General features: G+C 73.1%; 47 protein-coding genes and 1 pseudogene (2 of these 48 cut by a window edge). 25 read left to right on the plus strand and 23 right to left on the minus strand.

The genetic code is table 11. The features are described 5' to 3' along the window. The 7 genes from ACFYO9_RS09030 to ACFYO9_RS09060 form a co-directional block, all read left to right on the plus strand. On the plus strand, nt 1-113 hold the end of the coding sequence (locus ACFYO9_RS09030; RefSeq protein ID WP_358777376.1) for a DUF4129 domain-containing protein. The gene continues 796 nt to the left of window position 1, outside the view; only the last 113 of its 909 coding nucleotides appear in the window; its start codon lies off the left edge, out of view; its stop codon occupies nt 111-113. 285 nt (nt 114-398) lie between these two features. Next, entirely contained in the window at nt 399-647 is a 249-nt protein-coding gene (locus tag ACFYO9_RS09035; protein ID WP_358777377.1) for a hypothetical protein, read from the plus strand. 77 nt (nt 648-724) lie between these two features. Further along, nucleotides 725-1,732, plus strand: coding sequence for a MoxR family ATPase (locus tag ACFYO9_RS09040; RefSeq protein WP_358777378.1), 1,008 nt, complete (start codon nt 725-727; stop codon nt 1,730-1,732). Further along, on the plus strand, nt 1,729-3,075 hold the full coding sequence (locus ACFYO9_RS09045; RefSeq protein ID WP_358777379.1) for a DUF58 domain-containing protein: 1,347 nt from the start codon (nt 1,729-1,731) through the stop codon (nt 3,073-3,075). The genes ACFYO9_RS09040 and ACFYO9_RS09045 overlap by 4 nt, the downstream gene beginning before the upstream one ends. Beyond that, entirely contained in the window at nt 3,072-3,659 is a 588-nt protein-coding gene (locus ACFYO9_RS09050; protein WP_358777380.1) for a hypothetical protein, read from the plus strand. The genes ACFYO9_RS09045 and ACFYO9_RS09050 overlap by 4 nt, the downstream gene beginning before the upstream one ends. A gap of 65 nt (nt 3,660-3,724) precedes the next feature. Next, nucleotides 3,725-4,660 carry an NADP-dependent oxidoreductase gene (locus tag ACFYO9_RS09055; RefSeq protein ID WP_358777381.1) on the plus strand — a complete coding sequence of 312 codons (936 nt, stop codon included), beginning with the start codon at nt 3,725-3,727 and terminating at the stop codon, nt 4,658-4,660. Between the two features lie 70 nt (nt 4,661-4,730). Then, entirely contained in the window at nt 4,731-5,234 is a 504-nt protein-coding gene (locus ACFYO9_RS09060; RefSeq protein ID WP_358777382.1) for an FBP domain-containing protein, read from the plus strand. 249 nt (nt 5,235-5,483) lie between these two features. Here the strand turns inward: ACFYO9_RS09060 and ACFYO9_RS09065 are convergent, their stop codons facing one another. Continuing rightward, nucleotides 5,484-5,873 (minus strand): (2Fe-2S) ferredoxin domain-containing protein, encoded by a 390-nt coding sequence (locus tag ACFYO9_RS09065; RefSeq protein ID WP_355820015.1) that lies wholly within the window; start codon nt 5,871-5,873, stop codon nt 5,484-5,486. A gap of 61 nt (nt 5,874-5,934) precedes the next feature. Beyond that, nucleotides 5,935-7,275, minus strand: a complete 1,341-nt coding sequence (locus ACFYO9_RS09070) for a 6-phospho-beta-glucosidase (protein ID WP_358776585.1) — start codon at nt 7,273-7,275, stop codon at nt 5,935-5,937. Between the two features lie 231 nt (nt 7,276-7,506). Between ACFYO9_RS09070 and ACFYO9_RS09075 the strand changes: the two genes are divergently transcribed. After that, a complete protein-coding gene (locus tag ACFYO9_RS09075; protein WP_355820018.1) occupies nt 7,507-8,367 on the plus strand; it encodes a hypothetical protein in 861 nt (286 codons plus the stop codon). A gap of 68 nt (nt 8,368-8,435) precedes the next feature. Continuing rightward, a complete protein-coding gene (locus tag ACFYO9_RS09080; RefSeq protein ID WP_355820020.1) occupies nt 8,436-9,734 on the plus strand; it encodes an MFS transporter in 1,299 nt (432 codons plus the stop codon). Between the two features lie 51 nt (nt 9,735-9,785). Here ACFYO9_RS09080 and ACFYO9_RS09085 read toward each other — a convergent pair whose 3' ends face one another. From ACFYO9_RS09085 to ACFYO9_RS09125, 9 genes are all read right to left on the minus strand, one after another. After that, complete coding sequence (locus tag ACFYO9_RS09085) at nt 9,786-11,045, minus strand: ABC transporter permease (protein ID WP_358776586.1); 1,260 nt, start codon at nt 11,043-11,045, stop codon at nt 9,786-9,788. 5 nt (nt 11,046-11,050) lie between these two features. Further along, entirely contained in the window at nt 11,051-11,740 is a 690-nt protein-coding gene (locus tag ACFYO9_RS09090; protein ID WP_358776587.1) for an ABC transporter ATP-binding protein, read from the minus strand. Then, a complete protein-coding gene (locus tag ACFYO9_RS09095; protein ID WP_358776588.1) occupies nt 11,737-13,008 on the minus strand; it encodes a hypothetical protein in 1,272 nt (423 codons plus the stop codon). The genes ACFYO9_RS09090 and ACFYO9_RS09095 overlap by 4 nt, the downstream gene beginning before the upstream one ends. Beyond that, nucleotides 13,005-13,928 carry a hypothetical protein gene (locus ACFYO9_RS09100; RefSeq protein ID WP_388666111.1) on the minus strand — a complete coding sequence of 308 codons (924 nt, stop codon included), beginning with the start codon at nt 13,926-13,928 and terminating at the stop codon, nt 13,005-13,007. The genes ACFYO9_RS09095 and ACFYO9_RS09100 overlap by 4 nt, the downstream gene beginning before the upstream one ends. A gap of 195 nt (nt 13,929-14,123) precedes the next feature. After that, nucleotides 14,124-14,537: a peptidase inhibitor family I36 protein gene (locus ACFYO9_RS09105; protein ID WP_358707006.1), complete on the minus strand. Its 414-nt coding sequence runs from the start codon at nt 14,535-14,537 to the stop codon at nt 14,124-14,126. A gap of 206 nt (nt 14,538-14,743) precedes the next feature. Beyond that, entirely contained in the window at nt 14,744-15,235 is a 492-nt protein-coding gene (locus ACFYO9_RS09110; RefSeq protein ID WP_358776690.1) for a thioesterase family protein, read from the minus strand. A 62-nt stretch (nt 15,236-15,297) separates the two neighbouring features. Then, a complete protein-coding gene (locus ACFYO9_RS09115; protein WP_358776590.1) occupies nt 15,298-16,251 on the minus strand; it encodes a 3-hydroxyacyl-CoA dehydrogenase NAD-binding domain-containing protein in 954 nt (317 codons plus the stop codon). Between the two features lie 311 nt (nt 16,252-16,562). Further along, nucleotides 16,563-17,450 carry a 3-keto-5-aminohexanoate cleavage protein gene (locus ACFYO9_RS09120; RefSeq protein WP_358707000.1) on the minus strand — a complete coding sequence of 296 codons (888 nt, stop codon included), beginning with the start codon at nt 17,448-17,450 and terminating at the stop codon, nt 16,563-16,565. A 115-nt stretch (nt 17,451-17,565) separates the two neighbouring features. After that, nucleotides 17,566-18,450 (minus strand): TetR/AcrR family transcriptional regulator, encoded by an 885-nt coding sequence (locus ACFYO9_RS09125; protein ID WP_358776591.1) that lies wholly within the window; start codon nt 18,448-18,450, stop codon nt 17,566-17,568. Nucleotides 18,451-18,657: 207 nt separating this feature from the next. Here ACFYO9_RS09125 and ACFYO9_RS09130 point away from each other — a divergent pair. Continuing rightward, a pseudogene (locus tag ACFYO9_RS09130) lies at nt 18,658-19,610 on the plus strand (ADP-ribosylglycohydrolase family protein). A gap of 72 nt (nt 19,611-19,682) precedes the next feature. Beyond that, the gene (locus tag ACFYO9_RS09135) at nt 19,683-21,554 is read left to right on the plus strand and encodes an NAD-binding protein (RefSeq protein ID WP_358776691.1); all 1,872 of its coding nucleotides are present in this window, start codon (nt 19,683-19,685) and stop codon (nt 21,552-21,554) included. A gap of 13 nt (nt 21,555-21,567) precedes the next feature. Here the strand turns inward: ACFYO9_RS09135 and ACFYO9_RS09140 are convergent, their stop codons facing one another. From ACFYO9_RS09140 to ACFYO9_RS09155, 4 genes are all read right to left on the minus strand, one after another. Further along, nucleotides 21,568-22,419: a metallophosphoesterase gene (locus tag ACFYO9_RS09140; protein ID WP_358776692.1), complete on the minus strand. Its 852-nt coding sequence runs from the start codon at nt 22,417-22,419 to the stop codon at nt 21,568-21,570. A gap of 29 nt (nt 22,420-22,448) precedes the next feature. Then, nucleotides 22,449-24,104 carry a cytochrome bc complex cytochrome b subunit gene (locus ACFYO9_RS09145; protein ID WP_355820036.1) on the minus strand — a complete coding sequence of 552 codons (1,656 nt, stop codon included), beginning with the start codon at nt 24,102-24,104 and terminating at the stop codon, nt 22,449-22,451. A 76-nt stretch (nt 24,105-24,180) separates the two neighbouring features. Beyond that, nucleotides 24,181-26,085: a GAF domain-containing protein gene (locus ACFYO9_RS09150; protein ID WP_358776593.1), complete on the minus strand. Its 1,905-nt coding sequence runs from the start codon at nt 26,083-26,085 to the stop codon at nt 24,181-24,183. 182 nt (nt 26,086-26,267) lie between these two features. After that, complete coding sequence (locus ACFYO9_RS09155) at nt 26,268-27,647, minus strand: MFS transporter (RefSeq protein ID WP_358776594.1); 1,380 nt, start codon at nt 27,645-27,647, stop codon at nt 26,268-26,270. Between the two features lie 262 nt (nt 27,648-27,909). On the opposite strand from ACFYO9_RS09155, the gene ACFYO9_RS09160 reads away from it, so the two are divergent. After that, a complete protein-coding gene (locus ACFYO9_RS09160) occupies nt 27,910-29,550 on the plus strand; it encodes a GMC oxidoreductase (RefSeq protein ID WP_358776595.1) in 1,641 nt (546 codons plus the stop codon). A gap of 18 nt (nt 29,551-29,568) precedes the next feature. Here ACFYO9_RS09160 and ACFYO9_RS09165 read toward each other — a convergent pair whose 3' ends face one another. Then, complete coding sequence (locus ACFYO9_RS09165) at nt 29,569-30,060, minus strand: carboxymuconolactone decarboxylase family protein (protein WP_388666114.1); 492 nt, start codon at nt 30,058-30,060, stop codon at nt 29,569-29,571. A gap of 3 nt (nt 30,061-30,063) precedes the next feature. Next, nucleotides 30,064-31,140 carry a dihydrodipicolinate reductase gene (locus tag ACFYO9_RS09170; RefSeq protein ID WP_358776596.1) on the minus strand — a complete coding sequence of 359 codons (1,077 nt, stop codon included), beginning with the start codon at nt 31,138-31,140 and terminating at the stop codon, nt 30,064-30,066. A 112-nt stretch (nt 31,141-31,252) separates the two neighbouring features. Here ACFYO9_RS09170 and ACFYO9_RS09175 point away from each other — a divergent pair, with 112 nt between their 5' ends. Next, the gene (locus ACFYO9_RS09175) at nt 31,253-34,042 is read left to right on the plus strand and encodes an AAA family ATPase (protein ID WP_358776597.1); all 2,790 of its coding nucleotides are present in this window, start codon (nt 31,253-31,255) and stop codon (nt 34,040-34,042) included. A gap of 557 nt (nt 34,043-34,599) precedes the next feature. Here the strand turns inward: ACFYO9_RS09175 and ACFYO9_RS09180 are convergent. Continuing rightward, nucleotides 34,600-35,367, minus strand: a complete 768-nt coding sequence (locus tag ACFYO9_RS09180; RefSeq protein ID WP_358776598.1) for an SDR family oxidoreductase — start codon at nt 35,365-35,367, stop codon at nt 34,600-34,602. 850 nt (nt 35,368-36,217) lie between these two features. Then, nucleotides 36,218-38,167: a BTAD domain-containing putative transcriptional regulator gene (locus ACFYO9_RS09185; RefSeq protein ID WP_358776599.1), complete on the minus strand. Its 1,950-nt coding sequence runs from the start codon at nt 38,165-38,167 to the stop codon at nt 36,218-36,220. A gap of 231 nt (nt 38,168-38,398) precedes the next feature. Between ACFYO9_RS09185 and ACFYO9_RS09190 the strand changes: the two genes are divergently transcribed. The 7 genes from ACFYO9_RS09190 (at nt 38,399) to ACFYO9_RS09220 (ending at nt 46,760) form a co-directional block, all read left to right on the plus strand. Beyond that, nucleotides 38,399-38,989, plus strand: a complete 591-nt coding sequence (locus ACFYO9_RS09190) for a hypothetical protein (protein ID WP_358776600.1) — start codon at nt 38,399-38,401, stop codon at nt 38,987-38,989. A gap of 156 nt (nt 38,990-39,145) precedes the next feature. Then, a complete protein-coding gene (locus ACFYO9_RS09195) occupies nt 39,146-39,886 on the plus strand; it encodes a Clp protease N-terminal domain-containing protein (protein ID WP_358706976.1) in 741 nt (246 codons plus the stop codon). Nucleotides 39,887-40,107: 221 nt separating this feature from the next. Beyond that, entirely contained in the window at nt 40,108-41,313 is a 1,206-nt protein-coding gene (locus ACFYO9_RS09200) for a radical SAM protein (RefSeq protein WP_358776601.1), read from the plus strand. Nucleotides 41,314-41,320: 7 nt separating this feature from the next. Continuing rightward, entirely contained in the window at nt 41,321-43,486 is a 2,166-nt protein-coding gene (locus ACFYO9_RS09205) for a DegT/DnrJ/EryC1/StrS family aminotransferase (RefSeq protein WP_358776602.1), read from the plus strand. Next, nucleotides 43,483-44,655 (plus strand): hypothetical protein, encoded by a 1,173-nt coding sequence (locus ACFYO9_RS09210; protein WP_358776603.1) that lies wholly within the window; start codon nt 43,483-43,485, stop codon nt 44,653-44,655. Before ACFYO9_RS09205 ends, ACFYO9_RS09210 begins: the two co-directional genes overlap by 4 nt. A gap of 7 nt (nt 44,656-44,662) precedes the next feature. Further along, the gene (locus tag ACFYO9_RS09215; protein WP_358776604.1) at nt 44,663-45,799 is read left to right on the plus strand and encodes a hypothetical protein; all 1,137 of its coding nucleotides are present in this window, start codon (nt 44,663-44,665) and stop codon (nt 45,797-45,799) included. Nucleotides 45,800-45,899: 100 nt separating this feature from the next. Further along, nucleotides 45,900-46,760 (plus strand): phytanoyl-CoA dioxygenase family protein, encoded by an 861-nt coding sequence (locus ACFYO9_RS09220; RefSeq protein ID WP_355817016.1) that lies wholly within the window; start codon nt 45,900-45,902, stop codon nt 46,758-46,760. A gap of 63 nt (nt 46,761-46,823) precedes the next feature. Here the strand turns inward: ACFYO9_RS09220 and ACFYO9_RS09225 are convergent, their stop codons facing one another. Both ACFYO9_RS09225 and ACFYO9_RS09230 read right to left on the minus strand, forming a co-directional pair. Beyond that, complete coding sequence (locus tag ACFYO9_RS09225; RefSeq protein ID WP_358776605.1) at nt 46,824-47,783, minus strand: Gfo/Idh/MocA family oxidoreductase; 960 nt, start codon at nt 47,781-47,783, stop codon at nt 46,824-46,826. Between the two features lie 70 nt (nt 47,784-47,853). Next, on the minus strand, nt 47,854-48,855 hold the full coding sequence (locus ACFYO9_RS09230; protein WP_358776606.1) for a zinc-binding dehydrogenase: 1,002 nt from the start codon (nt 48,853-48,855) through the stop codon (nt 47,854-47,856). Nucleotides 48,856-49,077: 222 nt separating this feature from the next. On the opposite strand from ACFYO9_RS09230, the gene ACFYO9_RS09235 reads away from it, so the two are divergent. Beyond that, nucleotides 49,078-50,598, plus strand: a complete 1,521-nt coding sequence (locus ACFYO9_RS09235; RefSeq protein WP_358776607.1) for a glycoside hydrolase family 3 N-terminal domain-containing protein — start codon at nt 49,078-49,080, stop codon at nt 50,596-50,598. Between the two features lie 18 nt (nt 50,599-50,616). Here ACFYO9_RS09235 and ACFYO9_RS09240 read toward each other — a convergent pair whose 3' ends face one another. Further along, a complete protein-coding gene (locus ACFYO9_RS09240) occupies nt 50,617-53,001 on the minus strand; it encodes a collagenase (protein WP_358776608.1) in 2,385 nt (794 codons plus the stop codon). Nucleotides 53,002-53,174: 173 nt separating this feature from the next. Beyond that, nucleotides 53,175-54,326, minus strand: coding sequence for an MFS transporter (locus tag ACFYO9_RS09245; RefSeq protein WP_358776693.1), 1,152 nt, complete (start codon nt 54,324-54,326; stop codon nt 53,175-53,177). Nucleotides 54,327-54,880: 554 nt separating this feature from the next. On the opposite strand from ACFYO9_RS09245, the gene ACFYO9_RS09250 reads away from it, so the two are divergent. The 4 genes from ACFYO9_RS09250 to ACFYO9_RS09265 all read left to right on the plus strand — a co-directional run. Then, nucleotides 54,881-55,651, plus strand: a complete 771-nt coding sequence (locus ACFYO9_RS09250) for a helix-turn-helix transcriptional regulator (protein WP_358776609.1) — start codon at nt 54,881-54,883, stop codon at nt 55,649-55,651. A 112-nt stretch (nt 55,652-55,763) separates the two neighbouring features. Beyond that, nucleotides 55,764-57,020 (plus strand): FAD-dependent oxidoreductase, encoded by a 1,257-nt coding sequence (locus ACFYO9_RS09255; protein WP_358776610.1) that lies wholly within the window; start codon nt 55,764-55,766, stop codon nt 57,018-57,020. A 106-nt stretch (nt 57,021-57,126) separates the two neighbouring features. Next, nucleotides 57,127-57,420 (plus strand): (2Fe-2S)-binding protein, encoded by a 294-nt coding sequence (locus ACFYO9_RS09260; protein ID WP_388666191.1) that lies wholly within the window; start codon nt 57,127-57,129, stop codon nt 57,418-57,420. Further along, nucleotides 57,401-57,671: the 5' end (the start) of an FAD-dependent oxidoreductase gene (locus ACFYO9_RS09265; RefSeq protein ID WP_358776611.1), read on the plus strand. It continues 1,502 nt past the right edge of the window; the window shows 271 of its 1,773 coding nt (coding positions 1-271); the start codon lies at nt 57,401-57,403; the stop codon falls past the right edge of the window. Before ACFYO9_RS09260 ends, ACFYO9_RS09265 begins: the two co-directional genes overlap by 20 nt.

Here is a 57,671-nt window from a genome sequence, read left to right on the forward strand (position 1 = left end):
CGGCCGCGCTCGCCGAGATCGCCGAGATCGCCGAGATCGCCGACGGCCTGCGCACACGGACCCCCGGCCCCGAAGGCGCGACGGGTACCTCATCCGTGACGGGTACGTCGTGAGGGCGCCCTCCCGGTTACGGGCCATCGTCAACTCCGTACGGGGAACGCCCGGTTCGGTGCGCCACTCGCTGACCGTCCTGGGCACCCTCGCGGTCGCGACCACAGTGCTGCTCGCCCTGACCGACGGCCCCGCCGCGGCTGCCACCGGCCTCGCCCTCATCACCGCCGTCGCACTGGTCCTGGGCCGCTATGCCGTGGGCGGCGGCGCCCGGGACGGCGGAGACCGCAAAGCGGTGCGCCTGTTGGGCAGCCGGGCCCCGGGCGCTCGGCGGATGGCGGCGCATCGTGACCGACACGTTCGTGGACGACGCCGAAGTGCACTTCGCCTCCGTCATGCGGCCGCAGTTGCAGCGGCTGTTCGCCGCCCGGCTGGCCGAACGGCACGGCGTGGCGATGTACCGGAACCCGCAGCGGGCCTCGGCACTGGTCGGAGCTGAACTGTGGCCCTGGATCGATCCCGGGGCCACCGCTCCGCGGGCCACTCTCCCGGAGCCCGTCTTGCGTGCACTGCTCGACCGGCTGGAAGCCCTGTGACCGGTGGCGCTGCGGCCGACCCCGCAGCCCGCGCACCCCGACCCCGACCCCTACCCCTACCCCGCGAGGAACCGACCGTGACCAGCCCGCACCCCACTCAGGACCACGACACCCTGACTCCCCGACAGGCGGGCGAACGCGCCGCGGTTGTGCTCGACGGGGTCCGTACCGCCGTGGTCGGCAAGGCGGAACCGCTGGCGCTGGTGATGCTCGGCATCCTCGCCGGCGGCCACGTCCTCATCGAGGACCTGCCGGGACTCGGGAAGACCCTGCTGGCACGCTCCTTCGCCACCACGCTCGGCCTGGACTTCCGCCGCGTCCAGTTCACCCCCGACCTGCTGCCCTCCGACGTCACCGGAGCCCCGTTCTACGACCAGCGGACCGCCTACATGGTCTTCCGGCCCGGTCCCGTCTTCACCCACCTGCTGCTCGCCGACGAGATCAACCGCACCCCGCCCAAGACCCAGGCCGCGCTGCTGGAGGCGATGGCCGAGTCCCAGGTGTCCATCGACGGACGCACCCGGCCGCTGCCGAACCCCTTCGTGGTCGTCGCCACCGCCAACCCCATCGAGTACGAGGGCACGTACACACTGCCCGAGGTGCAGCTCGACCGGTTCCTGCTGCGGGTTCGCATGGGCTATCTGGCGGCGTCCGAGGAGGCGGGCATGCTGCGCGCGCGGGTCGACCGGGCCGCGCCCGAGGCCGTGCTGCGCACGCTCAGCGGGCCGGACGAGGTGCTGGCCATGCGGGCCGCCGTCGAACGCGTCGAGGTGGACGACGACCTGCTGGAGTACGTCGTCGCGCTGGTCCGCGCCACCCGGGCCCACCCCCATGTCCAGGTCGGCGCCTCCCCGCGCGGGGGCCTGGCCCTGGTGCAGCTCGCCCGCGCCCGTGCCGTCCTGGAACTGCGGGACTACGTGACCCCCGAGGACGTCAAGTACGTGGCGGTGCCGGCCCTCGCGCACCGCGTCACCCTCAAGCCGGAGCTGTGGGTCCGGCAGATCGACGCCGACGACGTGATGCGCGAGATCGTACGATCCGTGCCCGCCCCGCAGACCTTGCCGCGCACGCCGGTCGCGTCATGACGGAACCCGTGTCGGCGCGCGGAGCGGCCGCCGCCGTCCAACGGGCCCTGGACGGCCACCATGACGGGGCCACCCAGCCCCCGCCGCCACCTCCGCCCGGCTGGCGTGCAGGTGAACGCGCCCTGCGGTGGGCCACGTTGGCCGTCGTCGCACTGGCCGCCGCACTGATCACCGGCCGCCCCTGGGTACTCGCTCTCGCCGCCACGCCCCTGGTGCTGCTCGCCCTCGCCCTGCCGAGTGGGCCGCGCCCCAAGGCGGTGACGGCCGAGGTCGAGGTGGAGCCGCGGCGGTGCTTCGAAGGCGAGCAGGTGACGGTGCGGATCACGCTGTCCTACGAGGGTGCGTCCGCCCGCCTGGACCCCGGCGTCACCCTGGGCCACGGGGTCCGGCTCGACCACCTCGCGGTCGGCCCGCACCGCGTCGATCTCGTCCTGACCGCGCGGCGCTGGGGCCGCTGGATGCTCGGCACGGTCGACGTCGACGTCTATGACCCGGGCGGCCTTGCCCGGCGCACCGTGCGCGCCGAACTCGGCGAGATCGCCGTCTTCCCGCTGCCCGAACACGCCGGCCTCACGCCCGTCCCGGTCCGGCTGCCGCAACGGCTCGGCGAGCACACCGCCGTGCAGCGCGGCGAGGGCGTCGAGGTCATCGGCGTCCACCCGTATGTGCGCGGCGAACGGCAGCGGCGGATCCACTGGCCGGCCACCACCCGCCGCGGCACCCTGCAGGTCCACCAGTTCGCCGCGGAGCGCACCGCCGACACCGTGGTGCTGCTGGACGTGCTCGCCGACGTGGTCGACCCGGTCACCGGCACGTCCTCGCTCGACGGGACCTTCCGAACCGCCGCAGGACTGGTCCGCGCCTATCTGCGCACCCACGACCGGGTCGGCGTCGTGTCGATCGGCGGCGCGACCCGCTGGCTGCGGCCCGGCAGCGGCCACGGCTACTTCTACCGCATCGTCGAGAGCGTGCTGGAGGTCCGCAAGGACCGCGCGTTCCGCACGGAGGGGCTCACCCCGCTCCCACCGCCCGCGTTGCCCGAAGGGGCGCTGGTGTACGTCATCACGCCGCTGACCGACCAGCGGATCTTCGACATCCTGCACCAGGTGCGCGGACGGGCCAACCCGATGGTCGTGGTCGAGATCCCCGCCGGCCGACCGGTCCTTGAACCCGGCGACACCGTGGGCGAACTCGCGCTGCGGCTGTGGCGGGCCGATCGCGACGCCCTGCGCTTCGCCCTGATGGAACGCGGCATCGCGGTCGTCACCCACCGGCCCGGCGAGACTCTCGACCTCGCCCTCGCGCCGCTGCTGCGCACCCGCATCCGCGGAGGGACGCGATGACCACCGCCCCCGCCCGGCTCCTCGCACGTCTCACCTCGCGCATCACCGACCGCTTGCTCGGAACGGCCCTTGCCGTCGCCGCCTGTGACCCGCCGGCCGCGCTGCACACATCGCTGCCGGTCAAGGTGCTGGTGGTCGGAGCGGCGGCGGCCGCGTGGTGGGCCGCTCCCATGGTCGACGCGCGCCCCGTCTCGACCGTCATGCGCCCGCGGACCGTCGCGGCCCGCCGCAGGGCGACCGTGCTGCCGGCGGCGGCCATCGCGGTCGCCGCGGCCACCGGCCCCCCGCTCTGGCTCATCGTCTGCATCGCCGTCCTGCTGCCGGCCTATCTCCTCGTCACCGACGCGTGGACAGCCGGCGTCACCGCCCCGCCCGGCCGCCCGCAGGCCACACCCGCACTGGCGGCCACCGCCGCGTCCGCCGTGGTTCTGCTCGCCGCCCAGGCACCGGTCGCGGACACCGCATGGGCACGTCTGCCCGCCTCACTCGCCGTCGCGGCGACCACGGCCTGCCTGGTACTGGCGCTGCGCACCCGTTCGGCGCTCCCCCGGGGGGCCGCCGACCCGCCTCATGAGACGCATTAGATTCTGCGGAAGGACGGATGACGGACCGTCGACACGACGGCAGGTCTGAGCGAGGGAGCGGCCCCATGCCGAAGGCGTACGTATTCACCGCACACGGTGGTCCGGAGGTCGAGGCCTTCCTCGACGTCGCGAAGCCCGAGCCGGGCCCGGGGCAGCTGCTCGTCGCGGTCCGCGCGGCCGGGGTCAACCCGGTCGACTGGAAGCTGCGCGCCGGCAAGCGACGCCCCGGACAGGCGCCCCTGTCCGGCCACGAGGTGCTCGGCAGCGAGATCGCCGGTGTCGTGGAGCGGGTCGGGCCCGGCGTGACGGGGTTCGCGGCCGGTGATTCCGTCTTCGGCAACCCGGTGACCGGCGGGTACGCGGAGTTCACGCTGCTCCCGGCCGACATCGCCGCGCACAAGCCGGACGCCCTCTCCTACCGGGACGCGGCGGTGCTGCCGGTCGCGGCGGCGACTGCGTACGACGGGCTGCGCCAGCTCGATCTGCCCGCAGGGGCGACGCTCCTGATCACCGGGGCGGGCGGCGGGGTCGGTGTGGCCGCGACGCAGATGGCGCGGCATTTCGGGCTCCGTGTGGTGGGCACGGCGAGCGCCGGCAAGAAGGAGTTCGTCGAGTCGCTGGGCGCCGTCCACGTGCCGCCAGGACCCCGCCTCGCCGAGCGCGTCCTGGAGGCGGCGCCGGACCACCGGGTCGACGCGGTCTTCGACCTGGTCGGCGGCGCGGACCTGGTGGAGGTCGCGGAGCTCCTGACCGACCGCGGGAAGCTGATCACGGCGGCGGCCAAGGAGACCGTGGCCGAACTGGGCGGCGCCCCGGTCGCCCGGGCCCGCACCTCGGCGGTCCTCGACGAGGTGGCGCTCCTTGCCGCGGCGGGCGTGCTGCGGCCGCACGTGACGGCGACGTACCCGCTGGACCGCGCGGACGAGGCGCTGCGCGCGGTGGAGAGCGGTCACGCCCGCGGCAAGGTCGTGATCGAGGTGAGCGGGGAGGCGGCCACGTAGGCGGCCGCGGGAAGAGAACGAGAAGAAAAGGGGACGACGGGCCGCGCACCCCGTTGATACCTTCCGGATCATGCAGCCCGTCAGTGAGAACGAGATCCGTACGTCCTTCGTGAACTGTTCCAAGGGCGAGGCGCGCAGGCTCACTCTCCCCGCGGGCTTCGCCGAGACCCCCTGGTCCGACCTGGACTTCCTCGGCTGGCGCGACCCCAAGGCGCCGGACCGCGGCTACGTGGTGACCTGGCGGGACGGCGAGCCCGTGGGCCTCGCCCTGCGCGCCTCGACCGGCGTGCGCAAGAGCATGTTCAAGTCCAGCATCTGCTCGGTCTGCGTCACCCCGCAGTCCGGTTCCGGCATCACGCTGCTCGTCGCCCCGAAGGCGGGCGCGGCGGGCCGCCAGGGCAACTCGGTGGGGCTGTACGTCTGCGCGGACCTGGCCTGTTCCCTCTACGTCCGCGGGAAGAAGACCTTGGCGGCGGCCCGCCGCCTGGAGGAGAGCCTCACCCCGGACGAGCAGAACGCGAGGACCCTGCGGAACCTGCACGGCTTCCTGGACCAGGTCGTCGCGGAGGGCTGAGTCCTGCCCGGTGGTGACCGGCCCATGGGTGGCGGTCCCGGTCCACGGGTGGTGGACCGGCCCTAGGGCCTGTCCGGCGGATCTTGTCGCGGGCGCGGGGCCTGCCACGCCGACCTGCGGCGTTGTCGTCGGTTGCCAACGCTCCGCGTTGTCGCCCTCCTCCGCCTTGCATCTCGACGCGCCAGACCCCGCTCACCAGCACGAAGACGCGCGGGCCACCCGGATGCGACCTGATCCGCCGGACAGGCCCTAGACCGCCCGGGGATCCACCAGTTGGAGCGCCAGCGTGGCCGACGGTTCGGCCACGCCGGGGCCGCCCGCCTCGGCCCAGGCGAGTATCTCGTCGATGGACGCGTCGTCCATGGCGAAGCCGACCCAGGAGGCCCTGCCACCCTTCCTGCGCCCCTCCGCCGAGGGCTGGACGACCACGATGTTCGCCTGGCCGCACGGCCCGAGGCAGTCGCTCGTACGGACCGCGAACCGGCCGCGCGAGGCCGCCGCCGCGGCCCGCAGCCGCTCCAGCTGCCAGGCGTGGTCGACGCCGGGGTGCTTGCGCGCGTCGCCGCAGCAGCAGCCCCGGCACACGACGAGCGTGCAGGGGCGGCGAGCGGCGGCACCGATGGAGACGACGGGACTCATGTCGTGATCATCTCAGCTGTGGGACAGGGCCTGTTCATCGCGGGGTGACGAAGGCGCGTGCTCACCGCAGATACGCGAGCCCCGGATGCACGCCCCGGTACCCCGCCACGAGCCGCCGCGCCACCGACACGGAGTCGACCAGCGGATGCAGCGCGAACGCCTTGACCGCGGTGGCCGACGAGCCGCTCTCGGCCGCGGCGAGCACCTCGCGCTCGACGGCCTTGACCGAGCACACGAGCCCGGTGGCGTGACCGGGCAGCGGCGCCACCGCCATGGGGTGCGCGCCGTTGGCGTCGACGGAGCACGGCACCTCGATGACGGCGTCCGCGTCCAGGGCGGCGAGGGTCGTGCCGTTGCGGACGTTGAGGATCAGCGTGGCCCGCTCGTCGCGCGCGATGGCCCGCATCAGCGCGAGGGCCACCTTCTCGTACCCGCCGGACTCCAGGTCCTCCTCGGCCCGCTCCCCCACACCGGCCGCTTCCCTGTTCTCCGCCATGTACGCCGCCTCGCGCTCGGCGAGGGTGTCGTTCCATGCCGCCAGGGCGGGGGTGCCGGGGTGGCGCATGCCGTCGTAGAAGCGGGCCTGCTGGTGGTGGAGGAAGGCGCCGCGGGTCCGCTCGGCCTGCCGGTAGGCGTGCACGGTGTCGCGGTTGAAGTAGTAGTAGTGCAGGTACTCGTTGGGGATCGCGCCGAGCGACTGGAGCCAGTCGGCGCCGAAGAGCCTGCCCTGCTCGAAGGAGACGAGGAGCTTCGGGTCGGCCAGCAGTCGCGGCAGTTCGTCGCGGCCCGCGATGTGCAGGCCGCGCAGCCAGCCGAGGTGGTTGAGGCCCACGTAGTCGATGAACGCCTCGTCGGGGCTGGCGCCGAGAACCTGTGCGACCCGGCGGCCGAGCCCCACCGGCGAGTCGCAGATGCCGATGACGCGCCCGCCGAGATGACGCGACATCGCTTCGGTCACGAGACCCGCGGGGTTGGTGAAGTTGATGACCCAGGCGTCCGGCGCGAGCCGGGCGACGCGGCGCGCGATGTCCACGGCGACGGGCACCGTGCGCAGCCCGTACGCGATGCCGCCGGCGCCGACCGTCTCCTGCCCGAGGACGCCCTCGGCGAGGGCCACGCGCTCGTCGGCGGCGCGCCCCTCCAGGCCGCCGACGCGGATCGCGGAGAACACGAAGTCGGCGCCGCGCAGCGCCTCGTCGAGGTCGGTGGTGGCGGTGACGGAGGGCGCGTCGGGCACGCCGTCGGCCTGCTCGGCGAGGACCCGGGCGATGGCGTCGAGGCGTGCCGCGTCCAGGTCGTGCAGGACGACGTCGGTGACGCGGCCCTCGGCGCGGTCGCCGAGCAGCGCCCCGTACACGAGGGGCACACGGAATCCGCCGCCGCCGAGAATTGCCAGCTTCACGTCTGAACCGCCTTCTGTCGTACCGGTGTCGCCGGGGTTCACGGTAGAGCCTCTCTTCCAACCCCCGCCTGCACCCCGACGCCCGGCACGCGCCCGCGCTTCGCGCGAACGACGGGGGTTCGAAGACAGGCTCACACGTACCGCACCGGGCCCGGCGTTCCGCACCTCCCCGTGGCGCGCGTTACGTACGATGACGCGGCAGCGTTCCGACCCCCACGGAGGTAGCGCCCGATGACCCTCTGGAAGACATCCACCGCCCTGTTCGGCGCCGTCACGCTGGCGGTGATGACCGGCGGGGCCGCCTCGGCCGCGCCCGCCGCGCCGGGCGGCTGGCAGGAGTCCGGCACCTCGTACGTCAACTCCCTCACCGGAAGCCAGGGTCTGGCGAGCCGCGCGGACGGCAGCCTCCTCTACCGCGGCCTCGGCTCCATACCGCTGGACCTGCGCATCAAGGGCTGGGGGCACATAGGCGACCCGGACGTCGCGGACGGCCACACCTTCGACGCCTACCAGGGCGGCGACAACGCGCGGTCCAAGATGTACGCGGTCACCACCCCGGCCGGGAAGCGCTACCTCTACGAGCACGAGCTCGACCCCGGCGAGAAGCTCAACAACTCCTTCGCGGCCGTCTCGCCCGACCATCAGTGGCTGGTGTCCGGGGAGTGGGGCGACCAGAACCGCCTCCAGGTCTTCCCCGCCCCGCTCCTCAACTCCTCGACCCCGCCCACCGGCGGCGCGCTCCCGCAGGCCGGACAGATCTCGCTCGACAAGCCGGTGCGCGACATCCAGGGCTGCGACTTCGCCACCGACACCCGCCTGTTGTGCGCCTCCAACGACGCGTCCAAGGAGCTGTTCCCCGAGGACCGCCCGGTCCTCCAGGTCGACCTGGAGCGGCCGCTCGACGGGAAGCCCGTGACCGGCCACGTCAGCAGCCTCTTCGCCGCCCCTCAACGCAGCATCTGTTCCGGCTCCTTCGAGACCGAGGGCATCGACTACGATCCCGCGCGCCGCAGCCTGCGCGTCCAGGTGGTGCCGCCCGCGCCGTGTCTGGTGACGACGGCGGTGCACGCGTACCGGCCGACGACCGGCTGAGGCGCACGCCCCGTCCGCCTTTCGGACAGCACGTGTGGGGCGCCGCGCCGGAGGGGAAGGTCGTGATCATGACACAGCACGACCAGCAGGTGGCCGACACCGTCCACTCCCCCGCGCGGCGCCCGATCCGGCAGTTGCTCGCCGCGTCGGTCGGCAACGCCGTGGAGTGGTACGACTGGTACGCGTACACCTTCCTCGCCACGTACATCGCCGACCAGGTCTTCCCCAAGGGGTCCGGCAACTCCCTCGTCCCGCTGCTCTCCACCTTCGCCGTGTTCGCGGTGGGCTTCTTCATGCGGCCCGTCGGCGGGCTGCTCATGGGCGCGGTCGCCGACCGGCGGGGCAGGCGCGCGGCGCTGACCGTCACGATCCTGCTCATGGGCGGCAGCAGCCTGCTGGTCGGCCTGACGCCCACCTACGCGTCCGCCGGTGTGCTCGCGCCGGTGGTGCTGGTGCTCGCCCGTCTGCTCCAAGGGCTTTCCGTGGGCGGCGAGTTCGCCGCGTCGACGACGTTCCTCGTGGAGTCGGCGGGTCCCGGCCGGCGCGGGCTCTTCTCCAGTTTCCAGTACGTCTCCACCAGTGCGGGCCAGCTCGCGGCGTCGGGCGTCGCGGCCCTGCTCGTCGCCACGGTCTCCGAGGGGCAGATGGACGGCTGGGGCTGGCGGGTGCCGTTCGTCCTCGGGGCGCTGCTCAGCCTGGTCGGCTTCTGGATCAGGCAGGGCGCGCACGAGACACGCAAGGTGCCCGTCGAACAGGGCGAGCGGCCGGGCCTGTTCGACGCGCTGCGGCACCACCCGCGCCAGTCGCTGCTGATCTGCGGCATCACGGCGGGCGGCACGCTCGCCTACTACACCTGGACGTCGTACCTGCCGACGTACGCCGAGCTCAACACCGACATCAGCAAGGGCCAGGCACTCCTCGCGGGCACCCTCTCGCTGGCGTTCTTCGCCCTGCTCCAGCCGGTCGGCGGGCTGCTCTCGGACCGGTTCGGGCGCCGCCCGCTCCTGCTCTTCTTCGGCATCGGCTTCGCCATCCTGAGCGTGCCGCTGCTCAAGTCCCTTTCGGGGTCGTTCGGTTCGCTGCTGTTCGTGCAGTGCGCGGGCATGGTGCTGCTCACCGGCTTCACGTCGATCTCGGCGGCGGTGAACGCGGAGGTGTTCCCCGCGCGGGTGCGGGCCGCAGGGATCGGCTTCCCGTACTCGCTGACCGTCGCGCTCTTCGGCGGCACGGCTCCGTACATGGGCACCCTGTTCAAGCAGATCGGCTCTCCCGGGCTCTTTCCCGTGTACGTGGCCGTGCTGTGCGTCGTGTCCTCCGCGGTGTATCTGCGGCTGCCGGAGACGGCGCACAAGGAGCTGGACCGCTGAGGCGCGGCAGGCCGCACGGCGTCGGCTTCCCGGGTGGCCGGTCGGCGGCCGTCACGACGCCAGCGCCGCCACCGGTTCGAGGCGGGCGGCCTTGAGGGCCGGGTAGAAGCCGGCGGCCAGGCCGACGGCGAGACCCAGGACGGGGCCCGCGAGGAGGAGCCACGGCGATAGGGCCGCCGTCCACCCCTTCGCCAGTGCGATGGAGATGGTCAGGTCCAGGCCGCAGACCGTACCGACCAGGCCACCGAGCAGCCCCAACAAGCCGCTCTCGAAGAGGAACTGGGACAGGATCGAGCGCCGAGAAGCTCCGACGGCCCGGCGCAGCCCGATCTCGTGGCGCCGTTCGAGGACCGCGACGAGCGTGGTGTTGCCGATGCCGATCGCGCCGATCAGCAACGACACCGCGGCCAGTGTGAGGAACAACCCCCTGGTGTCGTTCTCGACGTGCGCCCGCAACTGCTTCGGATCGGGCGGCACTTGGGCAAGCAGGTCACCGGGCCGCCCCGGTGACAGGGCGAGCTTCGCCTCGGCACCCACCTGCTGGGCCGCCCCCGGCCGGGTCCGCACCATGACCTTCGGCGCCTCGAAGGAGAGGTCCGTGGCCGACGCGTGGGCCGTCCACGACGGCAGGATCACGGAGAACGGTGCCTGGGAGTCGAAGTCGGGCGTCTTGACGATGCCGATCAGCAGGTACGGCTTTCCCGCGACGAACAGCAGGGTGCGGCCGTCCACGTCACCTACCCCGGCGTTGCGGGCGGCGACGTCGCCGAGCAGGGCGACCCGGTACCGCCGCCGCTCCGGCACGGCGTCGAAGAGGCGCCCCGAGACGGCCCTGAGGCGCAGCGCCTTGAGTGCGCCCGGGTCGGCTGCCATCACCTGGGTGTCGGCCCCGGTCGAGCCGGTCCGGCCCGCGGAACGGGAGACATCGGGCAGCGTGTCCTGCGTGCTGTACACGACTCCTGCCGCCACGACGCCGTTGAGCCGCGCGGTACGGCCCAGGGCCGCGCGGGAGACGACCGCCCCGTCGTCGAACCCCTGGACCGACACGCCGGTGGCCTGCAGCGCGTTGAAGCGCGCCGACACCTGCGCGGCGGCGGTGCTGGTGAGGCCGATGGTGGCGACCAGGGTGAGGATGCCGAAGGCCACCCCCGTCAGGGTGAGGGCGCTGCGGCCACGACGCCCACGGATCGCTCCCCACGCCTCGGCCGCGATGTCTCCCCACCTGCCCCGGTACCGCCCGCTTTCATGACACCTACCCCCGTACCGCCCGCCTTCGTGACTGTCACGCGACCGCGACCGTACTGAGCCCATCGCCCTCACGCCTCCCCCGCCGCGTCGAGCCTGCCGTCCCTGACGCGCAGCACCCGGTCCGCCCGGTCGGCGACCGTCGGATCGTGTGTGACCACGACCACGGCGAGGCCGTCGGCCGCCAGTTGCGCGAGATGGCCCATGACCATGCCGGTGGACTCGGTGTCCAGGTTGCCCGTGGGCTCGTCGCACAGCAGCAGCGAGGGACGGTGCACCGTGGCCCGGGCGATGGCCACTCTCTGCTTCTCTCCGCCGGACAGCGTGTGCGGCAGCGCGTCCACCCTGTGTCCCATGCCGACCCGGGCCAGGGCCTGCTCGGCCACGCGCCGGCGGGCATGGCGCGGCGCACGGTTGTAGACCAGGGGCAGCACCACGTTGACACCGGCGGGTTTGTGCGCGACCAGGTGGAAGGCCTGGAAGACGAACCCGATCCGCTGGGCCCGCAGCCGGGTGCGCTCCTTCTCGCGCAGGTCCGCGGTGTCGACTCCGTCGAGGAGGTAGGTGCCGGCACTCGGCCGGTCGAGCAGGCCCAGGATGTTGAGCAGGGTCGATTTGCCGGAGCCGGAGGGGCCGATGACCGCCACCAGTTCCCCGGCCCGGACGCCGAAACTCACCTGGTCGAGGGCGTGGACCGGCCCCGACACCGCCTCGTACGTCCGTCCGACGGCGCGTGTGTCGATCACCGCGGGCGCGGTCATGGCGAACCGTCCTGCCGCGACTGGTCGGACACGACCACCTTGTCGCCTTCGTGCAGCACTCCGCGGGGATCCCGTACGGAGACCTCGCCCTCGGCCTCGAAGACGGGGACGACCTGGACTTCGCGCTCCGCGCCTGCACGTACGACCTTGACGATCGTCCTGCCGCCGGGGCGGGACCACAGCGCCGAAGAGGGGACGACGGGGCCGCGTCCGGGCGCCTTGCCCACTTCGACGCGGACCCGGTAACTCCCGTGCTGCGACGGCTCCTTGGGTGTCCGCACGACAATCTGTGGCCCGCTGGATCCCGCGTCGCCGTCGTCCTCCGTACGGTCCTCGTCCTCGCCCGTCTCGGTGGGACTCTCGCTCGGGGCCGGTGACGGCGCCACCTGCGCCGAGGGCGCGGAGGCGCGCGCCGACCCGCCCGCGAACGGCTCCACACGTCCCCGCCCCGTCGACCCGTCGGGTGCGACGACGGAGGCCGCAGCGCCCGGCCGGATCTGCCGCAGCGCCCCCTCGTCGGGCACCGGGCAGCGCAGTGCCCGCTCGCCGGCCTCCACGGACAGGTCCGTGGAGCGGGCCGGGCCTCCCACGACCGAGGTGACCGCGCCCATCCGGCCCGGTAGCCGGGGGACGAACAGCAGCTCGTCGCGTGCGGTCGTGGTCTCGTCCCGATCGTCGGCCCGGTGCGGGGCCGGATAGCCGCGCGTCCGGTACAGGTGGGCCAGGGCCCGCTGGGTCGTGGTGTCGAAGACCCGGCTGGCGGGGCCGGGGCCGAGCAATCGGATTCTGGCCAGGGCCCGTTGCAGCTGGGCCACGTCGGGCCCGGTCGCACCCGGTGTCAGATCGCGGTACGCGGGCAGCTTCCCCGCCAGGGCGATCACCGGGCGCCCCGAGATCTCCGCGACGACCTTGCCCTCGGCCACCGTGTGCCCCTGGCCGAGTGGCAGGCCGGTGACGACCAGGGCGCCCTGCGCCCCGTCGGCGGACTCCCCCGCGGGAACGGGGACGGGCACCACCGTGCTCGGCTGCACCGTGCACTCCACCGCCACGGAGCGGACCAGGGTCTCGACCTTCACCGGCACGGTGATCCGGGACCTGGGCGGGGCCGCCGCGTCCGCCGCGAGCTGCTCGGGCGTGCGGGCCTGCGCCGCGAGAGCCCAGGTCGTCCCGGTGACGGCGAGGACGCCCCCGACGGCGACGTGTACGAGCCAGCGCGTGCGGCGACTCGCGCGCGGGGAATCCGACCGCTTCGGTCCGGCCGCCTTCATCGGTCCCTCCCCGAAAGGATGCGCCGAGCGCGTTCCTGGGCGTCGCGGTTCATCTCGCGTACCGCCGTCACCTCGGCCTCGTACTTACGCATCCCCGCGGTCAGGTACAGGTCTTCCACCAGCCGGCGCCGTGGGACGTAGTGCAGGCGCTGCTGGCAGGTGGCGTCCGCCTCGGCGATGGCCCTCTCGAAGGTGAAGGCGTCCTCGGCGTTCCGGCTCCTGTAGGTGTCACCGGCCCGGACGGCCGCCTTCGAGGGCTCGGCGAGCCCCGGGTGGTCGCGTTTGGTCATGCAGGCGGACCAGCGCCCGTTGAGTGCCGTCACGCGCGGGTCGCGGGCAGCACGCTGCTCCATTTGTCCGGCGAAGTTCCCCTGGAACGTGAGGAGTTTCAGGAACTGTTCGAGCGACCCGTACAACTGGCGCCTCGCCTTGGCTATGCAGCCGCCGTCACGTGTCTGCATCTGACCGACCTCGGGCACGGACACCTTGACCATCGGGGCCGCCCGCCCGCCGGAAAACGCGGTCTGCCATTTCTCGCGCCGGGAGGCGGGGAGCGCACTGAGTGCGTCGTTGTTCGCGTCGCGCGGCGCGTTCGCCGTCGATTCCAGCTGCGCGCGCAGTCCGTATCCGCGCTCCTCGGCCTGCTGGGGCGATATCGCGTAATCGGCGGCCGTCTTCACCGGCGTGGTGTCGTCTGGCGCCTTGATGTAGCGGAATCCCCGAGCCGTCATGCACTGACGAATCAGTTCCTCTTCGGCGGCGCTCCGTACGCCTATTCCGTCCATCAATCCGGCCGCCGCATCGCGGATTCCGGGATCCGGTCGCTCCGGGAGTTCCCAGGAAGTCTCCGTCGTCTTCTCCTTCGCGGGACCACCACAGGCCGTGATCCCGCCCTGCAGCACGATCACCGTGGCCAGCACCCCGATGAAGGTGCGTCCGGCGTGGCCGCGGGCTCCGCGGCGTCCACGGCTTTGGGCCACGGGGCTCTCCGGGGTCAGGGGGCTCATGTCCTCACCACCACTCTTCTCGTCGTCACCCGGCGGGAGGGCCACGGCGAGCGCGCGGACCGGACCGCTTTACGGGCGGCTCCGCGCGTTCGCCATGGCCTCATTCGGTCAGCACGTGGTGTTGACACCCTTGTGGCTGGAACCCTTGTCGCCATTGCCGTAGTGGTGGGCGCGGCCCGAATGTTTGGGCATCCAGATGGTCATGCCGCCCCGGTAGTACGCGTCCTTGTAGATGCACGCGTACTTGAGCGTGTTGAAGTTGTCGTAGGACGACGAGTCCTTGTCGTTGAGCGCGGCGGTGACGTTCCCCGCGGTGCGCCAGTTCTGGATCGCCGTCTCGACCTCGAAGTGCGTGCCCCGGTAGTTCGCGTCCTTGTAGACGCAGAAGTTGTAGGCGTCGCACTGCTGGTCCATGACCGTGTTCGCCTGTGCGGCGCCGGCGCCCACGGACAGGGTCGCGGCGGCCGAAGCCGCCACCACCACGCCGACGATCGCTCGCCGTATCCCCCTGACCTTTCGCATTTCTTCTTCCCTCCGCTGGGGTCCATTCGATGCGTGACCGGCAACCTGCCTTTGTGGAAAAGCACTTCAGATGTGGAAAGGCACTTCAGGTCACCGGCAGCCGAACGGAACCCTAGGGCCGGGCGGTGGGCCGTCGCGTCAGTCGAGAGGTGTCACCTGAGTGCACCCAGCGCGGTAGCGCATCGCCAAACCCTCGCGGTAGGGGGTCAACCGAGAGTGGATGTCCCCTTCGGCACCTCGGTGATCGCGCGGCCCGCCCACGCGGGGGCCGGTTCCGTGAGGGCCGCGAGGCGGTCGCGGATGCCGTCCGGGAACGGGGTCGCGCGGCCCGCGTTCTGGTCGACGTGGAGCGCGAGCAGTTCGGTCGTCGCCACGGGGGCCGCGTCCGGTGCCGGCTCGGCGCCCTCGTCCTCGACCACGTACATCTCGTGCGCGAACCGCGCCTTCTTGGCGTCCGCGCCCAACATGCGGGTGCGGACGGCGAGATGGGCGCCCTCGGCGACGTCGCTCAGGTACCGCACGTGGGCCTCGACCGTGTAGAGGGAGCAGCCGGTGGACTCGCGGTAGCCGGCGTGCAGGCCCGTCTCGATCATCATGGCGTCGGTGGCGTAGCCGAAGACGAGGACGTAGAAGGCCTCGCTCATGTGGCCGTTGTAGTCGATCCACTCGGGCCGGACGGTGCGGTGCAGCAGGGGCAGCGGGTCAGTCCGCGACTCCGTTCGCGTCGCGGCCCCCGTCTCGGTTCGCGTCTCGGTGTCGCTCACTTCTTTCCTCCGTTCAGGCGGCCCGTCGCACGCAGTACGTCGATCACGCCCTGGTCGCGCTCGGCGACGAGGTCGGCGATGGTGCGGTCGCCCGCCTCCTCGTCGCAGCCCGCGACCACCGCGTCGTACAGCTTCTTGTCGAGCTCGGGGGCCTCCAGGCGCGTCCACGGCGACTTCAGGGACGGGCCGAAGTGGTCGAGCATGTGGGCCATCCCGCCCTCGCCGCCCGCGAGCGCGAAGGTGAGCATCGGGCCCATGAACGCCCACCGCAGGCCGGGGCCCTCGGTGATGGAGTCGTCGATCTCCCGGACGGTGGCCTCGCCGTTGGCGACCATGTGCAACGCCTCGCGCCACAGGGCCTCTTGGAGGCGGTTGGCGATGAAGCCCGGCACCTCGCTCTTCATCGTGATCACGGACTTGCCCGCGACCTCGTAGAAGCGGGACGCCCAGGCGACGGCGACGGCGTCGGTCCGCTCGCCGCCGACGACCTCGACGAGGGGTATGAGATACGGCGGGTTGAAGGGGTGGCCGACGACGAGGCGGCCCGGGGTCGTGGCCTCGGTCTGAATGTCGGTCATCGGGTAGCCGGAGGTGGAGGACGCGATGACGACGCCGGCGGGCGTCGCGGCGTCCAGCTTCGCCAGCAGATCACGCTTGAGCTCCAGCTTCTCCGGGGCGCTCTCCTGCACGAACTGGGCGTCGGCGACGGCCTCTTCGAGGGTCGCGGTGACGGTGAGCCGGTCCTGCGAGGCGCCTTCGGCGAGACCGAGCTGGGTGAGCGCGGGCCAGGCGGCCCCGACGAGGCGGCGCAGCCGCTGCTCGGCGTCGGGTGCCGGGTCCCAGGCGCTCACGTCGTAGCCGCGGGCCAGGAAATGGGCGACCCAGCCGCCACCGATCACCCCGGCACCGACACAGGCGACACGGCGGACTTCTTCGGGAGAGGTGGTCATAGAGGTGAGGGTTTCCTTTCGTAGCTGCGTGTGGGGGGAGTTGGAAAGGGAGGCGCACCGGCGGTGTCCCAGGGGCGCGGGGAACTGCGCGACCAGCCACAACCCACCCGCACCGAGAAGACCCCGAACACCGCCCGATCCAGGGGAGAGGTGGTGGTCATAGCGGTGAGGGTTTCCTTTCGTAGCTGCATGTGGGGGGAGTTGGAAAGCGAGGCGCACCGGCGGCGTCCCAGGGGCGCGGGGAACTGCGCGACCAGCCACAACCCACCCGCACCGAGAAGACCCCGAACACCGCCCGATCCAGCGAAGCGCTATCGCTTGAGGCCGAGCTTCTGCCGCGCCTCGTCCGGCGTGGCGACCCGCGACCCGAGGTTCTCGGTGATCTGGACGGCACGCTCGACGAGCTGCCCGTTCGTGGCCTTGTTGCCCTTGCCCAGGTAGAGGTTGTCCTCCAGGCCGACGCGGACCTGGCCGCCGAGCAGGATGGACTGCGCGACCCACGGCATTTGCATGCGGCCGAGCGCGAAGCTGGCCCACTGCGCGCCCTCGGGCAGCATGTTGACCATGGACTGCAGGACGCCGGGGTCGGCGGGCGCGCCCCACGGGACGCCCATGCAGAGCTGGAAGACGGTGGGGTCGTCGAGCAGCCCCTCGGCGAGCAGCTGCTTGGCGAACCAGAGCTGGCCGGTGTCGAAGATCTCCAACTCGGGGCGCACGCCCAGCTCCTGGATGCGCTTGGCACCCTGGCGGAGCATGTCCGGGGTGGAGATGTAGAGGTTGCTGCCGTCGCCGAAGTTGAGCGAGCCGCAGTCGAGGGTGCAGATGTCGGGGAGCAGGTCCTCGACGTGCGGGAGCCGGTCGAGACCGCTGACCAGGTCGGTTCCGGGCAGGTGCTTGAGCGGCTCGTCGGGGTCGATGACGAGGTCGCCGCCCATGCCCGCCGTCAGGTTGATGACGACGTCGGTGCCGGTCTCCTTGATGCGCTCGACGACCTCGCGGTACAGCCGCGGGTCGCGGGAGGGGTCGCCGGTCTCGGGATCGCGGACGTGGATGTGCACGACGGCGGCGCCCGCCTCGGCGGCCTCGACCGCGGAGGCGGCTATCTGCTCGGGCGTCACGGGCACGTGCGGGCTCTTGCGCACGGTGTCGCCGGCGCCGGTCAGGGCGCAGGTGATGATGACGTTGTCATTCACGGGCATGCGGAACTCTCCCTCGGGGGTTGGGTGTTGTGTGTGCGGGCGGTACGGGAGCTACGAGACGCACGAGGCGTACGGGGAGTACGCGGCGCAGAAGGCATACCTGGCGTACGAGAGGTCAGTGCGCGGTCAGCGTCGCGGCGACGTAGGCCGTGAGGGCCTCATGCATGTCGTCCGGGCTCGTGCCGGAGCCGTCGGGCGCCGAGGCCAGCACCTGGGTGGCGAGGCCGTCGATCAGCGCGGTCAGCCGCAGGGCCGCGGCTCCCGGATCGACGGGGCGGAAGACGCCCTCGGCGACGCCGCGCCGGATGACGTCGGCGACGGTGCTGCGCCACTGCCGGTAGTAGTCGGCGTGCAGCCGGCCCACGGCGGTGGAGCGGGCGGCCTCCGCCCACAGGTCGAGCCAGACGCTCCACTGCCAGCGCTGCCGCGCGGTGCGGGGGATCTGCAATTCGATGAGGTGCCGCAGTTCGTCGGCGGTGTCGGCGGCGTCCGCGATACGGGCGGCCCGGCGCGCGGTGTCCTCGTCCATGCACCAGCGCACGGCGGCCTCCAGGAGGTCGTCGCGGCCGGGGAAGTGGTAGTGGATGGCGGCGGTACTGGTGTCGCAGGCCGCGGCGATGTCCTGGACCCGGACGGCGTGGAAGCCGCGCTCCGCGATGAGGCGGACGGTCTCGCGGACGATCTGCAGGGGCCGGCCGCCCTCGGGGGACGGCCCGCCGCCGCGCGTCCGCCGGGCCGGCGCCGTGGCAGGCCCCGCGGCCCCGGCGAGCCCCGTGGCCCCGGTCGGCTCCGTGCCGAGGAGCCAGCCCGCGTCGACGTGCCCGATCGCCGCCACCCGGGCCAGCTCGGCCGCGGTGAACCGGCGCGTGCCGCCCAGGGAGCGGGACAGCTTGGACGGGTCCATGACGATCCGGCGGGCGAACTCCCGCTGGGTCACCCCGGCGTCGGCGATGACCTTGCGCACCCGCTCGGACACGTCGTCCCGCTGCTCTGACTGCATGGTGAGCCACCGTACCCATGCGTTGCGATGAGCACAACATGGCGTCACGGGAATCCCACACACTCCGTACGCTTACTGGGTACCGGAGAAATTGCGGTACTGACTGACGCATCAGTCACACCCGACACCATCCGCACCCGTGCCATCGCCGCACGGGCACCCCGCACGGACACCCGCACCGGCACTCCACACAGCTACCCTGCACGAATGCATCGTCGTCAACGCGCCGCCGGCGTCTCGTCGGATCGGCCGTGGGGGACGCCCTGGGCGCCCCCTTCGAGTTCGGGGCGGAAGGCGCGTTCTCCGCGTGCTTCCCGGCCGGAGCGGCGGACGACGAGATGTGCGGGGGCGGCGGCTGGGATCCCGGCGAGGCCACGGACGACACCCAGATGGCGCTGCACGTCGCCGATTCCCTGCTGGAGCGCGGTGGCCTCGACCTGCCGGACATCTTCGCCCGCTTCCAGCGGTGGGCCGCCGACGAGCCCAAGGACATCGGTCTGCAGACCGAGGACGTCCTCACCAACGGCAGGCCGTGGGACCGCGCCGCGCAGGCCCACTTCCAGGTCAACCTCCGCGCCGCGGGCAACGGTTCGCTGATGCGCGCCACCACCGCCGCCCTCCACTTCGCGGCCGCCGGGCAGACCGCCACCCTGGACGCCGCCCGCCGCATCGCCGCCCTCACCCACGGCGACCGCGCCGCCTGGGAAGGCACCGCCCTCTTCCACGAGTTGCTGCGCGTCGCTCTGACCGGCGCCGATCCCCTCGCCCCGCTCCCCGACACCCTGGCCCTCGTCCACCCGGACCACCGGGAGCGGTACGCGGTGGTGCTCTCCCCCGCCTGGCACCCGGACGACGCCACCGAGTTCAACGGTGCGGTCTGGCCGTGCCTCGGTTCGGCGGTGTGGGCGCTGCGCACGACGGGGTCCTTCGAGGACGCGCTGCGGGCCGTCGTCGACCTGGGCGGCGACACCGACACCGTCGCCGCGGTCACCGGTGCCCTGGCCGGCGCCCGGTACGGGCTCGACGCCGTTCCCGCCCGCTGGACCGCGCCCCTCCATGTGCCGCTGCCCGGCGCCGCGGAGGGCGGCCGGGTGGTGAGGGGCGACGACCTCGTGGAACTCGCCGGGCGGCTCGACTGCGGGAACCAGCGCCTCACTTGAGGCACTCTTCTGTCTGTGTCGCACGCATCTTCGTTTCCCCCGCAGCGTCCGCCGCTCACCACGACCGGCCACATGGTCGTGTGCGGCGGCGACAACGCCCTGGCCCATCGGCTCGCCGCCGAACTCCGCGGTGTCTACGGCGAACAGGTCGTCCTCGTCGTACCGCCCGCGGGCCGCGACGAGCGCCGGCCGACCGGCCGGGCCATGACCACGGCGCTGCTCGGACGCATCACGGCCGCCGTCTCGCGCACGACGGGGAACGGGAACGGCGAGGGCGGCGGCGTCCCGGGGCCGCCGCGGATCCTGGAGGCCGCCGACTTCACCGACGACGTGCTTACCGAGGCGGGCATCCCGCAGGCCACCGCGCTCGCCCTCATGCACGACGAGGACGAGACCAACATCCGCACCGCGCTGGCCGCCCGCCGGCTCAACCCCCGTCTGCGCCTGGTGATCCGCCTGTACAACCGCAAGCTGGGCCAGCACCTGGAGGAGCTGCTCGACCAGGCCGCGGCCGTGGCCGGCCTCGCCACCACCGACGCCAGCGTCACCGTCCTGTCCGACGCCGACACCGCGGCGCCGGCCCTCGCGGCCACCGCGGTCGCCGGGACCAGCAAGGTCGTGCACGCCTACGGGCTGCTGCTGCGCGCCGTGGAGCGCACGCCCCCGGCGCCGGGCCAGGTGGCGCCGCGCGGCCTCGCCACCCTCGCGCTGCTCTCGGCGACCGCCAACGACCCGGCGGGCGCGGAGGGTTCGGACGACGCGGGGGCGGGCGCGGGGCCGCGGCTGCTGCCGGACGACGCCGCTGTGGCGACCGCCCCGGGGCGCGGCGCGCTGGTCCTGGAGACGGTCTCCTATTCGGGGGCCGCCGCGGGGTCCACGCCGCCGCCCGGGTTCCTCGCGGGTCTGGGCGTTCCGCTGCGCCAGCTGTTCTCGCGGCGGCTGCGCTGGTCGGTGGCCGGATTCGCGGCGGCCGTCCTCGGCATGGCCATCGCGTCGATCGTCACCACCGACGACACCCCGCTGCACGCCACGTATCTGACGCTCCTCGACCTCTTTTCCCTCAACGACCCGGCCACGGACGGCCCGACGAGCCGCCAGATCCTCCAGCTCCTCGCCGGCCTGGTCGGTCTGCTGCTCCTGCCGATCCTCTTCGCCGCCGTCCTGGAGGCCCTCGGCACCTTCCGCACCGCCTCCTCGCTGCGCCGCCCGCCCCGCGGCCTCTCCGGCCACGTCGTCCTGCTCGGCCTCGGCAAGATCGGCACCCGGGTCCTCGCCCGGCTGCGCGAGCTGGACATCCCCGTGGTGTGCGTGGAGGCCGACCCCGAGGCGCGTGGCATCTCCCTGGCGCGCCGCCTGCGGGTGCCCACCGTGATCGGCGACGTGACGGAGGAGGGCGTCCTGGAGGCGGCCAAGGTGCACCGCGCCCACGCACTGCTCGCCCTGACCAGCGCGGACACCATAAATCTGGAGGCGGCCCTGTACGGGCGTTCGGTCAAGCCCGACCTGCGGGTGGCGCTGCGGCTGTACGACGACGAGTTCGCGACCGCCGTCTACCGCACCCTGCGCGCCGCGCACCCGGGCGCGCTGACCCGCAGCCGCAGCGTGTCCGCCCTGGCCGCCCCCGCGTTCGCCGGGGCGATGATGGGCCGGCAGATCCTGGGCGCGCTGCCGGTGGAGCGTTCCGTGCTGCTCTTCGCCGCCCTCGACGTCTCGCTCCAGCCGCAGCTGACGGGCCGCACCATCGCCGACGTGTTCCGGCCCGGGGCGTGGCGGGTCGTCGCGCTGGAGCGCGGCTCGGGCGAGGGCCCCGGCCTGCCGCCCGGCCTGGAGTGGGACCTCGACCCGGACTACACGCTGCGGCCCGAGGACCGGGTGGTCCTGGCCGCGACCCGTCAGGGCCTGGCCGAACTCCTCGCCCGCAGACCGCTCCCCGCCCGCCCCTGACGGACCTCCGCCATCAGTCTCCGTCCGGCACGGGCAGCACCTGCCGCAGGTGCGGGTCGGGGTGGAAGTCCCTGCGCCACTCGCGCGGATAGCCGACGGACGCCTCGATGTGCGGCACCCCGTCGTGCACGGTGGTCCGCGGGATGTGCAGATGGCCGTAGACGACGGCTGCCGCCCCGTACCGCACGTGCCAGTCGGCGCTTTGCTCGGTGCCGCACCAGAGCGCGAACTCGGGGTAGCGCAGGATGCTGGTGGGCTCGCGCAGCAGCGGCCAGTGGTTGATCAGGACGGTGGGCATGCCCGCGGGCCGCTCGGCCAGCCGCTCCTCGGTGTGCTTGACGCGGGCGCGGGACCAGTCGTCGCGGGTCGCGTACGGGTCGGGGTGCAGGAAGTACTCGTCCGTGCAGACGATCCCCGCCTCGTGGGCGGCCTCCAGCGCCGCCTCCTTCGTGTGCGTCCCCGCGGGGCGGAACGTGTAGTCGTACAGCAGGAAGAGCGGTGCGACGACGACGGGCCCGCCCGCGCCGCGCCACACGGGGTAGGGGTCCTCCGGCGTCGAGATCCCCAACTCCCGGCAGAGCTCGACGAGATGCCGGTAGCGGTGGTCGCCGCGCAGCTGGACCGGGTCGTCCTTGGGCGTCCACAGCTCGTGGTTGCCCGGCGACCACACCACCTTGGCGAAACGCCCGGCGAGCGTGCGCAGCGTCCACTCGATGTCGGCCATGCGCTCGGCGACGTCGCCGGCGATGATCAGCCAGTCCTCGTCGGTGCCGGGCCGGATGGCCTCGACGTACTTCCTGTTCTCCGCATAGGCCACGTGCAGGTCGCTGGTCGCGAGCAGCTTCGGAGTCTTCTCGGATGCCATCACGCTGCGAGGCTAACCGAGCCGCCCCCTCAGTGGTGTTCGCCCTCCCCCCGCCGGATCGCCAGGTACTCCTCCGGGGTCGCCTTCGGCACCTGCGCCTTGGGGCCGTACATGGCGCGGGCGAGGCGGGCCCGGACCCGGTCGGACGTGCGCACCTTGCGGCGCACGCCGCCCGCGTCGACCAGGGGGCCGATCTCGTAGGGGCGGGGCTGCTCGTGGGCGGTCAGCCGGTAGAGCTCGGACTGCGGCAGCGGTTCGTGGATCTCCACGTACTCGCCGTGCGGCAGTCGTTTGATGGTGCCCGTCTCCCGGCCGTGCAGCACCTTCTCCTGGTCCCTGCGTTGCAGCCCGAGGCACATCCGATGGGTGACGAAGAAGGCGACGACGGGCGCGACGAAGAAGCCGATCCGCACCATCCACGTGATGGTGTTGATCGAGAGGTGGAAGTGGGTCGCCCACAGGTCGTTGCCGCCGCCGACCATCAGCACGCCGAACAGCGCGAGCCAGGCGACGCCGAGCCCGGTGCGCACCGGCGCGTTGCGCGGCCGGTCCGCGATGTGGTGCTCCCGCCGGTCCCCCTTGACCCAGGATTCGATGAACGGATAGACGCCGATGGCCGCCAGGATGATCGGGAAGAGCGTGAAGGGGATGAAGACGCCCAGTTGGAGCGTGTGCCCCCAGGCGTTGATCTCCCAGCTGGGCATCACCCGGATCAGCCCCTCGGAGAAGCCGAGGTACCAGTCGGGTTGGGCGCCGGTGGAGACCAGGTCGGGCCGGTAGGGGCCGATCGCCCAGACGGGGTTGATGGAGGCGACCGCGCCCATGACGGCGAGCACCCCGAAGACGAGGAAGAAGAAACCGCCCGCCTTGGCGATGTAGACGGGCAGGAGCGGCGCACCGACCACGTTCTTCTCGGTCTTGCCGGGCCCGGCGAACTGGGTGTGCTTGTGGTAGAAGACCAGGATCAGATGGGCCACGACGAGCCCCAGCATGATCCCCGGCAGCAGCAGGACGTGGATCGGATAGAGCCGCGGGATGATGTCCTCGCCCGGGAACTCGCCGCCGAACAGGAAGAAGGACAGATACGTCCCCACGACCGGGGTGGCGAGGATGGCGCCCTGGGCGAAGCGGATGCCGGTGCCCGACAGCATGTCGTCGGGCAGCGAGTAGCCGGTCAGGCCGGTGATGATGCCGAGGAACAACAGGGTCCAGCCGAACAGCCAGTTGAGCTCGCGCGGCTTGCGGAACGCCCCGGTGAAGAAGACCCGCATCATGTGCACGAGCATGCCCGCGACGAAGACGAGCGCGGCCCAGTGGTGGATCTGCCGGATCAGCAGTCCGCCGCGGACCTCCATGCTGATGTGCACCGTGGACTCGTACGCCCGGGAGACCAGGAGGCCCTTGAGCGGTGTGTACGGCCCGTCGTAGGCGACCTCGGACATGCTGGGGTCGAAGAACAGGGTGAGATACGTGCCGGTGAGGATCAGGATGATGAAGCTGTAGAGGCAGATCTCCCCGAACATGAACGACCAGTGGTCGGGGAAGATCTTCCGCATCTGGCTCTTGGCCAGGGAGTTGATGCCGAGCCGGCCGTCCGCCCAGTCGGCTATCCGCTCCCCCTTGCCGGGCCGTGCGCGTCGTGCGGGTGGTGCGTCCGGTCCGGTGCGCTCGATGCTTCCGCTCATGCGACTCCCTTTCAGGCGGTTCCAGGGTAGGTCGCATGGGTGACGGATCCAACAGGGCCGTGTGTGACAACTTCACTCAGCCGGGTGGCGCCAACCGGTGCAGTCTCAGGGCGAGTTGGATCTCCAGGGTCCGGGCCGGCGTGTTCCAGTCGTCGCCGAGCAGCCGCGCGACCCGCTCGAGCCGCTGCACCACGGTGTTCACGTGGACGTGCAGCGCGGTCTTGGCCTTGGTGAGGCTGCGGTCGTGGCCGAAGTAGGCCTCCAGGGTGCGCAGCAGCTCCGTGCCGCGTTCCGCGTCGTACTCGAGGAGGGGGCCGAGGGTGGCCTTCACGTAACCGCCAAGGTCGGCCTGTTCGCCGATGAGGAGCCCGACGAAGCCGAGGTCCGCGAGGGCGGCTCCGTGCCCGGTGTGGCCGAGCGCGCGCAGCGCGGACAGGCAGCGCAGCGCCTCGGCGTGCGCGGCGGGAAGACCGGCGGTGCCGGTGGCCGGGCCCGCGGCGCCGACGGTGACGGGGGCGCCCACGGCTTGGCCGAGCGCGGCGGCGAGGGTCCTGGCGGCTTCGCCCGGCGCCACGGCGGGGGTCACGAGGACCACGTCGTCGTGGTGCAGTCCGGCCAGGCCGCTGTGGGTACGGGCGGCGCGGTGCGCCGCGGCGAGCAGCCGGGGCCGGGGCACGCTCTCGCCGTGCGCGACGAACACGGCGTGCGGCCGGTCCAGGCGGACGCCGAGGCGGCGGGCGCGGCCCGCGAGGCCTGCCGGGTCGCCGGAGGGCGCGAGCAGGTCGCCGAGGAGTTCGCCGCGTACCCGGTCCTCGGTCTCGGCGACGGAGCGGCGCAGCAACAGCAGGAGCGCGGTGACGACGCCCGCCCGCTCGAACAACCGCCGGTCGGCGTCGGCGAGTTCGGGCCGCCCGGTCAGGGCGATGCTGCCGAGGAGTTCCGGCCCGGCGAGCACCGCGCAGACCCAGGTGCCGTCCTGCGGCACGGCGCGGCCGCTGGCGCGCGAGGCGGCGACGGCAGGGGCCGGCGGTGGCAGCGGCCCTGCGGCGGTACGGGCGAGCTCGACGCCGTCCGCGTCGTGGATGAGGACGCCGCCGTCGAGGAGGGCGGCGATCCCGTCGGCCACGTCGCCCGCGCCGCCGCCGCGCAGCACCAGGTCGGTGAGCTGGTCGTGGGCCTGCTCGGCGCGGCGCATCGCCCGGCTGTGCGCACGGATGGTCTCGGTGGCGGCGTTGAGGTCGACGAGCGCGGCGCGGGTCTCCTCCAGGAGGCGGGCGCCGTCGATGGCGATGGCGGCATGGTCGGCGAGGGAGGAGAGCAGCACGATCTCCTCGGTCGCGAAGGTGCGGGCGGCGCGGTCGGCCGCGTACAGCACGCCGATGACGCGCGAACCGAGCCGCAGCGGTACGCCGAGGATGGCCCGCAGCCCCTCCTGCAGGACGGCGCTGTCGATGGCGTCGGTGTGGTGGAAGCGGGGGTCCTGCTGGTAGTCGCCGGTGACGTAGGGGCGGGCGGTCTGCGCGACGAGGCCGCCGAGCCCCTCGCCCATGCCGAGCCGCAGCTGCTGGAAGGCGGCGGCCACGCTGCCGTCGGTCACCCGCATATAGGTGTCGCCGGCCGCCTCGTCGTTGAGGGAGAGGTACGTGACGTCGGTGCCGAGGAGCAGTTTGGCGCGGCGCACGATGGCGCGCAGCACGGCGTCCGCGTCGCGCAGCGCGGCCAGGTCGCTCGCGGTGTCGAACAGGGCGGTGAGCTCGGCCTCGCGGCGGCGGTGGGCGCCGAGAGTGCGGTGGACGCGCAGGGCGACGTCGGTGGCCTCGTCGAGGGCGGCGAGGTCGGCGGGGGCGGCGCCGGCCTCGCGGGCCCGGGCGGCGGGCCGCGCGAACTCCTCGGCGGGCGCGCCCCGGTCGAGCAGGTCGAGCAGGCCGCGCAGGGCCGCCCGGGTGTCGGCGGGGCCCGCGCCCTGGGTGGTGGGGGGCATGGTGCGATGGTCTCCCGGCGGAGTGGGTGCGGTCGATGGGCTGTCCGGGATCGGTCGCCGGGCCCCTCGGGACGCGGGACGCGGGACGCGGGACGCGGGACGCGGGACGCGGGACGCGGGACGCGGGACGCGGGACGCGGGACGCGGGACGCGGGACGCGGGACGCCCGAGCGTCCCCGCGGTCAGCCGCCGAGCCGCACCGGGCCGTTGGCGCCGGGTTCCGCCGCCGTGTGCGGTGCGGGCGCGCCCGTCTCGTCCGCCGTCAGGTCCCGGCCCCGCGTCTCGCGCGCGAAGTGCACGGTCACGGCGGTGACGAGGGCGGCGAGCGACATGTAGAGGGCGACGGGCAGCGCGGAGTCGTAGTCCTTCAGGAGCTCCACCGCGATGATCGGGGCGAGCGCCCCGCCGATGATGGAGGCCAGCTGGGAGCCCATCGAGGCGCCCGAGTAGCGGACCCTGGTGTCGAACAGCTCGGAGATGAACGCCGCCTGCGGCCCGTACATCGCGCCGTGGAAGAGGAGTCCGACGGTGACCCCGAGCGCGATGACCGGGAACGACCGCGAGTCGACCAGCGCGAAGAAGGCGAACGCCCAGCCGGCCATGCCGAGCGCGCCGATCAGCGTGACCGGCCTGCGCCCAATGCGGTCGGAGAGCGCGCCCCACAGCGGGATGGTGACGAAGTGGAACGCGGAGCCGATGAGCACCGCGTTGAGCGCGTCGCTCTTGGGCAGCTCCAGGTGGACGGTGACGTAGACGAGGACGAAGGCCGTGAGGATGTAGTACGAGATGTTCTCGCCGAAGCGGGTGCCGATGGCGGTGAGGACCTCGCGACGGCTCTTGCGGAACACCTCGACCACGGGCGGTTTCACCTCGGCCCCCGCCTGTGCCTTCTGCCGCGCCTGGAGGAAGACCGGCGACTCGGTGACGGTGATGCGGATCCACAGGCCGATCATCACGAGCACCCCGGAGAGCAGGAACGGCACGCGCCACCCCCAGGCGAGGAAGGCCTCGTCGGACTGGACGGCGGCGAGCAGCGCGAGTACGCCGGTGGCCAGCAGGTTGCCGCCGGGCGCGCCGGCCTGCGGCCAGGACGCCCAGAAGCCGCGGCTCCTGTCGCCGCCGTGCTCGGAGACGAGGAGCACCGCGCCGCCCCACTCGCCGCCGAGGGCGAACCCCTGCACCAGGCGGAGCACGGTGAGCAGGATCGGGGCGCCGACGCCGACGCTCGCGTGGGTGGGCAGCAGGCCCATCGCGAAGGTGGCGCCGCCCATCATCAGCAGGCTGACGACGAGGAGCTTCTTGCGGCCCATCCGGTCGCCGTAGTGCCCGAAGACGACTCCGCCGAGGGGGCGTGCCGCGAACCCCACCGCGTAGGTGAGGAAGGAGAGCAGCGTGCCGACCAGGGGGTCGCTGGACGGGAAGAAGAGGCTGTTGAAGACCAGCGCGGCCGCCGAGCCGTAGAGGAAGAAGTCGTACCACTCGACGGTGGTGCCGACGAGGCTCGCCGCCACGATGCGGATGATGCCGGCGCGGGTGGGCGGAGCGGTTCCTTGCGAGGCCATGTGCACCACTTCCTGGTGTTCTGCGGGGACGCCTGCCTACCGGCCCAAGGTAGGAAACCGCAGATCAGTGGCGTATATGGCGAAGCCCCATGGTTCGGCGCCGGGCCGTGTGCACGACCGACATGCCGGCCCGGCGGCCGGGTCGCGCGGCGCGGAATCCGGTCGTGTCGTTCGGACAGAAATTACTCACAGGTATGGCGTGACTTCGCACACAGGCCGCAGTAGAACTCGTTTCGATTACGCCAAACGTGAGGAAGATCACATGAGTGCATCTGCCCCGCGTGACACCGCAACTGATGGGGTGTCACGTCGAAGATTCATCGCAGGAACAAGTTCTATTCTCGGCGCGGTCGCGCTGGCCGGTCAGGCGGGCCCGGCCCGGGCGAGAACCGCTGCGGCCGCACCGATCGCCGACGGGGCCGACGTCCCGGCCCTGGTGATCGGCACCGGGTACGGCGGTTCCGTCGCGGCGCTGCGGCTCGCCGAGGCGGGCGTCGACGTGCACATGATCGAGATGGGCATGGCCTGGGACACCCCGGGCTCCGACGGCAAGATCTTCGCCAACACCACAACGCCGGACCTGCGTTCGTTCTGGCTGCGCACCAGGACCAAGCAGCCCATCAGCAACTTCCTGGGCTTCCCGATCGACAAGGACGTCCCCAAGCACACCGGGATCCTGGACGCCGAGGAGTTCGGCGGCATCATCGTCTACCAGGGCCGCGGTGTCGGCGGCGGGTCCCTGGTCAACGGCGGCATGGCGGTCACCCCGCAGCGCGAGAACTTCGCCGCCGTGCTGCCCACGGTCGACGCCAACGAGATGTACGGCACGTACTACCCGCGCGCGAATGCGGGCCTCGGCGTCAACACCATCGACCCCAACTGGTTCGAGACGGCCGAGTGCTACCAGTACGCCCGCGTCGGCCGCAAGCACGCCCAGCGCTCCGGCTTCCGGTTCACCTTCGTGCCCGACGTGTACGACTGGGACTACATGAAGAAGGAGCAGGCCGGCACCGTCCCCAAGTCGGCGCTCACGGGCGAGACCCTGTACGGCAACAACTACGGCAAGAAGTCCCTGCAGCAGACCTACCTCGCCCGCGTCAGGGCGACCGGCCGGGTCACCATCACGCCGCTGCACCGGGTCACCTCGGTCACCCCGGCGTCCGGCGGCGGCTACACCGTCACCATGGAGCAGCTCAACACCAGCGGTGACACCACGGCCACCAAGTCCGTCACCGCAGGGCGGGTGTTCTTCGCCGCGGGCAGCGTCGGCACCAGCAAGCTCCTGGTCAAGCTGAAGGCCACCGGCGCCCTGCCCCGCCTCAACGGCGAGGTGGGCAAGGGCTGGGGCGACAACGGCAACGTCATGTGCGGCCGCGCCAACCACCTATGGGACCCCACCGGCAAGCTCCAGTCGTCCATCCCCACGGCCGGCATCGACAACTGGGCCGCGGGCGGCGCCTTCGCCGAGGTCGCGCCGCTGCCCACCGGCATCGAGACGTTCGCCTCGTTCTACCTGTCGATCACCAAGAACCCGCACCGCGCCGAGTTCACCTGGAACGCCGCGGCGAACCGGGCCGAGCTGAACTGGCAGACCGCCTGGAAGCAGCCGGGGATCGACGCCGCCAAGACCATCTTCGACAAGATCAACGCGAAGGAAGGGACGATCTACCGGACCGACCTCTTCGGCACGTACAAGATCTGGGGCGACCACCTCACCTACCACCCGCTCGGCGGCGCGGTCCTCGGCAAGGCGACCGACAACTACGGGCGGCTGCAGGGCTATCCGGGGCTCTACGTCATCGACGGCGCCCTGATCCCCGGCAACACCAGCGTCAATCCGTTCGTCACCATCACGGCGCTCGCCGAACGGAACATCGAGAAGATCATCGCGACGGATCTGTAGCGTCGTCGCCGCCGGGCATCAGGGCTTGGGCAGCACGCACACCGTGTCGAGCCCCAGCACGCGGTTGAGCCGCCCGAAGGCCAGCCACGATCCGATGCTCATGCTCAGCTCCACGATCTCGGCCTGGCTGTAGTGCGCGGTCATCCGCGCCCAGAACGCGTCGTCGAGGTTGTGGTGGTCCAGGGCGTACCGCTCCGCGTACTCCGCGGCCAGTCTCGTCCGGTCGTCGAAGACGTCGGTGGTACGCCACTGGGTGACCGCGTCGGGGAAGGTGTCCTCGACCTTCTCCCCGTCCCGCTCGGTGCGCCAGTCCAGGCAGAAGACGCAGCCGTTGATCTGCGCGACGCGCAGCCGGGCCGCCTCGAACTCTCGAAGCCCCAGGGTGGTGTGGGCGTACACCGCGAGCGAGAAGTTCGACGCGGCCTCCCCGATCCCGGGCACCATGTCGCCCCACACGTACGGGATGGGCTCCTGGCCGTCGGGGATGTCGATGCGCAGGGCGTCACTCATGAGTCACTTCCTTCCCAGTCGGCCCGCCGCGGGGCGCAGCGGGACGTCGAGCGCGTCGTACAGGCCGGGTTCGGCGTCCACCAGCCAGTCCACGGCGTTCACCAGGCGGCCCACCGCGGTGGCGTTGCCTCCCGCGGAGCGGTTCTCGTCCTCGTCGGTCGCCTCGACGCTGACCACGATGCGGGGGCGGCCCTCGACGATCACGCGGTGGGCGCCGTCGCCGCCGTCGGGCGGATAGGGCCAATGTGGCGCGCAGGAGGGGTGGATGCGGGTGATGTGTTCGATCACGATGCGGGGTTCGCCGCCGACGATGCCCTGCACCTCGAAGCGCACCGCCCCCTGCGTGCCCGCCGCGAACTCGCCCATCGTGCGGGTGCGCACCGCGGCGTGCAGCGGATGGCGCTCCAACGTCTCGCGGACGTCGTCGAGTTCGACGCCGAGCGCCCGCGCCATCAGCCGTATCTGCCCGCCCCAGACCATGGTGGGGATCGAGGGCGCGAGCATGAGCGGCTCGTACTCCATGGGGTGCCCCATGCCGATCAGGTCGCGGACGGAGTCCTCCTGGTCGTACGTGGAGTAGTCGAAGATCTCCTGGCAGCGGATCGCGTCGACACTCGAGCCGAGGCCGCTGATCAGCAGCGGCAGCACGTCGTTGCCCCAGCCGGGGTCCACGCCGGAGACGAACAGCGAGCCGCCGCCCTCCGCGACGGCCGCGAGCACCGGGTCCCGGAACTCCGGTGGTGCGCCGCGCCGGTCGTAGAGCGGGTAGAGCGCGGGCGTGACGACGACGGCGCCGGACTGCACCGCCCGCACCACGTCGGCGAGCGCCTCGTCGGGGCGCAGGTCGCCGGAGGCCGCGTACACCACGGCGCCCGGCCGGGCGGCGAGGGCCGTCTCGATGTCGTCGGTGGCCCGCACCCCCAACTCCGTACCCAGAGCGGCCAGTTCACCTGCGTCGCGGCCGACCTTGGCCGGGTCGTGCACGAGGACGGCCGCGAGCGTCAGACCGGGATGGGCCTCTACGGCGCGCACGGCCGCACGGCCGACGTTGCCGGTGCCCCAGACCACCGTGGGAATCATGCGCGGAGGGTAGCGAGGGGCGTCGACGGTTGACAGAGGCGCGGCCCCGGAAGAAAAGAAACGTCGCTTTCCACATCTCTCCGAAGTCACGGACCGCCGGTACGCTTGACGCATGCTCCTGGGGCGTTCCGCGGAATGCGCTCGTCTTCTCGCTCTCATCGACAAGGCACGCGGGGGCGAGAGCGGCGCCCTGCTCATCCGCGGCGAGGCCGGGATCGGCAAGACCAGCCTGGTCGGCCATGTCGCCGAACTTTCCCACGACTTGCTGCGGATCGGCACGCGCGGCGTCGAGGTCGAGTCCGACCTGCCCTATGTGGGCCTCGCCGATCTGCTCCGGCCCGTCCTGCACTTCCTCGACCGCATCCCGGAGCGCCAGGCGGCCGCGCTCACCGGCGCGCTGGCGCTCGGCCCTGTCTCCCAGGACCGTTTCGCGGTGGCCGCGGGCACGCTCAGCCTGTTCGGCGCGCTCGCCGAGGACGGGCCGGTCCTGGTCACCGTCGACGACGCGCAGTGGCTCGACCCGTACTCCCTGGACGCGCTCGCCTTCGCCACCCGCAGGCTGGGCCGTGAAGGTGTGGTCGTGCTGTTCACCGCGCGCGACGAGGAAGAGGAGACCGCGTCCCGGCTCGCCTCCATCGAGACGTTCACGCTCACCGGCCTCGACCCCGCGTCCGCGCACCGGCTGATGGCCGAGAAGGGCACCGCGGAGCTCACCGAGCGGGAGGCGGCCCGGCTGCTCGCGGAGGCGCGCGGCAACCCCCTCGCGCTGATCGAACTGCCCGCACTCCTCGCCGGCAGCGGCACCGGCGACGAGGAGGACGACACCGGGGCGCCGCTGCCCATCGGCGAGATGCTGGCCCACACCTTCGGCAGCGCCGTGGCCAGGCTGCCCTCCGAGGCGCAGGACGCGATGCTGCTGCTCGCCGTCCTCGGGACCCGGCCGCTCGCGGGCACCGAGTCGGCGCTGCGCGCGCACGGGCTCAGCTACGAGTCGCTGGAGGCCGCGGAGGCCGCGGGTCTGGTCGTCGAGGAACGCGACGGGTACGCCTTCCGGCATCCGCTCGTGCGCTCTGCCGTCTACCACAGCGCCACGCCCGTCCGCAGACGGCGGGCCCACCACGCCATCGCCCGCTCCCTGCAGGGCGCCACCGCCCCGGCCCTCGAGCAGTACGCCTGGCATCTGGCCGCCTCGGGCGCCGAGCCGGACGAGCACGTCGCCTCGCTCCTGGAGAACGCCGCGGCCGGAGCCCCGGAGACGCTCGCGTATCCGCTGGCCTCACGGCTGTACGAGCGGGCCGCGCGCTTCACCCCGCAGGGGCAGCGCAAGGCGGAGCGGCTGCTGTGCGCGGCCCGCGCCTCACAGGCCGCGGGGTCCCTGAACGAGGCGGCCGCGATCCTGGACCGCGCCCTGGAGCACGCCGAACAGCTCGCCACCCAGCTCGACATCCGCCAGCTCCGCTGCTACCTCGACGTGCAGCGCGGCCGGCCGACACGCTCGCGCGAACTGCTCAGGTCGGCCGTCGACGAGGCGGAGAAGGTCGACCCGGCGCTCGCCGCTGTCATGCTCGGCGGCATCGCGCTCACCGAGCTCGCGGTGGGCGACCTCACCGCCGCCCACCGCACCTCGGCCGCCGCGATGGAGCTCGCCGACTCCGCGCGCCGGCCACTGGTGCCGGTGCGGCTGCTGCACACCCTGATGCTGCTGCTCGGCGGTGACGCGGAGACGGGCCGCGCCCTGCTGCGCGAACTCGCGGGACCGCTCGCCTCGCCCGACCCGACCTTCCCCTACCCGGTGGCCGGGGTGGGCGGCCTGTGCCACCTCTCCGCGGAGGAACTCGACGAGGCGCACGGCCTGTTGGACCGCGCCGCGTACACGGCGCGCGGTTCCAGCGCGGTCGGGCTCCTGTCGCATCTGCTCGGGACGCTGTCGGTCGTGGAGTTCTGGCGGGGCCGCTGGACGCCGTCGCTCGCCCACGCCGACGAGGCGGTGCGGCTCGCGGAGGCCTCCGGGCAGTTGATCGAGGTGTCGCGCGGGCTCGGCGCCCTGGTCAGGACCGAGGCCGCGCTCAACCGCGAGGAGGACTGCCGGCGGCACGCGGCGCAGGCCATGGAGTGGGCCGCCTCCACCGAGCTCCAACTGGACGCGGCGCGCGCGCTCGGCGGGCTCGGCCTCCTGGAGCTGGGCCTCGGCCGCTTCGAGGAGGCGGTGCACCACCTGGAGGAGGTACGGGCGTTCTCGCAGCGGCACGGGCGGGGCGACGGCCTGTATCTGACGTGGGCGGCGGACCTCGCGGACGCGTACGTCCATCTGCACCGGACCGCAGAGGCGCGCGAGGTCCTCGACGTCCTGGAGTACGAGGCGGGCCGCGGCCACCGGCCCGTCACGGCGGGGGCGGCCGCGCGGTGCCGCGGGCTGCTGGAACCGGGGGACCCGGAGGCCGCGTCGCGGCACATGAAGCGCTCCCTCGCGCTGCTGTCCGAGCGTCCGGTGCCCTTCGAGCGGGGGCGGACGGAGTTCGCGTGGGGCGAGCAGTTGCGCCGGCAGGGCAGGCGCAGCGAGGCCCGGCGCCTCCTTGAGCGGGCGCTCGCCACGTTCGAGCGGCTCGGCGCGACGGGCTGGGCGGCGCGGGTGGCCGCGGAGCTGCACGCCGCGGGCGGCACCGAAGTGCGCCCGGAGCGGGCGCCGTTGGAGCGGCTCACACCGCAGGAGCTGCAGGTCGCGCTGGTGGTCGGCCGGGGCCTGACCAACCACGAGGTGGCGGAGCGGCTCTTCCTCAGCGTGAAGACGGTCGAGTTCCACCTGAGCAACATCTACCGCAAGCTCGACGGGGTGCACCGCAGGGCGCAGCTGGTCCGGCTGTTGGCGCGGGCGGCGGAGGCCCCGGAGGTGTCCGGGGTGTGACCGGGCGGGGTAGCCCTGACCGGGCGGGGCAGTCCGGGCGACCGGACCGTCGGGCCGGGCCGACCGGAGTCCGGATCCGCCGCGCGCCGTCGTCCGGCTCCCCTCAGCCGTACGGGCAGCAATGGCGCGCGCCCGGAGCCGGATGCGGTCCCGCACCCGAGCGGGGGTGCCGAGGCACCCCCGTCCCCCGCCCTCGCGGCGGTCGCTTCCCCGATCCCGGCGGACCCTCCGGCCGTACACCCCCGTAGTACGTCCGGTCACCGGTGTTGCTCCCCCGAGCCCGGTGTTTCGGGTCCGCCGCGCCTCCGCGACCGTGGGTATACCTTCGCGCCGTCCGCGCCCGGGGGCGACCGTGAAAACCCTGGAGTACGGGTACGGGGGCCGGGGTGGCCGACCGGGTACGGAGGGAGGGGTGGGGCGGACGTGGCGCACGGCCTCGAACGTGAGGCCGACAAGCCGGTCCCTCACCCGTTCAACGAGGGTGTCCGCCCCCCGAACCCAGGGTTTTCCTCGGGGAGTCCGGGCCCCTGCGTACGCTGCTCGCTCCCCTCAACCGGTCAACTGGCCCCCCAGCCACCGTCCACGGGGAGCGAGGCGCCGGTGATGTAGCCGGTGTGCGGTCCGCAGAGCCAGCGGACGGTGGCGGCGACCTCGGCGGGCTCGATGAGCCGCTTGATCGCCGAGCGGTCCAGGAGGACGTCCGCGACGACGTCCTGCGGAGCGATGCCGTGCACGGCGGCCTGGTCCGCGATCTGCCCCTCGACCAACGGGGTACGGACGTAGCCGGGGTTGACGCAGTTGCTGGTCACCCCGTGTGCGGCCCCCTCCAGGGCGGCGACCTTGCTGAGCCCCTCCAGGCCGTGCTTGGCGGCGACGTACGCGGACTTGAAGGGGCTCGCCCGCAGCCCGTGCATGCTGGAGATGTGCACGGCGCGGCCCCAGCCCTGCCCGTACATGTACGGCAGGCAGTGGCGGAGGAGAAGGAAGGGCGCGGTGACCATCAGGCGCTGGATCAGCTCGAACCGGGCGGGGTCGAACTCCTCGATGGGGGCGACGTGTTGGGTGCCGGCGCTGTTGACCAGGACGTCGACGTCGGCGGGCAGGCGCGGGATCGCGTCCGCGTCGGTGAGGTCGACGACGTGCGGGACGCCTCCGACGGCGTCGGCCACCGCCTTGGCGGACTCCGCGTCGACGTCGACGACATGCACGAGCGCCCCGACGACCGAGAGCGCCTCGACACAGGCCCGCCCAATGCCGCTACCGCCTCCGGTCACGAGGGCGGTACGCCCGGTGAGGTCCACGCCGTCGGTGTTGTCGCTCGTCATACCTGGCACGGTAGACAACGGACGCCGATCAGTCCCATGGTTCTGGGCACCATAGTGCGGCGGGGTGGGGTGTGGGTGGGGGCTGGGGCTGGGGGTGGAGGTGCTGGGGGTGGGGTGGCTTGCGGGGCGCGGCCGCGCGGTGGTCGGGGGCGCCTGCCGCACCCTGCCCGCAGGGCCACCGCCGGCCCGTCGTCGGGGGTCCGCCGTGTCGTGGCCTGGGAGCCCTCGCGCGGCCTCGCCGACCTCCGCGCTCCACGCCCGGGGAGGACGTTAGCGGCCCACGGCTTTGCGGTAACGCGGACCCGAGTCCAGGCCGGGCGGTCACCGCCACACCGTCACCCGCCGGGTCACCCCCGCGCCGCCTCCCACTCCGCGCGCGCCGCCCTCACCTCGTCCACCGCCTAACGATGGCCGCCCCCACAAGGCGCAGCGGGCCGCGAGAGCGAGGAGGGCGCCAGCTGTCGACGGCTCTGCCGCCCGGCGGACCCGGGCCAGGGCCAATTGGCGTGACCCGCCAAGGTCACCGTCGCGCCGTGGCCCGCAGGGTCACCCCCGCGCCGACTCCAACTCCGCGTGCCGCCCTGATCCACCCTCTGCCGGTGGCCACCCTCGCGGGCGGATCGAACCGCGCGCCAGGAGCGCCTCGGCGGCCCGCGGCTCGGCTGCCCGGCAGGCCGAACCAAGGCCGGGTGGCGTGCCCACAGGGTCGCCCCTGCCGCCTCCCACCTCGCGGGTGCACCGCACCGTGGGCCCGAAGAGCATCCGCGGTCGATGGCTCAACCGCCCGGCGGGCCCAGCCAAGGCCGGGTGGCGTGCCCACAGGGTCACCGCCACACCGTCACCCGCCAGGTCACCCCCGCGCCGCCTCCCACTCCGCGCGCGCCGCCCTCACCTCGTCCACCGCCTGACGGTGGCCGCCCTCGTGGGCGCAGCGGGCCGCGCGAGTCAGGAGGGCCTCGGCGGTCCGCGGCTCGGTCGCCGTGCGGACGCGGGCCTGGGCGGTGAGCGCGAAGGCCAGGACCGTGCCGCCGAAGGGCTCGGCGAGCTCGACGGCCGCGCGGGCGAGCCGGTCGGCCTCCTCCGTGTCGCCGAGGAGGAGCTGGAGCTCCGCCAGGTTGGCGCGTTCGAAGGCCGTGGCGGTGGGGCGGCCCTGCTGCTCGGCGAGGGCGAGCGCACGCCGGCCGTGGGCGACGGCCCGCTCGTAGCGTCCGGCGCGGCGGGCGTTCTCCCGCAGCACGGACAGGACCGTGGCCAGGAGGGCGGGGTCACCGGCCCGCTCGGCGGCGACCAGGGCGCGGCGGGCCGGATCCTCCGCGGCGTCGAACCGACCCAACAGGCCGTTGCAGGTGGCCTGTTGCGCGAGGGCTGGGGCCAGGAGGGCGGCCCGCGCGGCGTGCCCCTCTCCTCCGTCCGCGAGGTCCCCCTGTCCACCGGCGTCGCCAGGACTCGCCTCCGCCCCCTCCACCATCTCCTGCGCCTCGCGCGCCGCCCCGAGCCCCGCCTCGTAGTCGCCCTCGTGGAACAGAGCCATCGCGCGCGCCAGCCGGCACGTCGCCCTGACCTCGGCCGGTGCCTGCGCGGCGGGCGGGTGGGCGGCCAGCACCGCGTGCGCCTCGCGGGACGTCCGGTGGCGGGCGAGGACCTCCGCGAGACGGGACGCCGTCATCGCGCAGGCGTCCGCGAGCCCCTGCTGTCCGTACGAGGCCAGCGCCTCCCGCAGCACGCGGATCGCGTCGTCGTAGCGGCCCGAACGCTCCAGGGTGCGGGCCCAGTCACACCGCACCCGCGCGGCATCCGCCTCGGCCAGACCCGGTGCCGCGTCCGCCCCCGGTGCAGCATCCACCCGGGCCGTACCCAGTCCCACGTCCGCCTCTGCCGGTCGCGGCCCCGGCGCCGCGACCAGTCCCGCAGGCTCTGGCACCGCGCCCAATTCCGCCGAGCCCGGCGCCACAACCGAAACCACCGAGCCCGGCGTCACGACCGAATCCGCCGGACCCGGCACCACAACCGGCCCCAGCAACTCCCGCGCCACACCCCGCCCCGCCGGAGCGCCGCAGCCCGCAAGCGCCGCCCGGCGCAGTCGTTCCGTCTCCGGGCCGGGAAGGCCCCCGTGTTCCGCCGCCAGCGCCCCCGCACACCTCTCGTACTGCCGCACCGCCTCCCCGTACCGCCCCTGCCGCACGTACGCCGCCATGAGGAGCCGGTGGGCGCGTTCGTCCGGCGGTGTCTGGTCGGCCAGGTGCCGGGCCACCGCCGCCGCCTCCTCGGGGCTGCCCTCGGCCAGCCGTGCCGCGGCCAGCGCGAGCCCCACCCGGTCGCGGAGGTCGGCGAGCCGGGCCCGGCGGGGCTCGGCCCACGCGGCGTACCGGTCCTCGGGGAGGAGTTCACCGGTGAACTCCGCCCAGGCGCACGCCAGTTCCGGTACGGAGCCCACCGCCAGAGCCCGTTCCGCCAGCGCCTCCGCGCGGTCCGCGTCCACGACGACGGCGCGAGGCGCGAGGCGCAGCAGCGTCCCGTCGGCAACGAGGTAGGAGGACGGGGCCCGGGGGGCGAGTTCAGGCTCCAGGGCGTGCCGGGCCGCGTGCAGGGCGACCCGCAGGTTCCGCTGCGCGGCGGCCAATTCGGCGTGCGGCCAGCACACCGCCATGACGCGTTCGCGGTGCAACTGGTGACCGGGCGTGACGGCGAGCAGCTTCACCAGCGTGCGGGCGCCGGGCCGCGCCCACCGCTCGACGGGCGGCACGCCCTGGCCACGCTCGGCGTGGAAGCCGCCGAGCAGTCGGAGTTGAAGGACGCCCATGAACGCAGCACTCTAACCTCCGCCGCCCGCCCGCCTGTTACGGGCGCGTTACTGGCCGGATCACGCCCCTCGTTCCTCCAGGTCACCAACGCGCCCCGACGTTGATCGCGTCGAAGTCACCTCGCCCGACGACCCGTCCGCGTACGTACGTTGATCTGCGGGGACGACCTCCCCAGGATGAGCCGTGCCACCTCGAACCGGCTCACTCGACCCCGCACCCACGGAGGACACGTGAAGCGTTCCCATGCCATCGCCGCGAGCGTCACCCTGCTGCTCTCGGCCAGTGCCGCGGCAGCCGGCGCCGCCGACGGCCCCACCCCCGCACAGGCCTCCACACAGGCCTCCGCACACCGTTCCGCCGCCGCCTCCTGGTGCGTCAAGCAGGGCGGTACCGCGCAGGTCCAGGTGCCGTACTACACGAAGACCGGTACGCAGATCGTGCGGCTCGGCGGCGAGCGGGAGATGTGCACGTTCACCGGCAAGGACGGCACGAAGATCGTGATCGCCGCCGACACCCTGGCCGCGAGCAAGCCGACCCTGGCCGCGCTGGCCTACGTCCACAAGCCGGCGGACCCCGGCGGCCACCCCGGCAATCCGTCGCTCGGCTACTGCCAGTCGCTGAACGGCACAGCCATGTACGGCCCGAAGCCGACGGACGGCGGCGGATGGGGGCGCAAGGGCGAGACCGACCCGTCGAAGACCACCCCCGGCTGCATGTTCGGCGACGGATCGGTGATCGACGCGTGGGGGCTGAAGTACCACTCCGGCGACGTGATCCGCGGCGCCGACCTCACGAAGAAGTTCCGGGCGGACCTGCCCTGACCCGGAGGCACCGGACGGTCGCCCTCACATCCGGCCCGATCCGATATCCGGCCCGATCCGCATAACCCGCTGGATCCGCATATCCGGCCGGATCCGCTCGAAGCCAGTGTCAACCGAAGGTTGACAGTCGCCGAACTGTCAACCTACGGTTGCGCCATGACGACTCCCGACCGCACGACGGCCCAGCCGCCGATCCGTCTCGACGACCTCATCGACGCCATCAAGACGGCCCACAGCGACGCCTTGGAGCAGCTCACCGACGCGGTGATCGCGGCCGATCACCTCGGCGACGTCGCCGACCACCTCATCGGCCACTTCGTCGACCAGGCACGCCGCTCCGGCGCCTCCTGGACCGACATCGGCAAGAGCATGGGCGTCACGCGCCAGGCGGCCCAGAAGCGGTTCGTCCCCAAGAAGCCGGGTGAGCCGTCCGACCTCGACCCGAGCCAGGGTTTCGGCCGCTTCACCCCGCGCGCCAGGAACGTCGTGATGGCCGCGCACAACGAGGCCAAGGCCGCCCACCACGGCGAGGTGAGCGCCGGGCACCTGATCCTCGGCCTGCTCGGTGAGCCCGACGCGCTGGCGGCGCAGGCCGTCGTCGCCGCGGGCGTCACCCTGGAGGACGTCCGCCGGGCGGCCCTCGCCGGGCTGCCCGACGCGGCCGCCGACGTGCCCGAGCTCGTCCCGTACGACGCGGGGGCGCGCAAGGTTCTCGAACTGACCTTCCGCGAAGCCCTGCGGCTCGGCCACAACTACGTCGGCACGGAACACCTCCTGCTCGCCCTCGTCGAGTTCGAGGACGGCGCGGGGCCACTCACCGGCCTCGGCCTGGAGAAGGACGGCATCACGAGCTGGGTCACCGACGCCATCGGCAAGCTGACCCCGCCGAAGGACTGACCCTCCGCCCGCCCCGGCCGGCACCCCGATCCACGCACGGGGTCCCTGCGCCGGGGCGCCCGCGATTACCACGTACGACCCCCTTCGCAACAGACCGGCAGGCCTGATTCCGCCATCAACGACCGGGTTGTCTAGACCCGTTGACAGCGTTTCCGGCGCTCCCTAGTGTCCCCATCACCGCGAGAAAACGTCACCGCACATCGATCATGCGTGGGGGGTTCGTGAACAGCACACCTGGTGCCCGCGACATTGAAATGGCAGCCCCCTATAATCGCGAAGGACTGCCCATCGTCAGTCTCGATCAGGCCCATTCGCCGCAGAAGGTCCTCGCCCACGGGGAATTGCTGCGGCGGTTCGTGGCGGACGAGGAGATCAAACCGGTCCACATGCGGATCGGTATCATGGGCGCCTGCAATATGCGCTGCAATTTCTGCAACTTCCACTCCCCCAACGAAGAGCAGTTCTACGATCTGTTCTCGTTCAAGGACTCCATCGCCACCGACAAGGCCGTCACGCTGCTGCGCGAGTTCGCCGCGAACGACGGGCGCGCCGTGACCTTCTGCGGCAGCGGCGAGTGCACGATCCACCCCGGCTACGCGGAGATCTGCCGCGCTGGGCATGCGGCCGGGCTGCGCATCGGGCTCATCACCAACGGCTCGCGCCTGGGCCGCCCGAAGGTCGCCGAGTGCGTCGCCGCGACCCACACCTGGGTCCGCATCGGCCTGAACGCCGGCACGGAAGCCACCTTCGACGACATCACGCGCGACCGCGAGCAGACGTTCTCGAAGTTCATCGGCTCGGTCGGCAGGCTCAGGGAGAACGCCGTCGACCCGGATTTCCGCATCGGCTTCAACTACGTCATCACCCTGCAGAACTACCGGGAAATCATGGCGGCGGCCCGCATCGCCCGTGAGTCCGGGGCGCATTACGTGCGGTTCGAGCCGGAGTTCTACAGCGCCCTCGGCCACGAGACCATCGAATCCGTGATGCCGGAGATCTCCGAATCCCTCACCCGCGCCGCGGAACTCTCCACGGACGCCTTCGAGGTGTCGGTGCCGAAACTCGACCGCGGGCCGATGGACCAGGTCGAAGAGGTCGAGGGCGACTTCGAGCGCTGCCACTACAGCCGTTTCGTCACGGCCGTCGGCGCCGACGGAAATCTCTACCCGTGCCCGCAGGTGCACCTCAACAGCCGCTATCTGATCGGCAATGTCGTCGAGCAGGGCTACGCGGAGGTCCTGGAGGGCGGCCCGCGCGCCGAGTGGGAGGCGTCCAACCCGCGCAGGACCGACCTGTGCAAGTCCTGCTTCTACCGCCCGCAGAACGAACTCCTGGAACTCCTCAAACGCGGCCAGATCAAACTCGACGAGGCCCTGGACGCGTACGCGCTGGAAGTGCCGAGCACCTTGCACGGCGACTTCGTCTGAGCCGCGCATGCAGCGACGTCACCTTCAACGGCTCCTCTCCGCCGAGCCGGCCCTGCGGTACGCGAAGAGCGCCGCTTCCGCCAACCCCGCCGACGGCGAGCACGCGGACCGGGCCCGCCGGATCCGTGCCGTCGTCGAGCGGCTGGCCCGCGTCGAACACGCGCCGCTCTCCGTCACCGGGTCGACCGCCTCGGTCCGCGACGGCCTGCACCGCGAGCGGCTCCAGTTCCACTCCCCCGTACGCGGCACCTTCCACGGCACCCTCCTCGCACCGGCCGACGCCCCGGCCCGCACCTCGGCCCACGCGCCGGCAGGCCCGGGCGTGCTCGTCCTCGGCGGCAAGAACGCGCGCCTGGACCAGCTGACCGGCGACGTGCCGCCGGACCACCCCGACCGCAACGTCGCCGAACAGCTGGCCAGAGCCGGTTGCGTCACGCTCTCCTTCGACCACGGCATCGGCGGCACCCTGGACACCGACCGCAGGGCCGGCCGGGACGAGGGGACGCTGCTCGCCCACGCCTTCGCGCTCACCGGCCACTCACTGCTCGGCGCGCTCACCGGCGACGCCCTCGGCGCACTGGAGGTCCTCGCCGCGCACCGGCTCGTCGATCCGCAGCGCCTCGGCCTCTTCGGCCACAGCCTCGGCGCGGCCGTCGCCCTGCACGCGGCGCTGCTCACCGAACGCCGGGGCGTCCCGCTCTGCGCGGCCAGTCACCTCGGCAGCTATCCGGCCCTGTACGAACGGTTGTTGACCGGCCACGAGGGGGCGGTGCTCCCCGGCATCCTGGACTACGCCGACCTGCCCGACCTGTACGGCACCCTCGCCCCGGCGCCCCTCCAGCTCCAGTACGGCACGGCGGACGCCTATCTGGAGCCGGCCGACGCGCGCGCGGCGGCCGACGCGATCCGGGAGGCGTACGCCGCGGCGGGCGCCGACGCCGAGATCCACGAACTCCCGATGGGCCACGGCACCCACGTCGGCCACGCGGCGGACTTCTTCGCCCGCACGCTCGCCGGGGATCGGCGGCCCGCCGAGGCCGCCGTGCCCGCCCAGCGCATCCACTTCGCCGTGGACGACCGCCGCGCCGTGCTCGACCGCGTCGACGCGGCGCTCGCCTCCGGGATCCTCACCCAGGGCCCGCAGGTGGCCCGCTTCGAAGAGCTCGCCCGCCCCTGGACCGGCGCGGACACCGCGGCGGTCGCCTCCGGTTCCGCGGCCCTGGAGATCGCGCTGCGCGTCATCGGGGTGGCGGGCCGCACCGTGCTCGTACCGGTCAACACGTTCTTCGCCACGGCGGCCGCCGCCGTGCGCGCCGGGGCGGCCGTCCGCTTCATCGACATCGAACTCGACGGCCTCGGCATGGATCCAGGTGCCCTGCGGGCCGCGCTGGCCCGCCACCCCGACACCGCCGCCGTGCTGCCCGTACACATCGGCGGCATCGTCTCGCCCGCGCTCGACGCGGTGCTCGCCGACTGCCACCAGCACGGCGTCCCGGTGGTGGAGGACGCCGCCCACGCCCTCGGCGCCACCCTCCACGGGCGCCCGGCCGGAAGTCTCGGCCGGTTCGGCGCCTTCTCCTTCTTCCCCACGAAGGTCGCCGTCAGCGGTGAGGGCGGCTTGCTCAGCGCCGCGTCGGCGGACGATCTGGAGCAGGTACGGCGCTGGCGCGACCACGGCAAGAGCGCCCAGGGCTCCACCCTGCACGACCGGCCAGGATCCAACTGGCGGCTCAGCGAACTGCACGCCGCCGTCGGCACGGTGGACCTGGAGCGCTTCGCGGAGACGCTCGCGGCACGCCGCGCGCTGGCCGCCCGGTACGACGCGCTGCTCGCCGACCTCCCGGGGGCCCGCCGGCACCTCGTACCCACCGGGTCGGGCAGCAACTACTACAAGTACCTCGTCCACCTGACCCCCGACGCACCGCTCGACCGCCCGCTCCTGAAGAAGCGGCTGCGCGAGCGGCACGGCGTGGGCCTCGCCGGTGAGGTCTACGACCATCTGCTCTGCGACCACCCGTACTTCGCGCCGCGGCGCGAACAGGACGCCGCGGACGGGCCGTTCACCCGGGCCCGCTGGTTCGCGCGCCACCACATCGCCCTGCCGCTGTACCCGTCCCTCACCGAGGCCGAGCAGATACGGGTGGCCGCCGCGCTCCGCAGCGAGCTGCCGTGACCACCGTGCTCCACGCGTTCCGCAGGGGCGCGTGGCGGACGTCGGCGGACCGCGCCCCACTGCCCGGCGCGCCGGACCGGGAACTCTCGCTGGTGCCCGAGATCGTCGCCGACGCCGACCGGCGCCGGTGGCAGAGCACCCTCCCCGGCCTGCCGCCCCTCACCGGCCGCCGTGAACTCCTGCTCACCGCCCTGGAGTTGTTCGACCGCGGCACGCTCACCGTCGGAGGGATCGGCGGGCAGAGCGCCGACGCCTTCCGCGCGGCGCTGTGGGAGAGCGCCGGGCTGCCGAGCCCGCTGGTCGACCGGTGGTGCGGGATGCTCCGGTCCGGACTCCTCGCACAGGGCGAGGCGCCCGCGCCCGACGAGAGCCTCGCCCTGGTCGCGCTGCCGGGCAACACGTTCACCTGCCTGGAGTCGGTCTGCGAGCAGGCGGAGCGCTCGGCGGGCGTGTGGGTGCGTCCGAGCCGGCGCGAACCGCTCTCCGCCGCCCGGTTCGTCGCCGCCCTGCTCGCGGCCGGCTGGCCCCCGGCCCGCGTCGGCTTCTACCCGGGGGCGCGCCCATCCCTGAAAGGTCTGGTGCGGCTCACGGACCGGCAGATCGTGTACGGCGGCGCGGGGCTCGCCGCCGCGGTGCGCGACTCCCCCGGCCTCACACTGCACGGTCCCGGCCGGGGCTGCGCCCTCGTACCGGCGGACATGCCGACGGGCGAGGCGGTGTCCTGGCTGCTGCCGCTGGTCGCGGCGGACGCGGGCCGGTTCTGCAGCAACGTACGGACCGTCATCTGCGCGGAACCCGACCGGACGGAACCCCTTGCGCGGGCCCTCGCCGCCGCCCTCGACGCGCTTGCGCCCGACGGAGAGTGGCCGCTGACGGCGTTCCGTGAACCGGGGGCGGCCGAGAGAGCGGCCCGAGCCGTCCGCGACCGCCTCCGCCCCGGCGACCGCGTCCTCACCGGCCGCCCACCCGGCCCCCCGTTCACCGAAGACCAACGCGCGACGCCCCAACTGGTGCTGCTGGCAGACCACTTGGCGGACGCGAGCTCCCTCCCCCACCCTCTGATCGGATACGAGGTCCCCTATCCCTTCGCCGCCGTCCTGGGCGCGTCCCGCGAGGCCGAGCGGGCCATCACGGCCGAGTCCCTGTTCGTGTACCGCCCTGCGAAGTGAGGCCCGCATGACCGTCACCTTCGGCACGCTGCCCGAGGCGCTGCGCGAGCGCGTACCGGAGCTGGGTGTCGACCTCGACACCTGGACGCGCCGCATGATGCGCTGGCACTTCGACGCGGAGACCGGCAGCCCCTTCTGGGTCGGCCGCCGCGCCAAGCTCGGCTTCGACCCGGTCACGGACATCGGCGGCTTCGCCGACCTGGTGCGCTTCGGGCTCTTCGACAAATCCGAGTTGCGCGCCGCGAGCGCCCGCGACCTGCGCCCGCGCGGCTACCGTGACCGGCCCTTCCGGGTCTTCGAGACCGGCGGCAGCACGGGCGCGCCGTGCCGGATCGTCAACGTCACGCGACTCGCGTACGACGTGGAGATCTACCGCACCGTGCTGGAGGCGCGCGGGGTGGCCGGCGGTGACCTGCTCGCGATGACGCCGAGCGGCCCGCACGCGTACGGGCACTTCGTCGAGGGCCTCGCCGACAGCTGGCGCGGCGCCGTGCACTCCATCGACTTCGATCCGCGCTGGGTCAAGACCGCGCTGCGCTCGGGCGGCGACGCGGACGCCTACACCGCACACCTGATCGACCAGACGCTCACGCTGCTCGCCGCCGAGCACCCCTCGCTGCTCTTCACCACGTCCCGGCTGCTCGTGGAACTCGCCATGCGGCTGCCGCGCCCGCTGCACACGTACGGCATCCGCGCCGTCTGCACCGGCGGCACCTCGTGCACCGCCGCCGAGGCCGAGTTCCTGCGCGAGGAGCATCTGCCGGGTGTGCAGTGGATCGACACCTACGGCAACACCCTCGTCGGCCACGCCCTGCAAGCCGATGTCCTGCAGGCCGACGCCGTGCCGGGAGCGCCGGCCGTGCCCGGCGGCGGGACCGGCCACTCCTACCATCTGCCGCCGCCCTTCGCGGTGTTGACGGTCGTCGACCCGGCGGACCCGTGGCGCGAGGTCGAGGTGGGAGAGCGGGGCCGGGTGCGGACCACGACCCTCCTGGAGGACCTGTTCCTGCCCCACCTCCTGGAACGGGACAGCGCGGTCAGGACCGGGCCGCACCCCTGGTTCCCGTGGGACGGCGTCGCCGCCGTACGGCCCTTCCTGGCGGACTCGGCGGACGCCGAGGAGGCGGTGGAGGGCGTCTACTGAACCGAAGCAGCGAAGGACCGAAGTACCGAAGTACCGAAGGAAGAACGGAACGAAGGAACGGAACGAAGATTCAGGGATCGAGGGATCGAGGGACACGCACGTGAACCTGTCGTCGAACGGCGTACCCATACCCTTCACGCCGGAGCTCTTCGGCCCGCTGCGCTCCAGCGCGGACCTCCTGGCGCGGGCGGACCCCGGCGCGCTGCGGGAACGGCTGCACGCGGACGGTTGCCTGTATCTGCCGGGACTGCTCGACCGCGCGGAGGTCCTGAGGCTGCGCGGCCGGTACTTCTCGCTCTTCCCGCCGGGGCTGCTGGCGCCGGGCACCGGACCCGAGGACGGGGTGTTCTCCGGGCGCGTGCCCGCGGGCGTGCCAGAGCACGGCGTGGCGGGCCACCCGGCGCACGCGTTCGTCCGCTCGGCCCCCTTCCACGACTTCGTGAGCAACCCCGTCCTCGCCGAACTCGCCGCCCAACTCCTGGACGGTAAGGCCGAGATGCTGCCGCGCCGCATCCTGCGCCACTTCCACCGGGGCACCCGGCGCGCCTCCCGCGCCCACGTCGACCTCGACTACATGGACCAGGGGTCACCGCGCGTCGTCACGTTCTGGATCCCGGTCGGCGACTGTCCGCCGCGGACCGGCGCGCTGGTGTATCTGGAGGGCTCCCACCGACTGCCGCCCGAGGAGTACGCGGCGTTGCGCGACATCACCGACCGGCCCTGTGACCGTCGGCAGATCTGCCACGACCTGGAGCTGACCGCGCGGACGCTCGGGCGGCGCTGGCTGCACACGGACTTCGCCGCGGGCGACGTCATGGTGCATCTGCCGCGGATCATCCACGCGTCTCTGGACACGGTGACGGATGCGATGCGGCTGTCCGTCGACGCGCGCTTCGTCCACGCGGACGACACTCCGGACCCTCGCTGGCTGCGACCCTGGTCGGCGGACGACGGGGCCTGAACTTCCGTACATCCAGTACTAGTTGCATCGCCTGCGACCAGTCCCGTGATCCGTACGCGTGGTTCAGCCCCAGGGGCGGACCGCTCGGCCGCCCGCCGCGTCCGAACGCTCCGCCGCCACCAGTACGTCGTCGACGAGCCGGGCCTCCGCGACCGGGCACACCGGAGCCGCGCCGGTCGCGACCGCGGCCGCGAAGTCGGCGAGCAGGTCCTGGTGCGGATTGGCGGCGGGCGGCAGCAGCAGCGCCGGGGACGGCCCCACGACACCCTCGATGCGGCCGGAGTCGAGCGGGTCGAGCGTCAGGGTGCGGCCACCGCCCGTGAACCGCATCCGGTCCACGGGCGGCCCGTCGCCCCACTCCACGCGGCAGTGCGCGCGCACTCCGCTCCGCCAGCGCAGAACCAGGTCGGCCTGCCGCTCCGCGCCCCGGAGGAAGCGCGCGCCCAGCCGGGCCGTGATCGTCCGCGGCCGTCCGAACAGGTGGAGCAGCAGGTCGATGCGGTGGCTCCCGGCGTCCGCGAGGACGCCGCCGCCCGACACGGCCGGGTCGGTGCGCCAGCGCATCGGGTCGTCGGGGCCCGGCGCGAAGGCGCACCGGAACCGCACTTCCACCCGGTCCGGCGCCCACCCGGCGAGCTCCTCGCGCAGCCGCCGCACGGCGGGCGCGAGCCTGCGGTAGTAGGCGACCCCCGCGCACGCCGCGCCGCCTGTGACCACCCCACCCGCTCCGAGATTCCCGGCAAGCGGCTTCTCGATCAGTACGGGGACCCCGGCGGCCAACACCGCACGGGCGAACGGCACATGGTGCACGACGGGCGTGGCGATGTACACCGCGTCGACGTCGGACAGCAGCAGCAGCTCTGGGTCGTCGCCGGACCTCGCGACGGCGTACTGCTCGGCGATCCGGGCCGCCCGGTGCGGATCGCGGCCCCAGAGGGCCACCGGCTCCTCGCCCAGCGCGTGCAGGGCGGGAAGGACGCGCCGGGTCACGATGTCGCCGTAGCCGGCGATGCCCCATCTCACGCGGCCACCGCTACGTTCACGACCGCCGCCAAGGCCACGGCCCGGCACCCGGCCCTCACACCGATGCCCGTCAGGGGACGATCGCCACCTTCAGCGTCTCCGGCGGCGGACCGTCGTAGGGGGCCGTTTCGGCGTCCGGGTACAGGGAGCGGCTCGCGGAGAGCTGCTCCATGGCCTTCGGGAGCTCGTCGAGCGGATACGTGTGGGTGTGCAGGTCGGGCAGGCGCAGGGTGTCGGGACGGCGGTGGGCGAGGCGTTCGGCGACCGCGAGCGCTTCCGCCCGCACGGTGTCCAGCGGCTCGGCCGAGCTGTGCACGCGCAGGCCCTTGCGCTCCCAGGTGACCAGGTCGACGGTGACGTGCGTGTCGACGTGGTGGGTGCCGAGGAGGACGACGAGGCCGTTCTGGCGTACGAGCGCCACGCAGGCGTTGAGGGTCGTGGGGGTGCCGACTGCGTCGACGGCGACGTCGAAGTCGGCGCCGACGGCGGCGAGTTGCTCGGGGCTGCCGTCCACACGGCGGACCGCGTCGGCGCCCGCCGCGGTGGACCGCTCCAGGCGCCAGTCGTCGAGGTCGACGGCGACGACCTCAGCGGCGCCGCGCGCCACGGCGACCCGCAGCGCCATCTGCCCCACGGGCCCCTGGCCGACGATCGCGACGCGGTCGCCGAGCCGCACGCCCCGGGTGGCGTGCACGGCGAGCGGCAGGAGCTGCAGGATCGCCCCCTGCTCCAACGGCACGGAGTCGGGCAGCGCGCCCACGGATATCTCCCGGGCGAGCGCGAAGTCCGCGTATCCGGTGGTGAGCGGTGTCCGCACGAACACCCGCTGTCCGGGCACGACACGGCTCACCCCGGCACCGGTGGCCTCGACGACTCCGGCGACCTCATGGCCGAAACAGCCCGTGGAACAGTGGTCGCGGAGCCCGTAGTAGTGGAAGTAGGCCAGGTCGCTGCGGTTGCAGACCGTGCAGGCCCGCACCCGTACGAGCACCTCCAGCGGTCCTGGTTCGGGCACCGCGACATCCGTGACCAGCCGGATGTCGCGCCTGCCGACGAGCTCGTACCTGCGCATGGCCTTCTCCCCTCAGCGGTTGCCACCGGCGGAAGTTCCAAGGATTCCCCAACTCGCGCCCTCTCATGGTGGATTCGCCCGCCTCGACCGGTTCCGCCTCCTTGACAGCCCTGTTCGGTACGAGCCAATATCCACTATCCGATTGGCCTGGACCAATCAGCAGGAGCCCCGCCCCTCGCCCCGTTCCCCGCCTGCCCCACCCGCAACTTCGGAGGTCGCGCCATGGCATCGAGCAGTGACCCGACTCTGGAGCACCTCGCCCGCTCCGTGCTGCAGCCCGGCTTCGAGGGCACCACGGCCCCCGACTGGCTGCGCCGCGCGATCGGCCAGGGACTGGCCTCCGTCGTACTGTTCGCGCGAAACATCGAGACTCCCGGGCAGGTCGCCCGGCTCACCGCCGAGCTGCGCGCGGAGAACCCCGACCTGATCGTCGCCATCGACGAGGAGGCGGGCGACGTGACCCGCCTGGAGGCGTGGACCGGCTCGTCCCGGCCGGGCAATCTCGCCCTCGGCGCGGTCGACGACATCGATCTGACCGAGCGGGTCGCCCACGACATCGGCCGCGATCTGCACGCCGCGGGCGTCTCCCTCAACTTCGCGCCCAGCGCCGACGTCAACTCCAACCCCCTCAACCCGGTGATCGGCGTACGCTCCTTCGGCTCCCGCACCGACGTCGTCTCCCGCCACACCGCCGCCTGGATCCGCGGCCTGCAGGCCGCCGGTGTCGCCGCCTGCGCCAAGCACTTCCCCGGGCACGGCGACACGGTCGTCGACTCGCACTACGGGCTGCCGCAGGTGCAGGGCTCCGCGGAGGAGATCGCCCTCACCGCGTTGCCGCCGTTCATCGCGGCGATGGAGGCGGGCGTTCGCGCGGTGATGACAGCGCACCTGCTCGCCCCCGCCTACGACCCGGACCTGCCCGCGACCCTCAGCCACCGCATCCTGGTGGAACTGCTGCGCGGGGAGCTGCACTTCGACGGCCTCCTGGTCACCGACGGCATCGAGATGGGCGCGGTCACCGACCGCTACGGCATCGACGGGGCGACGGTGAAGGCGGTCGCCGGTGGCGTGGACGCGGTCTGCGTGGGCGGCGAGAGCGCCGACGAGGCCACCTTCGACCTGCTCTCGACGGCCCTGGTGAAGGCGGTCATCGACGGTACGCTCCCCGAGGCGCGGCTCGTCGAGGCGAGCAGGCGTGTCCACGAGTTCGCGACCTGGTCCGGCGAGCGGTCCCGGGCCGTGGCGCGCGACGCGGGACCCTCCGACATCGGCCTGGTCGCGGCCCGGCGCGCGGTGCGGGTGCGCCACCGTGCGGGCACCGCGGACGCGGCGCTCCCGCTCGCCGGCACCCCGCACGTCGTGGAGCTCTCCCCCACGATGAACCTCGCCGTCGACGGCCACACCCCCTGGGGCGTCGCGGCCCCACTGCGCCATCTGCGCCCCGGCACCACGTCGGTGCGCCTCACGGAGACCGAACTCGCCCACGCGGACGACCTGTTGACCCGCACGGCCCTGTCCCCGGCGACGGGCCGGGCCCTGGTGGTCGTGGTCCGCGACGCGGCCCGGCACCGCTGGATGACCGACACCCTCAACCGGATCCTGCGCAACCGCCCCGACGCCCTCGTCGTGGAGATGGGCGTCCCCTCGGGTGACGCCCTCGGCGCCACCCACCTCGTCACACACGGCGCGACCAGGGTGTCGGGCATCGCGGCGGCGGAACTGCTCGCGGGCGCCGCGGGCTGATACGGGGGCGACGCGGGGTCAGCCCTTCAACGGGCCCTCGCAGGCGAAGTCCGCGCTGCCCGCGCGCCCGTCGGACCAGATGTCCACCTCACCGAACGTGCAGTTCATGTCGGCCAGGTTGTTGTCCCCCGACGCGGCCCGGTCCAGCAGGAAGTAGTCCACCGTCTCCGCCATGTCCTCGAAGACGGCGTCGGCGTCGCCGGACGCGCTCAGGTTCGCGGTGATGCGGCCCGTGCAGGCGTAACGCGGGCGCTCCTCGGCGCCGTTGGCGCGGCAGGCGGGTGTGATGCCGGTGGTCGCGGTGAGGGAGGCGCGGACCTGTTCCGCGGTGGTGTCGCGGAGTTGCGTGAGCGGGACGTACGTCGTGTCGGGCACGAAGAGGTCGTCGACGTGGGCGATCTGCCGGTCGAGGAAGGCGTCGTACCTGCTCTGCAGTTGGCCGTCCGCGCCCAGCCGGTCGCGCCAGGCGTCGAAGGCGGCCGGGTCGTCGGCCCGCAGATGGCGGTACATCTCCATGAGCAGCGCGGGGCGTTCGGTCCACAGGAACTCGAAGAACGTGCCTGCGTAGTCGTAGAAGCGGAAGCCGTCGCCGTCGTACGTGGCGTGCAGGAGCTGGTCCACGGTCATCCGCGGGCCGCCGTTCGTCGTGTCGTCGATGATGCCCCGGACCAGTGATTTGCGGACCTTGATGCCGTCGTCGCGGGTGGCGCCGTCGAAGAACTCGGCGGTGCCCTCGTCCATCGCGGTGGTCCGGTCGCCCGCGTACCACGGGCCCTCGCCGAAGGAACCGGGCACCGCCCAGCGGCCGTTGAGGTAGTGCGTGTACTCGTGCCGGAAGAGCTCCTCCAGCGTCAGCGTGGAGTCCTGCGGAACACGCCGCTGGTACGTGTAGAAGGTCGCGCCCCGCTCGATGTAGACGCCGCCGTTGTCGGTGCCCATCCCGGTGAGCAGCGGATGGTAGTTCTCGTAGTCGGCGCGTGAGGCGTAGAGGATGGTCGTCAGACCGGTGTTGGGGTCTCCGGCGAGCGGCTCCTCGGTCCCCACGACGCGGTGGAACTGCGCCTTGACCTGCTTGCTCGCGTAGTACAGCTGGTCCACGGCGTCCCGGCCGAGCGCCGTGCGGACCTTCATGCCGCCCTTGTCGTACGTGTAGGTGTACGGGAAGAGGCGGCGCTCGATGTCCGCCTTGCACACCTTGTACGGCGCACAGGCACCGAACTCGTTCAGCCAAGTGGCGACCTTGGCCCAAGGAGCGCTGCCCTCACCGAAGTTACGGGCGGTGGTGGCGACCAGTGCGCCGAGCCCGGCGACGATCTCGTCGGTGAGCCCGTCGACCTGCCCGAGCCTCCCGTACTCGCTCAGCGCGTCCCGCACCACCCAGGCGTTGCCGCTGTCCTTGAGGTGGGTGTAGCCGCCGAAGGCCTTGAACGCGGCGCGATAGGAGGAGTCGGCCCGCACCGCCGCGTGGAAGGCGTCGTCGTGGTTGCCGGGGTACACGCCGAGGTAGTTCAGGGAGAGCGCGGCGAGCGCGGAGCCGCCCCACGCCGCGTCCTTCGCCGTGTTCGGGTGGGCGCCGTCCATGGTGGTCAGGACCCGCTTGATCAGCGGGAGTTGGTGCTGGCGCAGGCCGGGTGCGCTCGCCGCGTAGAGGGCCTCGCGCAGCGATTCGGCGTTGGTCCGGGTCGCGTCGAAGGTGCGGGCGGCCGAGCCGAAGGTGTCGACGGCGCGGCGCATGGCGGCCACGGTCGGTGCGTCGGTGACGTCGATCTCGTCGTGCGAGAAGTCCTGGTAGGCGACGGCGTGGAGATAGGTGAGCAGCTCCAGGAGGTGACCGCCGTTCCTGCCGTCGTGAGCGGGGGCGAGCCGGGTGACGCGGTCGGAGACGGCCTGGACGTGCGCGTCCGACATGACCGGGGCGAGACGCGCGTCCCAGGTCCAGATGAGGGTGCTCAGACAGTCGTCGGCGGTGACGGCCGGGTCGACGAGGAAGTCGGCGAAACGCTCGGGCGAGAGTCCGGTGACGCCGTCGAGGGTGCAGGGCGCGACCGCGGGGCGGGTGGCGTGCCGCCGCTCTTTCGCGGGCGCCTCCGACTTCGGCTTCGGCGTCGGCTTCTGCTTTGGCTTTGGCTTCGACGGGCGGGCGCCCGGGGTGCGGCCGTCGCGCAGCCCGTCGGGCGCGGGGAGCTCCGCGGCGCTCGGCCGGGGGGCCTTCGCCCTGCGGTCGACGACGTCGAGGGGGTTGGGCGCGGTGGGCGCGGGGGCCGTCGTGGCGGTGCGGGGCGCGGCCTCCTGGGCGGAGGGGGCGGCCGCGTATCCGTACTGGGCGGCGGTGAGGCAGAGCGTCGCGGCTATCGCGCCGGCGAGCGCGGATCTGCGCAGGGTGCGTGGTCGTGGCTGGGACACCGATGGCTCCTGAGGTGTGGGGTGGAGGTCATGCATCGGGGGTCGTGCGTGGAACGTCATGCGTAGGGAGTTCAACTCACCTTCACTCAGCGACACTTGTACGCGTGCCGCTGAACCATGTGATGCGTAACGTAGTAATGTGAAATTGCACTGACAACCCCTCAGGCGCCAACTCACCGAGAGGACGCGACCGCCGCCCCCGGCTCGCGCAGTGTCCGCAGCAGGAGCCAGCCGAGGGCCGGCAGCGCGATCAGCGGCGCGAGCGCCACCCGCAGGGAGACCGCGTCGGCGACCGCTCCGATCAGCGGACTCGCCAGCCCGCCGATGCTCACGGTCAGCCCCAGGGTGACGCCGCTCGCGGTGCCCATGCGCCGGGGCAGATAGTCCTGCCCGAGGGTGATGTGCAGGGAGAACGGCACGTACAGACCGGCCGAGGCGAGCGCGACGAAGACGTACAGGAGGGGCCCGGGGACGAGCACGACCCCGGCCACCGCCAGGACCGTCGAGGCGTACGACCACCGCACCACCGGCAGCCGTCCGTACCGTGCGGCGAGCCGGCCCCCAGCGACGGTGCCGGCCGCGCCGCCCAGGTAGAGCACGAACAGAGCGACGGTTCCGGCGACTTGGCCGCCGCCCGCGCGTTCGCGCACGTACAGCGCGATGAACGTACTCAGACCGGTGAAGACGATGGAGCGGCAGACGATGGCTCCGGTCAGCCTGACGAACGACGGCCAGTCGTCCTCGCCGGACACGGCCGCGCCCGCCACGGCCCCCTCACCGTCGGCCGCCGCCTCCCGCGCCCGGACACTGCGCAGCGCGGCCACGCACAACCCCGCCCCCGCCAGCGCGGGGACCACGAGGAGCGGCGACGCGCGCAGACCGCCCGTGGCGACGACGGCGGAGACCATCAGGGGCGCGGCGGCGAAACCGACGTTGCCGCCCAGCGAGAACCAGCTCATCGCGGTGTGGCTGCCACGGCTCGCTTGCCGCGCCACCCGCGCGGCCTCCGGGTGGTACGCGGCGACGCCGATCCCGGACACGGCGACGGCAAGCAGCGTCAGCGCGTAGTTCCCGCCGACGCCGGCGAGGGCCGCACCGGACCCGCCCACCACCGTGCTCACCGGCAGCAGCCACGGCATGGCCCACCGGTCGGTGAGCGCGCCGAACAGCGGCTGCACCACCGACGAGAGCAGCGAGGCCGCGAGGACGACGCCGGACGCGGCGGCGTAGGTGTAGGCGCGCTCCGAGACGAAGAACGGGACCAGGGCGGCGACGGCTCCCTGGTAGACGTCCACGCAGGCGTGGCCGAGCGAGAGCAGGAGGATGGGGCGGCCGACGCGCGGCGGCCGGGCCCCCTTCGCCGGGTGGACGTGCCGACGGGGGCGTGAGCGCTGCTGGTTGGTGGACACCGCCTCATCGTCACCAGCGGCCACCGTGGCCCGCTTCCGATAAAGTGCCAACTTGTGCCGAACTCCCGCCACGAGCCCTGCGGGGAAGCGTCGACCTCCCGCCACGAGTGCCACGGGGAAGCGCCGACCTCCCACGACGAGCCCCGCCGGGAAGCGTCGACCTCCCGCCAGGAGCGCCACGGGGAAGCGCCGACCTCCCACGACGAGCCCCGCCGGGATGCGTCGACCTCCCGCCCCGAGTGCCACGGGGAAGCGCCGACCTCCCACCACGAGCCCCGCCGGGATGCGTCGACCTCCCGCCACGAGTGCCACGGGGAAGCGACGACCCCCGCGACGAGCCCCGCCGGGACGCGCCGACCTCCCGCCACGAACCCCGCGGAGACGCGCCGACCGCCCGCGACACGGACCTCGGGCACCGCCCCGAGGACACCGGCCGTATCGCCACGCCCCTCACCGCGAGGCGCGACCCCATGACCCGCCCCGGAGCGAGGCCCCCCATCCGCCACACCCCCGAAGCGCCCACCGTCACCCGCGAGATGGCCCCCGGCGAGCGCATCGACGCCCACCGTCACGACGACCACCAGATCGTCTACGCGGGCTCCGGCGTCGTGGCGGTCACCACCGACGGCGGCACCTGGTTCGCGCCGGGCACCCGCGCCATCTGGGTCCCCGCCGGATGCGCGCACGCCCACCGCGCCCACGGCCACCTCGCCCTGCACCTGGTCGGGCTGCCCGCCGCCACGAACCCGCTCGGCCTCGACGCCCCGACCGTGCTCGCCGTCAGCCCGCTTCTGCGCGAACTCATCCTCACCTGCACCCGCACACCTCCCGAGGAACCGCCGTCCCCGGAGGGGCTCCGTCTGCGTGCCGTGCTCCTGGACCAGCTGCGCGCGTCACCTCAGGAACCCATCCAGCTGCCCACCCCCTCGGACCCGCGCCTGGCGGCCGTCTGCGCCCAGCTGGAACGCGACCCCGCGGACCAGCGCGGCCTCACGGAGCTGGCCTCGGCGGTGGGCGCGGGCGAACGCACCCTAAGTCGCCTCTTCCGCGGCGAGTTGGGCATGACGTTTCCCCAATGGCGCACCCAACTGCGGCTCTACCACGCGCTTCGCATGCTCGCCGACGGCCTGCCCGTCACGACGGTGGCGCACCGCTGCGGATGGGCGTCCACCAGCGCGTTCATCGACGTGTTCCGCCGGGCCTACGGCTACACACCCGGGACGTATCACCGCAGGATCTGACTCCGGGGCCGATCCGGGAGGGGCCCACCTCCTTTCAACTCCCCTTCACACCAGCGACCTTGGCGACGCACGACCCCTTGGCAGCACCAGTGCCATGTGAAATATTACTGCCGTGCTCACGGGACACTCGTCCGGATCACCGGACCTCATCGTCGTGGGGGCGGGAGTGGTCGGCGCCGCCTGCGCCTACTACACCGTCCGCGCCGGCCTCCACGTCACCGTCATCGACCGCGGGCCCGTCGCCGGCAGCACCACCGGAGCGGGCGAGGGCAACCTCCTCGTCTCCGACAAGGAGCCGGGCCCCGAACTCGAACTGGCCCTGCTCTCCGCCCGGTTGTGGCACGAACTCGCCGCCGAACTCCCCGCGCGCATCGAGTACGAGGCGAAGGGCGGCGTGGTCGTCGCCTCGACCGAGCCGGGCCTCGCCGCGCTGCGTGACTTCGCCGCGGGCCAGACCCGCGCGGGCGTCGAGGCCGTCGAGGTGCCGGCGGACCGGCTCTCCGAGCTCGAACCCCACCTGGCCCCGGGCCTGGCGGGCGGCTTCCACTACCCGCAGGACGCACAGGTACAGCCCGCCCTGGCCGCCGCGCACCTGTTACGGGCTGCCGCCGACACCGGGCGCCTGACCCTGCGGCTCGGCGAGGAGGTCACCGCGGTCCTCACCGGACCGCGGGGCGAGGTGCGGGGTGTGCGGACGCGCCGGGGCGAGGTGCGGGCGCCGCACGTGCTCAACGCGGCCGGCACATGGGGCGGCCGGCTCGCCCGCCTGGCAGGTGTGGACCTGCCGGTCCTCCCCCGCCGAGGCTTCGTCCTCGTCACCGAACCGCTGCCGCGCGTGGTGCGCCACAAGGTGTACTCCGCCGACTACGTGGCCGACGTCGCGAGCGACTCCGCGGCGCTGCAGACCTCCGCAGTGGTCGAGGGAACCCCGGCGGGACCCGTACTGATCGGGGCGAGCCGGGAGCGGGTGGGCTTCGACCGCACGCTGTCGGTGGAGGCCCTGCGGCGCCTCGCGGCCCAGGCCGTCGCGTTGTTCCCCGCCCTCGCCACGGTGCGGGCGATCCGCACCTACGCGGGGTTCCGCCCCTACTTGCCGGACCACCTCCCGGCTATCGGCCCCGACCCGCGGGCACCCGGCCTGCTGCACGCGTGCGGCCACGAGGGCGCGGGCATCGGCCTCGCCCCGGCGACAGGGGCGATGATCGCGGCGATGCTGACGGGGCGTGAACTCCCGGTGTCGGCGCAGCCGTTCGGGCCGGGGCGGTTCGCTTTGCCGCGCGCGACGCCGACGTCCGAGTCCGGCGTGGAGTCCGGCGCGGGCTCCGGCGTGCGGCGTCCACCCCGCACCACGTCCATCCACGACGTCTGACGTGAGAGGAGCCGCCTTCGTGGCGCGCGACAAGCCCGACGAACGGACCCCGGCCGGTCTTGCGGGGGCCACTCCCCCGGAACTCGTGGGGGCCACTCCCGCGGACATGGTGGGGGCCGCCCCCGCGGACACCTTCCCGATCACCTTCGACGGGCGCCGTATCGACGCGCGGCCGGGTCAGTCCATTGCCGCGGTGCTGTGGTCAGCGGGGATCCTGGCCTGGCGGACCACCCGGGTCGGCGGCCGGCCGCGCGGCGCGTTCTGCGGGATCGGCCAGTGCTACGACTGCCTCGCGACGGTCAACGGTGCGCCCAACCGGCGGGCCTGCCTGGTCACCGCACGCCCCGGTGACGCGGTCACGACCCAGGAGGGACACGGTCATGCCGGGTTCGACACCTGAGCGAGACGCCTCGCGGCGACCCGGGACTCGCCCCAACTGCCCGGAACGGTACGACGTGGCGGTGCTCGGCGCCGGTCCCGCCGGTCTCGCCGGTGCCGTGAGCGCCGGGGAACTCGGCCTGTCCGTTGCCCTGTTGGACTCGGCGGGGCAGCCCGGCGGCCAGTACTACCGCCACCCACCCGCCGCCGCACGCGCCGCACGCCCCGAGGCCCTCCATCACGACTGGCAGGTCTTCGCCGACCTGCGCGACC

Source organism: Streptomyces sp. NPDC005863 (assembly GCF_042871345.1).
Classification (GTDB): domain Bacteria; phylum Actinomycetota; class Actinomycetes; order Streptomycetales; family Streptomycetaceae; genus Streptomyces.

Bases quoted from the DNA above. Each gene is read 5' to 3' on its own strand.
- ACFYO9_RS09045 (WP_358777379.1), top strand. From the start codon at position 1,729: ATGACGGAACCCGTGTCGGCGCGCGGAGCGGCCGCCGCCGTCCAACGG.
- ACFYO9_RS09050 (WP_358777380.1), top strand. From the start codon at position 3,072: ATGACCACCGCCCCCGCCCGGCTCCTCGCACGTCTCACCTCGCGCATC.
- ACFYO9_RS09055 (WP_358777381.1), top strand. From the start codon at position 3,725: ATGCCGAAGGCGTACGTATTCACCGCACACGGTGGTCCGGAGGTCGAG.
- ACFYO9_RS09060 (WP_358777382.1), top strand. From the start codon at position 4,731: ATGCAGCCCGTCAGTGAGAACGAGATCCGTACGTCCTTCGTGAACTGT.
- ACFYO9_RS09065 (WP_355820015.1), bottom strand. From the start codon at position 5,873: ATGAGTCCCGTCGTCTCCATCGGTGCCGCCGCTCGCCGCCCCTGCACG.
- ACFYO9_RS09075 (WP_355820018.1), top strand. From the start codon at position 7,507: ATGACCCTCTGGAAGACATCCACCGCCCTGTTCGGCGCCGTCACGCTG.
- ACFYO9_RS09080 (WP_355820020.1), top strand. From the start codon at position 8,436: ATGACACAGCACGACCAGCAGGTGGCCGACACCGTCCACTCCCCCGCG.
- ACFYO9_RS09085 (WP_358776586.1), bottom strand. From the start codon at position 11,045: ATGGGCTCAGTACGGTCGCGGTCGCGTGACAGTCACGAAGGCGGGCGG.
- ACFYO9_RS09090 (WP_358776587.1), bottom strand. From the start codon at position 11,740: ATGACCGCGCCCGCGGTGATCGACACACGCGCCGTCGGACGGACGTAC.
- ACFYO9_RS09095 (WP_358776588.1), bottom strand. From the start codon at position 13,008: ATGAAGGCGGCCGGACCGAAGCGGTCGGATTCCCCGCGCGCGAGTCGC.
- ACFYO9_RS09105 (WP_358707006.1), bottom strand. From the start codon at position 14,537: ATGCGAAAGGTCAGGGGGATACGGCGAGCGATCGTCGGCGTGGTGGTG.
- ACFYO9_RS09115 (WP_358776590.1), bottom strand. From the start codon at position 16,251: ATGACCACCTCTCCCGAAGAAGTCCGCCGTGTCGCCTGTGTCGGTGCC.
- ACFYO9_RS09120 (WP_358707000.1), bottom strand. From the start codon at position 17,450: ATGCCCGTGAATGACAACGTCATCATCACCTGCGCCCTGACCGGCGCC.
- ACFYO9_RS09125 (WP_358776591.1), bottom strand. From the start codon at position 18,450: ATGCAGTCAGAGCAGCGGGACGACGTGTCCGAGCGGGTGCGCAAGGTC.
- ACFYO9_RS09135 (WP_358776691.1), top strand. From the start codon at position 19,683: ATGGTCGTGTGCGGCGGCGACAACGCCCTGGCCCATCGGCTCGCCGCC.
- ACFYO9_RS09140 (WP_358776692.1), bottom strand. From the start codon at position 22,419: ATGGCATCCGAGAAGACTCCGAAGCTGCTCGCGACCAGCGACCTGCAC.
- ACFYO9_RS09145 (WP_355820036.1), bottom strand. From the start codon at position 24,104: ATGAGCGGAAGCATCGAGCGCACCGGACCGGACGCACCACCCGCACGA.
- ACFYO9_RS09150 (WP_358776593.1), bottom strand. From the start codon at position 26,085: ATGCCCCCCACCACCCAGGGCGCGGGCCCCGCCGACACCCGGGCGGCC.
- ACFYO9_RS09155 (WP_358776594.1), bottom strand. From the start codon at position 27,647: ATGGCCTCGCAAGGAACCGCTCCGCCCACCCGCGCCGGCATCATCCGC.
- ACFYO9_RS09160 (WP_358776595.1), top strand. From the start codon at position 27,910: ATGAGTGCATCTGCCCCGCGTGACACCGCAACTGATGGGGTGTCACGT.
- ACFYO9_RS09165 (WP_388666114.1), bottom strand. From the start codon at position 30,060: ATGAGTGACGCCCTGCGCATCGACATCCCCGACGGCCAGGAGCCCATC.
- ACFYO9_RS09170 (WP_358776596.1), bottom strand. From the start codon at position 31,140: ATGATTCCCACGGTGGTCTGGGGCACCGGCAACGTCGGCCGTGCGGCC.
- ACFYO9_RS09175 (WP_358776597.1), top strand. From the start codon at position 31,253: ATGCTCCTGGGGCGTTCCGCGGAATGCGCTCGTCTTCTCGCTCTCATC.
- ACFYO9_RS09180 (WP_358776598.1), bottom strand. From the start codon at position 35,367: ATGACGAGCGACAACACCGACGGCGTGGACCTCACCGGGCGTACCGCC.
- ACFYO9_RS09185 (WP_358776599.1), bottom strand. From the start codon at position 38,167: ATGGGCGTCCTTCAACTCCGACTGCTCGGCGGCTTCCACGCCGAGCGT.
- ACFYO9_RS09195 (WP_358706976.1), top strand. From the start codon at position 39,146: ATGACGACTCCCGACCGCACGACGGCCCAGCCGCCGATCCGTCTCGAC.
- ACFYO9_RS09205 (WP_358776602.1), top strand. From the start codon at position 41,321: ATGCAGCGACGTCACCTTCAACGGCTCCTCTCCGCCGAGCCGGCCCTG.
- ACFYO9_RS09215 (WP_358776604.1), top strand. From the start codon at position 44,663: ATGACCGTCACCTTCGGCACGCTGCCCGAGGCGCTGCGCGAGCGCGTA.
- ACFYO9_RS09230 (WP_358776606.1), bottom strand. From the start codon at position 48,855: ATGCGCAGGTACGAGCTCGTCGGCAGGCGCGACATCCGGCTGGTCACG.
- ACFYO9_RS09235 (WP_358776607.1), top strand. From the start codon at position 49,078: ATGGCATCGAGCAGTGACCCGACTCTGGAGCACCTCGCCCGCTCCGTG.
- ACFYO9_RS09250 (WP_358776609.1), top strand. From the start codon at position 54,881: ATGACCCGCCCCGGAGCGAGGCCCCCCATCCGCCACACCCCCGAAGCG.
- ACFYO9_RS09260 (WP_388666191.1), top strand. From the start codon at position 57,127: ATGGTGGGGGCCGCCCCCGCGGACACCTTCCCGATCACCTTCGACGGG.